Source organism: Belliella pelovolcani (genome assembly GCF_900156785.1).
GTDB lineage: Bacteria > Bacteroidota > Bacteroidia > Cytophagales > Cyclobacteriaceae > Belliella > Belliella pelovolcani.
Genome location: NZ_FTOP01000010.1, coordinates 1 through 57,671, shown reverse-complemented (window position 1 = coordinate 57,671; position 57,671 = coordinate 1). Strand labels below are relative to the sequence as shown.

44 protein-coding genes and 1 rRNA gene (1 of these 45 running past the window's edge) are annotated in these 57,671 nt (G+C 38.1%); 36 read left to right on the top strand and 9 right to left on the bottom strand.

Features of this window, described 5'->3' with window-relative positions; all coding sequences use genetic code 11:
* The 17 genes from BW935_RS11895 to BW935_RS11815 form a co-directional block, all read left to right on the top strand.
* Positions 1 to 1,690, top strand: partial view of a TAT-variant-translocated molybdopterin oxidoreductase gene (locus tag BW935_RS11895; protein ID WP_076501766.1) — the 3' portion only. The gene continues 1,394 nt to the left of window position 1, outside the view; 1,690 of the gene's 3,084 nt are visible here — the last part of the coding sequence; its start codon lies off the left edge, out of view; the stop codon is at positions 1,688 to 1,690.
* An 18-nt stretch (positions 1,691 to 1,708) separates the two neighbouring features.
* Positions 1,709 to 3,073, top strand: coding sequence for an NrfD/PsrC family molybdoenzyme membrane anchor subunit (gene nrfD, locus BW935_RS11890; protein ID WP_076501765.1), 1,365 nt, complete (start codon positions 1,709 to 1,711; stop codon positions 3,071 to 3,073).
* A gap of 2 nt (positions 3,074 to 3,075) precedes the next feature.
* Complete coding sequence (locus BW935_RS11885; protein WP_076501763.1) at positions 3,076 to 3,606, top strand: DUF3341 domain-containing protein; 531 nt, start codon at positions 3,076 to 3,078, stop codon at positions 3,604 to 3,606.
* A gap of 13 nt (positions 3,607 to 3,619) precedes the next feature.
* Positions 3,620 to 4,246 (top strand): c-type cytochrome, encoded by a 627-nt coding sequence (locus BW935_RS11880; protein ID WP_076501762.1) that lies wholly within the window; start codon positions 3,620 to 3,622, stop codon positions 4,244 to 4,246.
* Positions 4,247 to 4,248: 2 nt separating this feature from the next.
* The gene (locus tag BW935_RS11875) at positions 4,249 to 5,538 is read left to right on the top strand and encodes a quinol:cytochrome C oxidoreductase (RefSeq protein ID WP_076501760.1); all 1,290 of its coding nucleotides are present in this window, start codon (positions 4,249 to 4,251) and stop codon (positions 5,536 to 5,538) included.
* Between the two features lie 24 nt (positions 5,539 to 5,562).
* Positions 5,563 to 6,600, top strand: a complete 1,038-nt coding sequence (locus tag BW935_RS11870; RefSeq protein WP_076501759.1) for a cytochrome c oxidase subunit II — start codon at positions 5,563 to 5,565, stop codon at positions 6,598 to 6,600.
* Positions 6,601 to 6,616: 16 nt separating this feature from the next.
* A complete protein-coding gene (locus BW935_RS11865; RefSeq protein WP_076501757.1) occupies positions 6,617 to 8,506 on the top strand; it encodes a cytochrome c oxidase subunit I in 1,890 nt (629 codons plus the stop codon).
* Entirely contained in the window at positions 8,487 to 9,569 is a 1,083-nt protein-coding gene (locus tag BW935_RS11860) for a COX15/CtaA family protein (RefSeq protein WP_076501756.1), read from the top strand. Before BW935_RS11865 ends, BW935_RS11860 begins: the two co-directional genes overlap by 20 nt.
* Positions 9,566 to 10,468, top strand: a complete 903-nt coding sequence (cyoE, locus tag BW935_RS11855; RefSeq protein ID WP_076501754.1) for a heme o synthase — start codon at positions 9,566 to 9,568, stop codon at positions 10,466 to 10,468. Before BW935_RS11860 ends, cyoE begins: the two co-directional genes overlap by 4 nt.
* 1 nt (position 10,469) lies before the next feature.
* The gene (locus BW935_RS11850) at positions 10,470 to 11,051 is read left to right on the top strand and encodes a cytochrome c oxidase subunit 3 (RefSeq protein WP_076501753.1); all 582 of its coding nucleotides are present in this window, start codon (positions 10,470 to 10,472) and stop codon (positions 11,049 to 11,051) included.
* Between the two features lie 22 nt (positions 11,052 to 11,073).
* Complete coding sequence (locus BW935_RS11845; RefSeq protein WP_076501751.1) at positions 11,074 to 11,850, top strand: cytochrome c oxidase subunit 3; 777 nt, start codon at positions 11,074 to 11,076, stop codon at positions 11,848 to 11,850.
* A gap of 22 nt (positions 11,851 to 11,872) precedes the next feature.
* Positions 11,873 to 12,202, top strand: coding sequence for a cytochrome C oxidase subunit IV family protein (locus BW935_RS11840; protein ID WP_076501750.1), 330 nt, complete (start codon positions 11,873 to 11,875; stop codon positions 12,200 to 12,202).
* 80 nt (positions 12,203 to 12,282) lie between these two features.
* Complete coding sequence (locus BW935_RS11835) at positions 12,283 to 12,951, top strand: SCO family protein (RefSeq protein WP_076501748.1); 669 nt, start codon at positions 12,283 to 12,285, stop codon at positions 12,949 to 12,951.
* Positions 12,938 to 13,492, top strand: coding sequence for a DUF420 domain-containing protein (locus BW935_RS11830; protein ID WP_076501747.1), 555 nt, complete (start codon positions 12,938 to 12,940; stop codon positions 13,490 to 13,492). Before BW935_RS11835 ends, BW935_RS11830 begins: the two co-directional genes overlap by 14 nt.
* Before the next feature lie 32 nt (positions 13,493 to 13,524).
* Complete coding sequence (locus BW935_RS11825; protein WP_076501745.1) at positions 13,525 to 13,788, top strand: hypothetical protein; 264 nt, start codon at positions 13,525 to 13,527, stop codon at positions 13,786 to 13,788.
* A 74-nt stretch (positions 13,789 to 13,862) separates the two neighbouring features.
* Positions 13,863 to 17,573 (top strand): ATP-binding protein, encoded by a 3,711-nt coding sequence (locus BW935_RS11820; RefSeq protein ID WP_076501742.1) that lies wholly within the window; start codon positions 13,863 to 13,865, stop codon positions 17,571 to 17,573.
* 87 nt (positions 17,574 to 17,660) lie between these two features.
* Positions 17,661 to 21,134: a hypothetical protein gene (locus BW935_RS11815; RefSeq protein WP_076501741.1), complete on the top strand. Its 3,474-nt coding sequence runs from the start codon at positions 17,661 to 17,663 to the stop codon at positions 21,132 to 21,134.
* Positions 21,135 to 21,208: 74 nt separating this feature from the next.
* Here the strand turns inward: BW935_RS11815 and BW935_RS11810 are convergent, their stop codons facing one another.
* Positions 21,209 to 21,979 (bottom strand): YdcF family protein, encoded by a 771-nt coding sequence (locus BW935_RS11810; RefSeq protein ID WP_076501739.1) that lies wholly within the window; start codon positions 21,977 to 21,979, stop codon positions 21,209 to 21,211.
* Between the two features lie 72 nt (positions 21,980 to 22,051).
* The gene (locus tag BW935_RS11805) at positions 22,052 to 22,312 is read right to left on the bottom strand and encodes a hypothetical protein (protein ID WP_076501738.1); all 261 of its coding nucleotides are present in this window, start codon (positions 22,310 to 22,312) and stop codon (positions 22,052 to 22,054) included.
* 191 nt (positions 22,313 to 22,503) lie between these two features.
* On the opposite strand from BW935_RS11805, the gene BW935_RS11800 reads away from it, so the two are divergent.
* Together BW935_RS11800 and BW935_RS11795 are read left to right on the top strand one after the other, a co-directional pair.
* A complete protein-coding gene (locus BW935_RS11800) occupies positions 22,504 to 25,449 on the top strand; it encodes an FAD-binding and (Fe-S)-binding domain-containing protein (RefSeq protein ID WP_076501736.1) in 2,946 nt (981 codons plus the stop codon).
* 142 nt (positions 25,450 to 25,591) lie between these two features.
* The gene (locus tag BW935_RS11795) at positions 25,592 to 28,813 is read left to right on the top strand and encodes a UvrD-helicase domain-containing protein (RefSeq protein ID WP_076501734.1); all 3,222 of its coding nucleotides are present in this window, start codon (positions 25,592 to 25,594) and stop codon (positions 28,811 to 28,813) included.
* On the opposite strand, the gene BW935_RS11790 is transcribed toward BW935_RS11795, so the two are convergent.
* Together BW935_RS11790 and BW935_RS11785 are read right to left on the bottom strand one after the other, a co-directional pair.
* Positions 28,803 to 29,123, bottom strand: a complete 321-nt coding sequence (locus BW935_RS11790; protein ID WP_076501733.1) for a hypothetical protein — start codon at positions 29,121 to 29,123, stop codon at positions 28,803 to 28,805. The two genes, BW935_RS11795 and BW935_RS11790, sit on opposite strands and share 11 nt — an antisense overlap.
* On the bottom strand, positions 29,120 to 29,344 hold the full coding sequence (locus BW935_RS11785; RefSeq protein ID WP_076501731.1) for a hypothetical protein: 225 nt from the start codon (positions 29,342 to 29,344) through the stop codon (positions 29,120 to 29,122). The genes BW935_RS11790 and BW935_RS11785 overlap by 4 nt, the downstream gene beginning before the upstream one ends.
* Before the next feature lie 367 nt (positions 29,345 to 29,711).
* Between BW935_RS11785 and BW935_RS11780 the strand changes: the two genes are divergently transcribed.
* Entirely contained in the window at positions 29,712 to 32,567 is a 2,856-nt protein-coding gene (locus BW935_RS11780; protein WP_076501730.1) for a PD-(D/E)XK nuclease family protein, read from the top strand.
* Positions 32,568 to 32,625: 58 nt separating this feature from the next.
* Here BW935_RS11780 and BW935_RS11775 read toward each other — a convergent pair whose 3' ends face one another.
* The gene (locus tag BW935_RS11775; protein ID WP_076501728.1) at positions 32,626 to 33,246 is read right to left on the bottom strand and encodes an alpha-ketoglutarate-dependent dioxygenase AlkB family protein; all 621 of its coding nucleotides are present in this window, start codon (positions 33,244 to 33,246) and stop codon (positions 32,626 to 32,628) included.
* Between the two features lie 106 nt (positions 33,247 to 33,352).
* On the bottom strand, positions 33,353 to 35,596 hold the full coding sequence (locus tag BW935_RS11770) for a Tex family protein (protein ID WP_076501727.1): 2,244 nt from the start codon (positions 35,594 to 35,596) through the stop codon (positions 33,353 to 33,355).
* Positions 35,597 to 35,739: 143 nt separating this feature from the next.
* Between BW935_RS11770 and BW935_RS11765 the strand changes: the two genes are divergently transcribed.
* From BW935_RS11765 to BW935_RS11755, 3 genes are all read left to right on the top strand, one after another.
* A complete protein-coding gene (locus BW935_RS11765; RefSeq protein ID WP_076501725.1) occupies positions 35,740 to 36,318 on the top strand; it encodes a TlpA family protein disulfide reductase in 579 nt (192 codons plus the stop codon).
* A gap of 57 nt (positions 36,319 to 36,375) precedes the next feature.
* Positions 36,376 to 36,831 carry a YciI family protein gene (locus BW935_RS11760; RefSeq protein ID WP_076501723.1) on the top strand — a complete coding sequence of 152 codons (456 nt, stop codon included), beginning with the start codon at positions 36,376 to 36,378 and terminating at the stop codon, positions 36,829 to 36,831.
* A 255-nt stretch (positions 36,832 to 37,086) separates the two neighbouring features.
* Entirely contained in the window at positions 37,087 to 39,231 is a 2,145-nt protein-coding gene (locus tag BW935_RS11755) for a glycoside hydrolase family 97 protein (RefSeq protein ID WP_076501722.1), read from the top strand.
* Between the two features lie 38 nt (positions 39,232 to 39,269).
* On the opposite strand, the gene rfbA is transcribed toward BW935_RS11755, so the two are convergent.
* The gene (rfbA, locus tag BW935_RS11750; RefSeq protein ID WP_076501720.1) at positions 39,270 to 40,157 is read right to left on the bottom strand and encodes a glucose-1-phosphate thymidylyltransferase RfbA; all 888 of its coding nucleotides are present in this window, start codon (positions 40,155 to 40,157) and stop codon (positions 39,270 to 39,272) included.
* A gap of 382 nt (positions 40,158 to 40,539) precedes the next feature.
* Between rfbA and BW935_RS11745 the strand changes: the two genes are divergently transcribed.
* The 6 genes from BW935_RS11745 to BW935_RS11720 all read left to right on the top strand — a co-directional run bounded on the left by BW935_RS11745 (position 40,540) and on the right by BW935_RS11720 (position 46,880).
* On the top strand, positions 40,540 to 41,694 hold the full coding sequence (locus tag BW935_RS11745) for a glycosyltransferase family 4 protein (RefSeq protein WP_076501719.1): 1,155 nt from the start codon (positions 40,540 to 40,542) through the stop codon (positions 41,692 to 41,694).
* 325 nt (positions 41,695 to 42,019) lie between these two features.
* Positions 42,020 to 43,156, top strand: coding sequence for a DegT/DnrJ/EryC1/StrS family aminotransferase (locus tag BW935_RS11740; protein WP_076501718.1), 1,137 nt, complete (start codon positions 42,020 to 42,022; stop codon positions 43,154 to 43,156).
* 2 nt (positions 43,157 to 43,158) lie between these two features.
* Positions 43,159 to 43,776, top strand: a complete 618-nt coding sequence (locus BW935_RS11735) for a sugar transferase (protein WP_076501716.1) — start codon at positions 43,159 to 43,161, stop codon at positions 43,774 to 43,776.
* Positions 43,777 to 43,782: 6 nt separating this feature from the next.
* Positions 43,783 to 44,370 (top strand): acetyltransferase, encoded by a 588-nt coding sequence (locus BW935_RS11730; protein ID WP_076501714.1) that lies wholly within the window; start codon positions 43,783 to 43,785, stop codon positions 44,368 to 44,370.
* A 165-nt stretch (positions 44,371 to 44,535) separates the two neighbouring features.
* Positions 44,536 to 46,452: a polysaccharide biosynthesis protein gene (locus BW935_RS11725; protein WP_076501713.1), complete on the top strand. Its 1,917-nt coding sequence runs from the start codon at positions 44,536 to 44,538 to the stop codon at positions 46,450 to 46,452.
* A 26-nt stretch (positions 46,453 to 46,478) separates the two neighbouring features.
* Positions 46,479 to 46,880 (top strand): hypothetical protein, encoded by a 402-nt coding sequence (locus tag BW935_RS11720; protein WP_076501711.1) that lies wholly within the window; start codon positions 46,479 to 46,481, stop codon positions 46,878 to 46,880.
* Positions 46,881 to 47,103: 223 nt separating this feature from the next.
* On the opposite strand, the gene BW935_RS11715 is transcribed toward BW935_RS11720, so the two are convergent.
* A complete protein-coding gene (locus BW935_RS11715) occupies positions 47,104 to 49,110 on the bottom strand; it encodes an alpha-ketoacid dehydrogenase subunit alpha/beta (protein WP_076501710.1) in 2,007 nt (668 codons plus the stop codon).
* 102 nt (positions 49,111 to 49,212) lie between these two features.
* Here BW935_RS11715 and BW935_RS11710 point away from each other — a divergent pair, with 102 nt between their 5' ends.
* The 5 genes from BW935_RS11710 (at position 49,213) to BW935_RS11690 (ending at position 55,094) form a co-directional block, all read left to right on the top strand.
* The gene (locus tag BW935_RS11710) at positions 49,213 to 49,770 is read left to right on the top strand and encodes a helix-turn-helix domain-containing protein (protein WP_076501708.1); all 558 of its coding nucleotides are present in this window, start codon (positions 49,213 to 49,215) and stop codon (positions 49,768 to 49,770) included.
* Positions 49,771 to 50,423: 653 nt separating this feature from the next.
* Positions 50,424 to 51,743 (top strand): 30S ribosomal protein S12 methylthiotransferase RimO, encoded by a 1,320-nt coding sequence (rimO, locus tag BW935_RS11705; RefSeq protein WP_076501901.1) that lies wholly within the window; start codon positions 50,424 to 50,426, stop codon positions 51,741 to 51,743.
* 84 nt (positions 51,744 to 51,827) lie between these two features.
* A complete protein-coding gene (locus BW935_RS11700) occupies positions 51,828 to 52,703 on the top strand; it encodes a glycerophosphodiester phosphodiesterase (protein WP_076501706.1) in 876 nt (291 codons plus the stop codon).
* Positions 52,704 to 52,880: 177 nt separating this feature from the next.
* Entirely contained in the window at positions 52,881 to 54,047 is a 1,167-nt protein-coding gene (locus BW935_RS11695) for a hypothetical protein (protein ID WP_076501705.1), read from the top strand.
* Between the two features lie 51 nt (positions 54,048 to 54,098).
* A complete protein-coding gene (locus BW935_RS11690; protein WP_076501703.1) occupies positions 54,099 to 55,094 on the top strand; it encodes an adenosine kinase in 996 nt (331 codons plus the stop codon).
* A gap of 40 nt (positions 55,095 to 55,134) precedes the next feature.
* On the opposite strand, the gene BW935_RS11685 is transcribed toward BW935_RS11690, so the two are convergent.
* Positions 55,135 to 56,268: a DEAD/DEAH box helicase gene (locus BW935_RS11685; protein WP_076501702.1), complete on the bottom strand. Its 1,134-nt coding sequence runs from the start codon at positions 56,266 to 56,268 to the stop codon at positions 55,135 to 55,137.
* Between the two features lie 150 nt (positions 56,269 to 56,418).
* Here BW935_RS11685 and BW935_RS11680 point away from each other — a divergent pair, with 150 nt between their 5' ends.
* Both BW935_RS11680 and BW935_RS11675 read left to right on the top strand, forming a co-directional pair.
* Complete coding sequence (locus tag BW935_RS11680) at positions 56,419 to 57,159, top strand: 3-keto-disaccharide hydrolase (protein ID WP_076501700.1); 741 nt, start codon at positions 56,419 to 56,421, stop codon at positions 57,157 to 57,159.
* A 424-nt stretch (positions 57,160 to 57,583) separates the two neighbouring features.
* Positions 57,584 to 57,671 (top strand): 16S ribosomal RNA (locus BW935_RS11675); the annotation flags it as partial.

The following is a 57,671-nucleotide window of genomic DNA, read 5'->3' as shown; positions in this document are numbered from 1 at the left end:
CTCTCTTGCTCAGCCTACAATCTCTCCTCTTTTCGATACAAGACAAGCACAGGAGTCTTTTTTGGTTTGGGCTGGTGAAGAAACTAACTACTACGATTTCTTACAAGAAAATTGGAGAGCTTCTCTTTTTGCTGCTCAATCTGAAACTTCAGATTTTCAAGAATTCTGGGATAGATCACTTTTCAACGGCGTGTATAGCTTAGAATCTACCTCTTCTACCTTAACTGCTAATGGTGATGCTTCTGCTGCAGCTGCTGCTGTTGCAAGGACCTACAAAGCTGATAATGCAGGAACAGAATTGGTTGTTTATACAAAAATAGGTATAGGTAATGGTACTTTTGCAAACAACCCATGGTTGCAAGAGATGTCTGATCCAATCTCTAAAGCCACATGGGATAACTATTTGACAGTTTCTCAAAAGTGGGCAAATGAAAATGGTTTGAAGATGTTCGAAGGAGCAACTCAAAAAGCCAAAGTAACCATTGGGGATAAGTCCATTATAGTTCCAGTATTAGTTCAACCAGGTCAGGCTATCGGTACTGTTGGATTAGCATTGGGTTATGGTAGAACTAAAGCAGGTAGAGTAGCTAATGGTGTCGGTATCAATGCTTATGAATTGCTCTCTGTTAATAATGGATTTGTAAACTTTGAGGTAACTGAAGGTGTGACTGTAGAGTTGACCTCTGATAAATATAAAATTGCGCAAACTCAGACGCATCAGACCTATATGGGTAGAAACTTTGTCGTGCAGGAATCAATCCTTCCTGAATACAAAGAGAATGCTTATGCAGGTAGATATCAGCCTAAAATTTACAAAGAAGGTGAGTTTGTAAAACCTTCTAAAATTTCACTTTGGAAAGGTCATCAATATAGCCAACACCACTGGGGTCTTGCGATTGACATGAACTCTTGTATCGGTTGTGGCGCGTGTACTGTAGCTTGTCAAGTTGAAAACAACGTGGCAGTAGTAGGTAAGCAAGAAGTGCTCAACAGAAGAGAGATGGCTTGGATCAGAATTGATAGATACTATTCTTCTGATGCTGAAGTGGGTGATAATGATGGTTTGGAAATCGCCGCTGAAAATCCAGAGGTAGTATTCCAACCAATGATGTGTCAGCACTGTAACAACGCGCCATGTGAGACAGTATGCCCTGTGGCTGCGACTACACACTCTTCTGAGGGTCTCAACCAAATGACTTACAACAGATGTATTGGTACAAGGTACTGTGCTAACAACTGTCCTTATAAAGTAAGAAGATTCAACTGGTTCAAATACCACGACAATAAATCATTTGCTGCAGTCAATGTAGCTCAGAATGATGACATGGGTAAAATGGTATTGAATCCTGATGTAACGGTAAGAGCTAGAGGTGTAATTGAAAAATGCTCTATGTGTGTTCAGAGAATCCAATCAGGAAAATTGACTGCCAAAAAAGAAGGTAGAAAAATCCAAGATGGAGAAATCAACACCGCTTGTGCTACGGCCTGTCCGACTGATGCGATTGTTTTTGGAGACATGAACGATCCGAACAGTAAGATCACTGCTACCTTGAAGATTCAGGAAGAAACGCTTTCTGCAACCAAAGAGGTAAATGAAGAGCGAGCATACCACGTGTTAGAAGAGGTTAATGTCAACCCTAACGTATGGTACTTTACTAAAATCAGAAATAAGGATAAATCAGAAGCGTAATAAATAATTTTATAAGATATGCAGGTTACTTCATCCGTACGTGAGCCGCTAATTACAGGCGGTAAAACCTTAAAAGACGTCACCCATGACGTATCAAGACAGGTAGAAGGTAAACCAACTCTTGGTTGGATCCTTGGCCTTTTGGTTGCAGTGGGTGCCCTATTGTTAGGAAGCCTTGCGCTGGTAGCTACCCTTTGGGAAGGTATCGGTATGTGGGGATTGAATAAAACCATTGGTTGGGCTTGGGATATTACCAATTTCGTTTGGTGGGTTGGTATCGGTCACGCTGGTACGCTGATCTCTGCTGTATTGTTGTTGTTCAGACAGAAATGGAGAATGGCGATCAACAGAGCAGCAGAAGCAATGACGATCTTCGCTGTTATTTGTGCTGCGATGTTCCCTGTCATTCACATGGGTAGACCTTGGCTAGGTGCTTATTGGGCACTTCCGCTACCTAATACCTTTGGATCTCTTTGGGTAAACTTCAACTCTCCACTTCTTTGGGACGTATTTGCAATCTCTACCTATTTCTCTGTTTCATTGGTTTTCTGGTACATCGGTTTGATTCCAGATTTCGCTACGATCAGGGATAGAGCTACTGGTTTGAGAAAAACAATTTATGGAGCACTTTCCTTTGGTTGGGATGGAGCAGCTAAGACTTGGAGCAGATATGAATCAGTTGCTTTGATTTTGGCTGGTTTGGCGACGCCTCTTGTACTTTCTGTACACACGATTGTATCATTTGACTTTGCTACTTCTGTAATTCCAGGCTGGCACACCACTATCTTCCCTCCATATTTCGTGGCGGGTGCGATTTTCTCTGGCTTTGCCATGGTATTGACCTTGATGATCATCACTAGAAAAGTATTCAAACTTGAGGATTATATTACGATTGGTCATATTGAGTTGATGAATATCGTAATCATCATTACTGGTTCAATTGTAGGTATAGCTTATATTACTGAATTCTTTATAGCTTGGTATTCTGGTGTAGCAGCAGAGCAGTACGCATTCATCAATAGAGCATTTGGTCCTTATTGGTGGGCTTATTGGTCTATGATGACTTGTAATGTGATCTCTCCACAATTATTCTGGTTCAAGAAAATTAGAACTTCAATTGTAGCTACTTTCATCCTTTCTTTGGTAGTGAATATAGGAATGTGGTTTGAACGTTTTGTGATTATCGTAACTTCACTTCATAGAGATTTCTTGCCTTCATCTTGGGCAATGTTCTATCCAACGTTATCAGATATTGGTGTATATTTATTCACCTTCGGTTTGTTCTTCACTTTGTTCTTGTTATTCGCTAAATTCTTCCCAGTGATCAACATGGCAGAGGTTAAGTCAATTGTTAAGTCTTCATCAGAAAAAGTAAATAAATAATCATGGAAAGAGATAAGAATTTTGTCCTCGGTGTATTTGATGATGAGGATGTATTATTAGATGCTATTGCCAAAGTAAGAGGTAATGGAGTGAAGATCCATGAAGTTTATTCACCTTTCCCAGTACACGGTATAGATGATGTACTTGGTTATAAAAGAAGTAAGCTTCCAATTGCTGCATTTCTTTTCGGAATGCTAGGAACTACATTGGCTTTGGTCATGCAGTTTTACATGATGAAAATTGATTGGCCGATGATCATCGGTGGTAAAGATCATGCTGCTTTCCCTGATTTTATCCCAGTTACTTTTGAGTTGACAGTTCTCCTTGCTGCTTTCGGTATGTGTGGTGTTTTCTTCGTATCATCTAATCTTAAGCCTTGGGCACAACCTAGGATCTTTGATCTAAGAATAACCGATGATAAGCATGTAGTGGCTATTGATTTGGCTACGAATTCAGGTCTTGGCGAAGAAAAAATAGGAGATATTCTTAAGTCTTCTGGTGCTACAGAAGTGAATAAAAAAAGTTTTGAATAGTAACTCAGACAATATGAAATTGATAAGATCCATATATGTATTAGCTACTGCTGGTGTAGCCTTAGGGTTCGCATCTTGTAGTGCTTCAGGAGATCATCCTGGGTACGAATACGCTCCTCAGATGTACAACTCTGTAGCTTACGAACCATTGACTCAAATCATCAATGAGGATGAAGGCAAATGGTTGTCTACAAGAGAAGATGAAAAGGGAGAGTTCTTCAACTCAAACATCAACAATCCGCATAGAATGAACATGCGTGAGCCTGTTGAAAATACTGTCCCTAGATCCAAGGATGGGATGTTACCATACAGATTAAAGGCTTTCGAGCTTGAAAAGGCTGCGGAAATTCAAAATCCTGTTGAATTGACAGATCAAGTTCTTGAAGAAGGAAGGCAACTTTATCTTCAATATTGCTCGGCTTGTCATGGAGCAGCAGGAGAAGGAGATGGTAAGGCAGGCGAGGTGATTGGTGGTGTTGCAAATCTTAAAGGTGGTGCATATATCAATCTTCCTGAGGGTCATATTTTCCATGTGATCATGAAAGGTAAAGGCAGAATGGGCGCTCACGGCTCACAAATTCCACAGGAAAGAATTTGGAAAATTGTTCACTATGTTAAACAAGAAATTCAGAAGCAATAATCATGGCGCAGGTATCAAATTATAATCTAGATCAAAAATTTGATTTTACAGCTTCTTTGAAGAAGACCATCATGACTGTTTTGGGTCTTGGTGTTGCTTTATTCGCTGTTGGAGTTATTACATCTTTGTTTGGTGGTCATCATGATGAAGCTGCTGAGGCTAGTGGTCATGCATATCACTGGTATCATAGGGTTTTTGCAAACCTTTGGATCAACAATGTTTATTTCACTGGTATTGCTGTCATCGGAGTTTTCTTCTTCGCAATACAGTATGCTGCTCAAGCTGGATGGTCTACTGGTATCCTTAGAGTGATGTTATCACTAGGTAATTGGTTACCGATTGCTGGTGTTTTAATGATTGTGACCTTTTTTGTTGCTAGTCATGATTTATTTCACTGGACCCATAGCTATTTGTTTGATAAGAATGATCCTCAATATGATTATATCATAGATGGTAAAGGTGCATACTTTTATTGGCCTATGGAGAAAGGTTCATTCCCTATTTTCTTTATCATCAGAATGATTGCATTCTTTGGAATTTGGGTTTTCTTCTTTAATAAATTGAAGAACCTATCTTTTGCGGAGGATAATCTTTCAGGTTCTCATGACTGGTCTAATATCAGAAAGTGGTCAGCAATTTTCTTGGTATTATTTGCTGTTTCATCGTCTATAGCTGCTTGGGATTGGATTATGTCTATTGATACTCACTGGTTTTCTACCATGTTTGGTTGGTATGTATTTGCATCTTGGTTTGTAGCAGGCCTTTCGGTGATTACGTTGATTACACTGTTTCTAAAAGGTAAGGGTTATTTGGAAATGGTTAATGAAAACCATATTCATGACCTAGGCAAATTTGTGTTTGCATTCTCTATTTTCTGGACATATATCTGGTTTTCTCAATTCCTATTGATCTATTATGCCAATATTCCTGAGGAATCAGTATACTTCGTTGAAAGATTACAAAGTGACGTGTATAGCCCGTTTATTTTTGTAAACCTAGCACTAAACTTTGTGCTGCCCTTCCTTGTTCTTATGACACGTGATTCAAAGAGACATGGTGTTTTCCTTAAAGTAGTTTGTTCTTTGATTATCTTAGGTCATTGGTTTGATTTCTTCTTGATGGTTCAGCCAGGCACTTTAGGTCACAATGGTGGATTTGGTTTGATGGAAATTGGAATGTTATTGATATTTGGTTCCGCATTTGCATTCGTAGTGTTTAAATCACTAGCCGGCAAAAATTTGGTAGCCAAAAATCACCCAATGCTTGAAGAGTCTTATCATCATCACATTTAATATTTATCCGAAAAAGTAAAAATTATGTACGGATTTCTTATTGCAGTTGGTGTTTTGTTGTTGCTATCCTTGATATGGATGGTTTACAGAATACAAACCCTGGTTTCAGTTGTAAAAGGTTCTGATAAAAAGATTGCTTCAAGTAGCAATAAGGTGAATGCTTTATTGTTTGTAGTATTCCTTATCGGAGCTGGAGGGTTGATGTTTTGGTATTCAATTAAAGAGTTTGATAATTACAATCTACCTTTAGGATCCGAGCATGGCGCTGTTACAGATCAGTTATTTTGGATTACAATGGCAGTAACTGGTATTGTATTTATAATTACTCACATTCTCCTTTTCATTTTTCCATACAAATATCAGTATAATGAAAAACGAAAGGCGACTTTCTACCCTGACAATAACAAACTAGAGGTAATATGGACAGTAGTTCCAGCTGTTGTTCTTGCTATTCTCGTGATTGGTGGATGGAAAGCTTGGTCTGATATTACAGCTCCTGCACCTGAGAATGCGCATGTCGTCGAAATTATGGGGTACCAGTTCGCTTGGGAGGTCAGATACCCTGGTTTGGATAATGTTCTTGGTGATCATGATTACAGATTAGTTAATGAAGTAAATAATCCCTCTGGAGTTGACTTTTCTGATCGTAATGCATTAGATGATTTTACTTCTCCAGTTGTAGTCATTCCTAAAGGCGAACCAGTATTATTTAAAATTAGAGCAAGGGATGTTTTGCATTCAGTATTTGCTCCTCACATGAGGTTGAAAATGGATGCGGTTCCTGGTATGCCAACAAGATTCTGGTTTACTCCTACCAAGACCACTGCAGAAATGCGTCAAGAATTGGGTGATGATGAATTTGTCTATGAGATTGCTTGTACTGAGATCTGTGGTAGAGGTCACTTCTCCATGAGAAGAGAGATTAGAGTGGTTGAACCTGCAGAATATCAGGAATGGTTGAAGGAACAAAAACCATATATTGTCAATAATCCGGCACTGGTTGAAAATTTACCTTCTGATTTGAAAGAATTGGCCGATATCACTATCGGAGAATATAAGTAATTAAATAAGTATAATTATGGCAACAGCTAACTTAGCTACACATGGCGCTACTGATCATGATCATGATCACGAGCATCACGATAACTTCATCACGAAGTATATATTTAGTACTGACCATAAAATGATCGGTAAGCAATTCTTGGTTACTGGTATTTTCTGGGCATTGATCGGTGGTTTTCTATCTATTTTATTTAGACTTCAATTAGGTTTTCCTGATATGGATCTAACCTTCCTAAAGCCTTTACTTGGTGGATGGATTGATGATGCAGGAAAACTTGATCCAAACTTCTACTTAGCATTAGTTACTATGCATGGTACCATCATGGTATTCTTTGTATTGACAGCTGGTTTGAGTGGAACATTTTCTAACTTCTTGATTCCACTTCAGATTGGAGCTAGAGATATGGCTTCCGGGTTTATGAACATGCTATCTTACTGGTTCTTCTTTGTGTCAGGTGTGATCATGTTTATTTCTCTTTTCCTTGAGAATGGACCTGCTGGTGGTGGTTGGGTCGTATATCCTCCATTGTCCGCTTTGGAGCAAGCTATTCCAGGTTCAGGTATGGGTATGACGCTATGGTTGATTGCTATGACATTCTTCATTGCTTCATCTTTATTGGGAGGCATCAACTATATCACTACTGTTATTAATTTGAGAACAAAAGGTATGTCTTTTTCTAGACTTCCTTTGACCATCTGGGCGTTCTTCTTAACAGCTGTTATTGGATTGTTATCATTCCCAGTTCTTTTTGCTGCTGCTTTGCTATTAGTATTCGATAGAAGCTTTGGTACTTCATTTTATTTGTCAGATATATACATTTCTGGCGAAGGTGCTTTGCCTAATACTGGTGGTAGCCCAGTTCTTTATCAACATTTATTCTGGTTCCTTGGACACCCTGAAGTATACATTGTATTGTTGCCAGCATTAGGTATCACTTCAGAAGTTATTGCCACGAATTCCAGAAAACCAATTTTTGGTTACAAGGCCATGATTATTTCAATGTTGGGGATTACTATTCTATCTTTTGTAGTATGGGCTCACCACATGTTCGTATCAGGAATGAATCCATTCTTGGGGTCAATTTTCATGTTCTTGACATTGATTATTGCTATTCCATCTGCTGTAAAAGTATTTAATTACCTGACTACACTATGGAGAGGTAACTTGATCTTTACACCTGCAATGCTATTCTCCATTGGGTTAGTTTCATTCTTTATTTCAGGTGGTTTGACAGGTATCTTCTTAGGTAATTCTGCAATTGATATTCAATTGCACGATACTTATTTCGTGGTTGCTCACTTCCACCTTGTAATGGGGTCTGCTTCTTTCTTTGGATTGATGGCTGGTGTTTACCACTGGTTCCCTAAAATGTTTGGTAGAATGATGGATGCTAGATTAGGTTATATCCATTTCTGGTTGACTTTTGTGGGTGTATACTTGGTATTCTTCCCTATGCACTACATTGGAATCGCAGGTTTCCCGAGAAGATATTATTCTTGGACGAACTTTGAATTCTCTAATATGTATACTGATTTGAACATGTTTGTATCAGCTGCTGCTATTATAACCTTTGCAGCTCAGTTCATCTTCTTGTTCAATTTCTTCTACAGTATGTACAGAGGAAGAAAAGCTAGCTTGAATCCATGGAGATCTACTACGTTAGAATGGACGACTCCATTGTTCCCTGGACATGGCAACTGGCCTGGTGAAATTCCAGCAGTATACAGATGGCCATATGATTATTCCAAGCCAGGTGCGAAAGAAGACTTCATTATGCAAACAGTTCCATTGTCTGCTACTCCTGAATCTAACCTTCCTCATGAACAGGAATTGGTTAAACTGGAGAAGGAAATTATTGCAGAAGAAGAGGAAGTGTTGGTAGCAAATGAATCAAAAGAATCTTAAATCAATTAGCAGCTTTCGCAGAATCTCTTTGATCACTGTGATAGCTGTTTATTTTCTGATATTGGTTGGTGGGATTGTCAGAAGTACCGGTTCTGGTATGGGTTGTCCCGATTGGCCTAAATGCTTTGGGAGCTGGATTCCGCCTACGAGCGTGAATCAGCTCCCAAATGATTATCAGGAAATATACCTTGAAAAGCGGCTCCAAAAAAATGATCGCTTTGTAGCTAGCTTAGAGAAATTAGGTTTTGCGAATAAGGCAGAAGAGATAAGAAATGATAAGTCTATTCTAATTGAGGAGGAGTTTAATGCTACTAAAACTTGGATAGAATATGTAAATCGCTTAATAGGCGTCATCATTGGTCTTTTGATTATACTTACTGTTTACAAATCTTTTCCTTTATGGAGTCAAGATAAAGCAATACCTATTTTATCTGTCGGCAGTTTAATCCTCGTTTTGTTTATTGGTTGGATAGGTTCCATTGTAGTCTCTACCAATTTGCTTACTTGGATGATTACCATACATATGCTGTTAGCACTGTTCTTGGTTTGTATATTAATCTACATACATTTCAGAGCACATCATATTGGTAAGGAGATTAAGTTAAGAACAGAGAAATCCAAAAGACTTTCCGTGATTTTATTGGTCGGTTTTGTACTCATGATAGTTCAAATAGTCTTGGGTACGCAGGTGAGAGAAGAAATCGATCAAGTTGCTACAGCGATGGGCAATTTGTTGAGAGGAACTTGGATTGAACAGCTGGGATTGCCTTTTCTTATACATAGGTCTTATTCCTTGTTGTTGTTAGGGATTCATCTGTTATTTATTTATAAGGTTTATAAATACTCACTTCGTAATTCTGGAATCTTCAAATTATCTCAATTACTATTTATAGTAATTGTATTTGAAATATTGACGGGAGTTGGCATGGCTTATTTTGCTATTCCTGCCTTCCTACAGCCTATACACCTTTTATTGGGTGGACTGATTATAGGGATTCAATTCTTATTGTTATTGAACCTTTTTGATCAGAATAAATTAAAAATAGATACAGTTAGTTCATGAGGACTTTAAATATTGTTGAAAACACACTGTTCGATGCAATTGCTTTTAGAGCAAAGGCATATTACGAATTGATTAAATTCAGGCTGAGTGCATTGGTTACTTTCTCTGCGGTGTTTGGGTTTATTCTAGGAGATTCTGGAGTTGTTTTTTCTTGGGGTAGATTCTTCGCCCTGATGATTGGTGGTTTTCTAATTAGTGGTGCTTCAGGAGCTGCTAACGAAATATGGGAAAGAGATTATGATAAGCTTATGAAGCGAACTCAAAATAGACCTCTTCCTTTAAAACAAATATCACTATCAGAGGCTTATTGGTTTACTACAATAGTAGGTTTCATTGGGGTGAGCATACTTTGGTTATTTACCAATCCCTTGACTACTGCTTTGGGAGTATTAAGTATGATTCTTTATGTTTTTGTTTACACCCCACTGAAAAGGGTTGGGCCTATCGCAGTTTTTGTTGGAGCAATTCCTGGAGCTATGCCTCCGCTATTGGGATGGACTGCCGCTACGGGTATGATTTCGCATGAAGCCTTGATTATTTTCGGAATTCAATTTGTTTGGCAATTCCCTCATTTCTGGGCCATAGCCTGGGTAAGTGATGAAGATTACAAAAAGGCAGGGTTCAAATTATTGCCCTCAGGTGGTAAGAAGGATCTCAACACGGCGATTCAAATTATGATCTATACCTTGTTTTTACTCCCACTTGGGTTGTTGCCTACTTATTTTGGCTTAACAGGGATTAACTCAGGAATAGTAGCGACAGTTTGTGGTGTACTTTTCTTAGCTCAGACCTTTTCGTTGATGAGAGATTGTTCAAGAAAATCAGCTTTGAAGATCATGTTTGGTTCATTTTTGTATCTCCCAATAGTTCAAATTGCGTATTTATTAGATAAGGTTTAAGATGGAGGAAAAATTCGCATACATAGAAGGAGCGGAACAACCAATTTCCATGCATCCAAAGAAGTTTGCACTTTGGTTGTTTATGGTGACAGTTGTGATGATTTTCGCAGCGCTGACAAGTGCTTACATAGTAAGGCAGTCCGAGGGAAACTGGTTGGAATTTACCTTACCTGATATATTCTATTATACTTCAGGCATTGTGATACTGAGCAGTATATTTCTTCATTGGGCATATGTATCTGCTAAAAAAGATGAGCTTGTCCAAGTAAGGCTGGGGATGTCAATAGCGGTCATATTAGGAATTCTTTTTCTAATTGGCCAATGGTACAGTTGGGTAGCTTTAGTAGATAAGGATGTGTATTTTGTGGGTAATCCCGCAGGATCATTCTTATATGTTTTTACAGGATTGCATGCATTACACTTGATCAGCGGTGTGATATTTCTAATTATTGTATTAATTTCGTCCTTTAGATATAAAGTACATTCTCAATCTATGACTCCAATGGAGATGTGCGTGACTTATTGGCATTTCTTAGGAGGTCTTTGGTTATACTTATTTATGTTCTTGCAACTTAATCATTAAATATAAAGTTAATTTAATTCATATGTCGACGACTGCAACAGCGATCGGAGTTAGCTCCAAAAGAGGAATCTGGGGAGGTGGTAATGAACCTCTAAAAGCCAGTTATGGGAAACTCATGATGTGGTTTTTCCTACTTTCAGATATCTTTACATTTGCCGCATTTTTGATTACTTACGCTGCGATTCGCGTGAGCTATCCTGCTTACTCAGGTACTATGGATGCTTTCCAAGGCTCCAATGAATATTGGCCTATCCCAGAATTAGTGTTTGATGCTTTCCCATTTTTTCATGGGGTTCATATGCCTTTGGTCTTTGTAGGATTGATGACTTTTATTTTGATTATGAGTTCAGTTACTATGGTTTTGGCGGTAGAAGCAGGTCATAGAAATGATAAAGATGATGTAGTCAAATGGATGCTTTGGACTTTGCTTGGTGGAATTACATTCCTTAGTTGTCAAGCATGGGAGTGGTCACACTTTATCCACGGTTCTGATAACGGAGCTGTATTGACTTATGTAAACTCACTCAATCAAGTTGTTACAGAAACCATCTATGGAGCCAATTTGGTGGTGAATGAATATGGTCCTGCGGCTTTTGCTCAGCTCTTCTTCTTCATTACAGGTTTTCATGGTTTCCACGTTACAATTGGTGTAGTATTGTTATTCTTAGCATTCTACCAAGCAGCAGTCGGGGTATATGAAAGAAGAGGTCATTATGAAATGATTGAAAAAATCGGTCTTTATTGGCACTTTGTTGATCTTGTATGGGTATTTGTATTTACCTTCTTCTACTTAATCTAAAGAACTTATAAGCATATTTATTATGGCAGCACAAGAAAATAAAACTAGCTTGGAAGTAATTCCTAGAGATAATGCTAAAATTATGAAAATCTGGAAAACAGCCGGGATCCTATTGGCGATCACTGCGGTTGAATTCTTGATGGCTTTCACTATGGATAGAGGACTTTTACTTTATTTCCTCTTTATTGTCTTGACAATCTGGAAAGCCAAATATATCATGATGGAATTTATGCACCTTGGTGAGGAGGCAAAGCCTTTATTTTACTCGATCATAGTCCCGCTTATATTCTTGGTATGGTTGGTGATTGCTTTGATGCGTGAAGGTACCGATATCTTTATGTTAAGGTGGTAATAATTTCCTTTTGTAAAAAAAAAGTAGGTTGGGGGTAGACTCTCCAACCTACTTTTTTGTTATATGTTAAATTAAAACTTATGAAGGGACTAAGGATTTTACAGGGCTTTGTGTTATTATGTATCTTAATGATCCCTGTTCTAATTATCGTCTTTTTGAAGACAATGAGTACAAATAGTTATGATATCCCAATTTATTACGAGGCGGGTGTAGATAATCCTTTTTTGGAATGTGATTTTGAAGATGGTAAACAGCATAGGATACCAGAATTTAGGTTTACTTCTCATCTCAATCAGGAAATTGGAAGCTTGGAGATGAAAGGTAAGGTTACCATTGTAGACTTCTTCTTTACTTCTTGCCCAAGTATCTGCCCTGTGATGTCTACTGAAATGGAGCGTGTGGATGATGTGTTTAGACAAAATGACGATGTACAAATCTATTCTATATCAATTGATCCAGAGTATGATACGCCTGAGATCCTTCAGTCTTATGCAGACCTGCATAGAGCTACCCCAGGTAAGTGGCATTTTCTGACGGGTGACAAATCTGAGATATATGATCTTGCTAGATGTGGATTTATATTACCTACTATTGATGGTGAGGGGGTTCCTGATGACTTTGTTCATTCTGATAAATTTGTCTTGGTAGATGAAGAGGGAAGAATCAGAGGATATTATAGTGGTACCAATAGAGAAGAAGTTGATCGTTTGATAGTAGAAACAAAAATCTTGTTGTATGGAAAAGAATAGTTTAATGAATAATGCAGAGGACAAAGGGATTATTAGGATAGTAACTGTGATAGCGGTGGCTGTTCCTATAGTGGTTGCTGTATTGCTGTTTATGCCGACTAAATTAGATTTGGCGAGTGATTGGGTATATTTCTTACCTCATCTCAACGCAGTGATCAATACTGCTGCTACTATTGCTTTGATTGCTGGATTGATATTTATAAAGAATAAAAATATACAATTGCATCGTGCATCCATGACTACTGCTTTTACCTTGGGAGCGGTATTTTTGGTTTCTTATGTGATATATCATGCTTCAGCTGAAAGTACTTCCTTTGGTGGAGAAGGATGGATTAGATCTGTATATTTCTTTATATTGATCACACATATTATTCTAGCTGCTGTGGCTCTATTTCCTATATTGTTGGCGTATTATTATGGCTATACAGATCAGCGGGATAAGCATAGAAAAGTAGTGAGGTTTGCCTATCCAATATGGCTCTACGTGACTATAACTGGGGTGGTAGTATACCTAATGATCAGTCCTTATTATAGCTTCTAAACTATCTTTTGAATTCCAGCGTTATTAAAGTCATGACAAAGCTTTCAAAAATCTTCTTTTTATTCATTGGGTCAATGATGATCCAAATATCTTCATTTGCACAATGTGCCATGTGTAGAGCTTCAGTAGAGAATAACGTCAGCAATGGTGAAACTACGATTGGTGCTGGTTTGAATACGGGTATTTTGTACCTCTTCACCATGCCATATCTCATTGCTGCTGTGATTGGTTTCTTATGGTACAGAAATGCAAAAAAGAGAAAGTCTAAATTTATCTTTCAGGGAGAAAAGTTTTAGTATGATTTTTGAATTTAGTAATAAAAGGAGCAAAGTTTGATAATAGACTTTGCTTTTTTACTTTTATCAAGATTATGCTCAAGAAAAAACGACTGATTCTTTTATCATCCATTTTCGCCATAGGGATTCTATTGGCGATGAATTATTTTGTTGGAAGAGGACATTCAATTGATAAATTTTCAGATCCAATTCAGGAGAGAATCAACGAGATAGAAAAGGAGTTCGACGAGGATTTCATAACTTTATTGATGAATAATCGACCTGAGGATACACTTAATTTTTCGAAGTTAATTATTGATAATCACCATCCTTATTTTTTATTTGATGCTTCAGATCAGCTTGTTTTTTGGTCAAACTTTCTTCATTCTCCCGATTTAGAAAATATTGATAAATCCAGAGCACACCAGTTATATGAAGATAGCAGAGCCATTTATTATCTCAGATTAAGAAATGTAAAGAGAGCGGAAAGTACCTACTGGTTGGTACAACTATATCCGCTCAATTATAAAAGAGAAGTTCAAAATGATTTTTTGAGAACTGGGTTGAATCCAGAATTGTTTGGCAACAATAGAGTTCAATTATTTTCTGAAGCTGACGCTTTAGCATCAGCTCATCTGAAGAGTATCAAAGGAGAATATATATTTTCAATAAGGTTTGAATCAGGCTATCAGCCCGTGACCAAAGAAAAGAATATCACACTTTTAGTATTCTTTTTTTCCTTGCTCTCACTTGTAGTTATTCTAGGTTATGGCTTAGTATCTACTATATGGTACAAGGGCAAGCGTAATCTAGCTATTGTTTATTCATTGGGGATATTATTGACGATTAGGGCTTTTATGCTCTTTTTTCACTTTCCTCAAGATTATTTTGACTTCGAATTATTTGACTCTAGTAAGTATGCTTCTTCTTGGTTCAATCCTAGTTTGGGAGATTTATTACTAAATACAATATGTTCATTGATAATTTTTTTATTGATTTTGGCTGTTTTCGCAGGGAAAAGTTTTCAACAAAAATTCAATCAATTTAGATCTCGCTTCAAGCCAGGTCTTTTTGTCTTTCTTGCATATACAGGGTCAACAATTTTGTTGATGTTATTTTATGGTCTCTACATTAATATTCTTAGCAATAGTCAATGGGACCTCAATATTCTGTCGATTCCATCTTTTGATTATTTCAAGCTAATCAGTTTACTGATTATATTTTTCGGAGGAGCGATGTATTTACTTTTTTCCATTTTAGGGATCAATTTAGTGTTGAGTGGAGAGAAAATTGAGAAGATTGTAGCTTTGAGGATTTTGCTCTATTTTTCTGTCCCTGTAGGAGTTTTTCTTGGGTATTACAATTGGGTTTACTTTATTGCCTTTTCTGCTCACTTCATTCTTTTGTTTTCAATCATCAGTTTTGAGCTTTACAAGAATATTTTCAAGTTAGGCTTCAATACTTTTTTGACATTCTTCTTTGGTTGTCTTATTGGTGCTGTGATTACTGGAATAGCTTCACATGAGGTTTTTTTGGAAAGGCAGCTTCAAGCTAAAGTTAGATTTGGTACACAGCAGCTAGTAGAAAATGATGTTATGGCCGAGTTTTATTTAGCAGGCATCATGGAAAGGATCAAGAACGATCTTTTTATAAAAAACACCCTTATCGATCCATTCCAATCTAACGAGGCAATTGAAAGGAAAATTAGAAAATTTCATATCATCAATTACTTTGATCAATACGATCTAAGGGTAAAGGTATTCAATGCAATCGGTGATAACGTCATAGATCGGTTATCTGAGGAAAAGCTACAAGACCTGCGAATGGCCTACATCAAAAGTGATAATGCAACATCAGTTAGAGATTTATACTTTGTCAAAGGGCTAGAGGAAGGCTTTGGGAATAGGTATGTGGTTTTTATCCCATTATATAGAGATGACAATTTCATTGGAACTGTTTTTCTGGAATTGCGACAACTGAAAATTCAACCTTCGGCTGTGTTTCCTAAGCTGTTGATGGATAGGAAATACAATGTCAATTATGGAGAAAGAGATTTTGATTTTGCTGTTTTTGAGGAAGGTAGGCTTTCATATTCAGTTGGTATATTTAATTATAGGGCATTAGATTTAGAGATGTTTCAGACTAATCCCAAGCTGAAATCATCAGGGATTTATCTTAGAAAGTATCATCATCTAGCTGTAGAGAATGAAGAAAGAATGGTGGTGGTCTCCACGCCAGTTTATCCTGTTTATTACATTTTAGCTGATATTTCTTTGTTTTTCGTAGCCTTCATTATTTTGACTTTATTGAGTATCCTCTGCTTTACGCTTAGAAATGGTGTTCGAAATTTCAATTTTAATTATGCTACCAAGCTTCAGATGTATCTGAATTTTGCTTTCTTCTTCCCGATTCTAATTATTAGTTTGATTATCATTGGATTATTGACCAACTCTTACAGGGAGGAACTACATAGGCAGTACTTTCAAAAAGCGTCCTTGGTGGGAGATAATCTATCTGCAGTATTGGAGCGGCAAGCGATAGGTGAAGCTGATCGAGATGATTTTGTAGAAATGGTCAATAACCTCGCGGGCACCACCAATGTAGAGATCAACGTTTATGATTCTGAAGGACATCTATTGGCTACTTCTCAGCCAAATACTTTTGATAAAGGAATATTGACTAAATATATTAATCCTAGAGCGATCTCTGAGGTAATCGAAAAGCAGAATAATAGATCCTTACTCGAAGAAAGTATCGGGGAATTGAATTTCAAAACTGTATATCTAGCAATCCGATCCTCAGATAGTCAGCAGATTCGCGCCATTGTTTCAATTCCTTTTTTCGAATCCGAGTCTGAACTTGATTTATTGATTGCAGATGTATTGAGTAATATTGCCAATATTTTTGTGCTGATTTTCATCATTTTCCTTTTTGTTTCTTATTTCGTATCGAAGAATCTGACGTTTCCTTTCAATCTGTTGACTCAAAAACTGAAAAATACAGATTTGGACAGTAATGAACCCATGTACTGGCCTACAGACGATGAGATAGGTCTACTTGTCAACGAATATAATAACATGCTATTTAAGCTAGAAGCAAGTAAGAAGACCCTTGCCAATACTGAAAAAGAATCAGCATGGAGGGAAATGGCTAAACAAGTGGCTCATGAGATCAAAAATCCACTTACTCCTATGAAGCTTACCCTTCAGCATCTACTTCGACTTCAGACGATGGGTAAATTAGATGATACGGAAAAACTCAAAAAACCGATAGAAACGCTGATTCATCAGGTGGATACACTGAGTGATATCGCTACATCATTCTCTACTTTTGCCAAGATGCCATTGCCTAAAAATGAAATCATGGACTTTAGAATTGTGGTGCAAGAGAGCATAGAGTTGTTTAAGAATCGAGAAAAGGGAACATTGAAACTTGAGGACAAAACCAATGCAGTCCCGCTTATGGTCATAGGAGATGACCAGTTGTTTGGGAGGGTCATCGCTAACCTGATCATCAATGGTATCCAAGCCGTAGAGCCTCCCAAGAAGCCAAAAATTGAAGTGACTTTGGAAGTGAAAGATGAAAGTAAGGTTGTCTTAAAAATCAAAGATAATGGCAAGGGAATCTCGGATGATCTGAAGGATAAAATATTCATTCCGAATTTTAGTACCAAATCAGAAGGCTCTGGTCTGGGATTGGCAATCGCTAAGAGAGGAGTAGAGACTGCAGGTGGGAATATATGGTTTGAAACAGAATTAGGAAAAGGTACAACCTTCTATTTAACATTTGACTTGACTAGTCAATGATAATCACTGATAAGCATTCATCTACCTGAAAAAGTAACATTATTTTATCGTCTAAAATATTACCTTAGTAAACATATTAGTCATTAAATGTTTGCTTTGAGAAGATTTTTACTGCTGGGGATCATCATACTTTCATCATCTTGGGTCAGCGCTCAGGAAGAGAACTGTAAGTGGTTTGCTGTAGAACAGCTCAAAAGTTGGACTTTGTTAGATTCACTTTCCGTCATTGAAGAAACCATCAAAATCCAAGACAAAAATAAGCAAGCTTATACCTTTAAATACAGCTTGAACTCTGGTGCAATCAAAGTTGATCTCGAGGAAGATTTGAGAACGGATTCGCTTCAAATTTGTTATCAGACATTTCCCTATAGCTTGCATCAGACGGTAGCCAGGAGGACATTGATGCAGGATTATGATTCCATGGCCATGTTTAGAGATAATAGGGTGCAAGCTATTCCTGCTTTTGATTTTCGAGAGGAGCTTTTTCCGTCTACTAACCTTTATAAGTCAGGTAATTTGACTAGAGGAGTGTCATTTGGTAATACTCAGAATGTTTTCGTAAACTCTTCATTAAACTTGCAGATGTCAGGAGAACTATCCGAAAACCTTAACATCAGGGCGAGTATCACAGATCAAAATGTACCATTTCAGCCAGAGGGAAATACACAGCAGTTGCAAGACTTTGATAATGTGTTGGTGGAGATTTATAATGATAAATTCAATTTAGCAGCTGGGGATGTGGTTTTGAGGCAAAGAAAATCTGAATTTTTGCGCTACTATAAAAATGTACAGGGAGCACAACTCACCACAAATTACCAAATAGGAGATAAATGGAAGGTGTCAACTCAAGCGGCTGCATCTGTGGCAAAGGGAAAGTTTGCCTCGATACAATTGGAGATTTTTGAAGGTACTTTGGGCCCATACAGGATTCCCGGTCCTCAAAACGAACGTTTTGTCATTATCATGGCCAATTCAGAGCGAGTTTTTTTGGATGGGAAGCAATTGCAGCGGGGTTTTAACTATGATTATGTCATAGATTACAACCAAGGGGAAATCACCTTCACACCCAATGTACTGATTACTCAATATTCCAGGGTAAGAATTGACTTTGAGTATGCTGAGAGGAATTATTCTAGGTCAATTCTTACAGCGAACCATATTCAAGAAACAGAAAATGTGTCTCTCTACATGAACTTTTATAGAGAACAAGATAATAGGAACAGACCCTTGTTTTTTGAGTTTTCGGATGCAGAAAAAAGTCTGTTAGCTTCAGTTGGGGACAACCTAGAAGCGGCTGCAGTACCTCGAGTTGATTCCATTGCTTTCGACCCAAATAGGATTCTATATCGAAGACTGGAATCATTTGATGATAGAGGACTGCCTGTCGTTTTTTATGAATACTCCACCAATCCCGAAGAAGCTTTTTTTGCAGTCAGTTTCTCAGAGGTAGGTCAAAGAAATGGGGATTATATCCGCTCACAGCAAGTAGCGAATGGTCCTGTTTATGAATATGTGCCCAGAGTAAATGGAGTGCCTCAGGGTCGGTTTTCCATACTTTCCCAACTGCCAGCCCCCAACAAGCGGCAAATGCTCACTGCAGGTACTAGGGTCAAATTAAGCGCGCATGAACAAGCTTATACAGAATTTGCATTTTCAAATACGGATGATAATTTATTTTCAGAATTAGACAATGAAGATAATAGTGGTTTTGCGTTGAAGTCGGGAATACTGTCAGAGAATAGAAGTTTTCAAAAAGCAAAAGGATATAAATTCAATGCACTTACTGAATTTGAGTATAACTCTTCCAGCTTTAGCTTCATTGATCGATTGAGATATATTGAATTTGATAGAGATTGGAGTTTGACCCAGGAGGATTTACAATCTTCTGCCAACGAGCGCATTTTCAATACCGAAGTGTCTCTAAGGAAGGATGCTGATCAGGCATTTTCTTACAGATTCAATTTGAGAAATAGAGGCGAAATTCTTGCAGGTACACAACACCTGGCTACGCTCAATCAGGTTGTGGGTAAGCGCATCTATGTCAAAAATGAATTCTTCAAGCTTGACAGCGATATTCGGAATCTCAACTCTGATTGGCTTAGGTATACAGGTGATGTGAGTTATAAAAGTAAATACTTAGTCCCAGGTTATAGGCTGATGTTAGACAGGAATGCTGTAAGTAATGTGGAGACAGACTCTGTAGTAAGCACTGCCATGAACTTTTTGGAACAGCTGATCTATATCAAGTCTAATGATACCTTACCCTATTCTTTTTTTGCAGATGTGAGTTGGCGAGAAGATAAGTTCCCGGTAGCGGGGCAGTTGGTGGCGGATACAGAGGCTTTTGCCACGAATTATGGTTTACGAAGACGATTTGGGAATCATGATTTCAAGGGAACATTCACTTACCGAGAACTTCGTTTTGTTCGGTTGGCACAAGAAGTAGAAACCACAGTTCTAGGGAAAATCGATTATCTCAGTAATCTCTTTGAAGGGAATCTGCGAAATGAACTTTCTTATGCTTTGGGTAACGGGAGAGAATTCAGGAGAGAATTTGTCTTTCTCCCTGTTCCCACAGGAGAGGGTACGCATGCTTGGAGGGATGACAATGGGGATGGAGTACAGCAACTGAATGAATTTTATGTAGCCGTGAACCCTGAGGAAAAAAACTTCATCAAAGTGTTTGTCCCGACGACAGATTTCATTCAAGCTTATTCTACTATTTTCAATTATAGGCTCAATGCCAAGTTTCCAGACGCTTGGAGAAAGGAAAAAGGGATGAAGGTATTTCTCCAAAAGTTTTCAAACACGACAAGTTTGAGTATTGAGAAAAAGATCACATCTAATGAGTTTTGGGAAAGGATCAATCCTTTTGTAGGAGGTTTTGCAGATGAAGACTTGATCTCAGTGAGACAGGTGATTAGAAGCTCCTTTTTCTTCAATAGAGCATCGCCTAAGTATGGCTTTGACCTCTCTGTTTTTGACAGTCAAAATAAACAGTTGCTTGCAGGTGGCTTTGATGATTTGCTTCAGAAAGATTGGAGGCTTAATACTCGATTCAACTTCAATCCTACTTTGAATTTGAGGTTTTTGCTGATGTCAGGAAATAGAAATGCAGCTTCCGATTTCTTAGAAAATAGAAATTATAATATAGAGCAATATGGATTGGGTCCAGAGCTTGCTTGGCAACCTAGCAGTATCTTCCGAGCCACAGTTATGTATCAATATACTGATAAGGTTAATATTGCGAATCAGGAGATTGAAGAAAAAGCCATTCTTAATCAGTTGGGATTAGATTTCAGGTATGCCAAAGCGATCAAGACCACACTGAATGCAAACCTGAAATATACGCGGATCGATTACAATGGACAACCAAACTCACCCACTGGATATGAAATGCTCCAAGCATTAAATGTAGGAAATAACCTCACCTGGACCTTCAATTGGCTTCAAAAAATAGGCGAAGGCTTACAGATGAATATGGTCTACGAAGGAAGAAACTCCCAAGGTCTGGGACGATTGGTACATGTAGGACGTATGCAGGTGACTGCTTTATTTTAGGTATTAATTTTTAGCATTCCTAGTACATCAGTGGTTTGTTGGCTATCTAAAAGTGCAATTGCAGAAAATCATAATTATAAATAACCGGCAACTTTATACATGACAATACCTACCCACTCTTTGAAGAGCTTTTGCCATATAAAAATAGCATAAGGATCAGGATAAATTAAGATAGGCAAGTCAAATTTCCTATTGTAACCATAGTAGTCAACCGGGAAAGTTTCAGTTGATAAACCCACCTTGTCAAAACAACCCTTAGCACGATTCATATGAAAAGCGGAAGTAATCAATAGGTGTGTTTGCTCAGCGGGAATATTATTTTGATTGAAAATCTCCTTGGTTAATGCTGCATTTTGATAGGTGTTTTTGGCTTTATTTTCTATCAGTATATCGGCCTCTTCAACTCCAGCGATCAACATGAAATCCCTAAGCAGTTCGGCCTCTGTATTGGGATTGCTAGGATTTAAGCCTTGGCCTCCCGTGATCAGGATTTTTTTGATTTTCCCTAATTTATAGAGCTGTATAGCTTGTGTGGCCCTATCAGCGCCTTTGTTGAAGAAAGTTCTGTCATACACTTCTTTGCTCAAGTTGGTAACTCCAGTTAGCACGATACCATATTCGAATTCAGGTAGTGAAGCAATAATCTTGTAGTCAGGTTCCCAAGCATTGATAGCTTCATTACTCAGAAATTGATTACTAAACAAAAACAGTAAAATTACTCCACTAGCGAGAGATTTTACTCCTGCTTTTTTTTTGATTTTGACTAATCCAAAAACAATCAAAATCATACAAATACTCAATGGCATGACCAAGGAGCTGAGAAATTGAGAAAGGTAGAAAAACATAGATGCTTGGGATTTTGGAGAAAGATAGAAAAACTGGGATTCAAAAAAAATAAGGCTGTCTGGCTGTTGGGTTTAGCCGACCATTAAAATGTAAAAAAATGTACTGATCAAGATCCCAAGAATTACGAAAATCAGTATTGAATACTGACTACTTTGTGACTTTCTTTCAAATCGTTCTGCAATCAATTCTGTGTATAATTCAGGGTCATTGTTTTGAGTTTTGACATGTGGACGTACATAGGGACTATCCGACATCTTATTTCTTCCTGATCGGAGGTTTCGATTATCCTTTGTTGACTGAATCATGGTAAATCCTGATGTACCGCCTGCCATAACTTATTGCTTTGTTTGACTCAATATAATCAACTTGTATCTCCAAACAAAATGAGTTAAATATTAAACAGTCCAAATGTTTGTATGGTTGAAAAGATGTGTTGAGAAATAATTAATGAATTTTCAATGATTAGAAGTTTTTCTCTACAAAAAATTAATATTGCTTTGTATCAATTGCCTATTTTTGAATCATGACCCCAGATCAACAAAACCTATTGCCAAGATTAAAAGAGTTAGCAAATCAACTTCAGGGAGAGTTGAAATTCGATTCTTTGACTACAACACTTTATGCCACTGATGCCTCTGTGTATAGAGAGATACCTCTTGCAGTTGCTTTTCCGATGTCGGAGATTGATATTCAAAAATTGATCGTATTTGCCAGAGAGCATAAGACATCGTTGATTCCAAGAACAGCAGGTACATCATTAGCTGGTCAGTGTGTTGGGAATGGGATCGTGGTAGATGTTTCTAAGCATTTTACCAAGATTCTGGAATTCAACGAATCAGAACGGTGGGTTAAGGTGCAGCCTGGAGTGGTCAGAGATGAACTCAATAGATTTCTCAAACCTCGTGGACTTTTCTTTAGTCCGATCACATCTACTGCAAATCGGGCGATGATCGGAGGGATGGTAGGTAATAATTCCTCAGGGACTACATCTATTGTATATGGTACGACCAGAGAGAAAGTCATGGAACTGAAAGTGATTTTGAGTGATGGACAGTCGGCTATTTTTGGCGCAGTTGATCTAGATACGTTTGAACAGAAATGTCAATTAGAAAACCTAGAAGGTGTACTTTATAGACAAGTTAGAGAGGAGCTTCAGGATAAGAAAACGCAGCAGAATATTCGTGAGAATTTTCCTAAAAAATCCATTCATAGAAGGAACACAGGCTATGCAATGGATTATTTGTTGGATTCTGAGATTTTCACAGCAGGAGGGGAAGCTTTTAACTTTTGCAAATTACTGACAGGATCTGAGGGAACCTTGGCATTTACCACAGAAATTAAAATTTCTTTGGATCCACTACCGGACCCTGTAGAAGTCGTGGTAGCGGCACATTTTGAAACCATCAATGAGAGCATGAAAGCTGCTCAAGTAGCAATGAAGCATCATGCTACGGCGGTGGAGTTGATGGATAAGATAATCTTAGATTGTACCAAAGAAAGTATTGAGTACAGCAAAAATCGCTACTTTGTAGAAGGTGATCCTATGGCACTTTTGATGGTGGAGTTTACAGGGAAGTCTGAGGCTGAAGCTAGGCAGAAGGCTGAACTTTTGATTAATGACTTACAATATGCTGCCTTAGGTTATGCTTATCCTGTGATAGAACCAAGCATGACCAAGTCTGCTTGGGCTTTGAGAAGTGCTGGGTTAGGTTTATTGGCAAACATTCCTGGGGATAGAAAGGCCGTAGCCTGTATAGAGGATACTGCTGTGGATATTGAGGATTTGGCAGCTTACATTGAAGAGTTTGACAAAATGATGGAGGCCTATGGACAAGAGCCAGTTCACTATGCCCATGCTGGAGCAGGGGAGATACATTTGAGGCCTATTTTGGATCTGAAGAAAAAGGAGGATCAAGAAGCATTCTATAATATTTCTCTTGATGTGGCCAAATTGGTGAAAAAATACAATGGGTCACTTTCTGGAGAGCATGGAGACGGGAGAGTAAGAGCGCCTTTTATTCCTTTGATGGTAGGGGAGGAAAATTATCAGCTCTTTAGACGAGTTAAATACACTTGGGACCCTGATAATATTTTTAATCCGGGCAAGATAGTGGATACGGCACCAATGAATTCATCACTTCGCTATGAAGCAGAGATGAAAACACCCGTCCATGATACGATACTTAATTTCGATCAAGTGGGTGGCATTTTAAGAATGGCAGAGAAGTGTAATGGCTCTGGAGATTGTAGAAAACTCCCAGAGTCTGGAGGGACGATGTGTCCGAGCTACCAAGCTACTCGCAATGAAAAAGATACTACTCGGGGGAGAGCCAATACATTAAGAGAGTTTCTGACCTTGGATAAAAGAGGAAATGCTTTTGACCACCCAGAAATTAAAGAAGCATTGGATTTGTGTCTTTCATGTAAGGGTTGTACAGCAGAATGTCCTTCAAATGTTGATATGGCATCTATGAAAGCGGAGTTTCAGTATCAATATTATAAAGCGCATGGAATACCCCTCAGATCCAAAGCGTTTGCTTATATCAATGATTTGAATGAGATTGGATCAAGAGTTTCTGGCTTGGCTAATTTCGGTCTTTCTAATAAGCTCACGAGTGGATGGATGAAGTCATTCTTAGGAGTAGCTCCACAAAGGAGCCTACCAAAGATAGCATCTCAAAGCCTGAGGTCTTGGTATAAGCAACACTATGCTGGATTGACAAAGCCGAACAGGCATGTCAAGTCCCTCTATCTTTTTATCGATGAATTCACCAATTTCAATGACCCAGAGATAGGAATTATAGCAATCAAGCTCTTAAATAGGTTGGGTTATGAGGTCAAAATAGTGGATCATGAGGAGAGTGGTCGCTCGGCGCTATCTAAAGGGCTTTTAGAAAAAGCGCGTCAGCATGCAGATGCCAATGTGAGCATATTCCATAATATTATTGATGGGAATTCTCCTTTGGTTGGAATAGAGCCATCGGCGATTTTGAGTTTCCGAGATGAATACCCAAGATTGGTATCTAGGGAATTGGTAGATGCAGCTAAAAAGTTAAAATTCCATACACTCACCATAGATGAATTTATAGGGAGAGAAATAGCGGCAGGGAATATTACTTCAGCTTCATTTACTCAAGAGTCGAGAACGATCAAATTGCACGGCCATTGCCACCAAAAGGCCTTGTCATCTATTTCATGGACACAGAAGATATTGACTTTGCCAGAAAACTATACAGTCGAAGTAATTCCTTCTGGCTGCTGTGGGATGGCAGGGTCATTTGGCTACGAGGTCGAACATTATGAGCTCAGCATGCAAATAGGGGAGATGGTACTATTCCCTGCTGTGAGAAAAGCTGATGCTGAAGTACTGATAGCTGCACCTGGTACTTCCTGTAGACATCAAATCATAGATGGAACACAAAGATCCGCTAAGCATCCAGTTGAAATATTGTGGGATGCATTATTGTGAAATAAGCTGAATTTATATGGGTATGATTTGATTATCCCTTAAGCTAAGTTTGTTGAAGGAGTTTTTTATTCCAGACACCTTCTGTCAATTTCTTTTTTATTTAGCTGAATTAGGTTTGTTTTGCTTATATTAATTTTTAACTATGCAGACCATGCCTTTCATCATTTATAAATCCTCCGCAGGTTCAGGTAAAACATATACCCTGACCATGGAATACCTCAAACTGGCGCTTACAACCCCTGAGAGTTTTAGGTCTATCCTTGCTGTAACCTTCACCAACAAGGCCACGCAAGAAATGAAGGAAAGGATCATCAAAGAACTGAAGCGATTGAAAACTGCCGTAGATCCTACTCAGAAAATGGATGCGGAAATCATGACTGCTTTGAACCTCAGACCAGAAGAAGTGATGCAGCGCGCTTCTCAAACTCTTACGGCAATCTTACATGATTATTCCAGATTTTCAGTCAGCACCATTGATAGTTTTTTTCAGCGTGTAGTACGTGCATTTGCAAGAGAGATGGATCTCAACGCCAAATTTGAAGTTGAACTGGATCAAGATGCTGTCTTGGAAAAGGTGGTAGATAGGGTCGTGATGCAAGTCATGGAAGATGAATTTCTTCACAAATGGCTAGTAGATTATGCCGTAGAGCAAATCCAAAATGGTAAATCTTGGGACATCCGTAAAAATATCAAGGACCTTGGAAGGCAAATTTTTCAAGAAGACTTTAAAAAATATGCACCTGAAATTCGTGCATTCTTGGCAGATAATAAAAATATCAGTCAACTCCAGCAGTTTATAAAGGATAGAAAGAAAGAGCTGATCGATATCACGGTCAAGCTCAAAGAGCAAGCTAACGAAATCAGAATGGCCAATGGCTTGGAATGGACTGATTTCAAAGGTTCAGGCGGTTCCTTTGCCAAGAAGTTTGATCAGCTTGGGGATAAAAATTCCCCAGTCCCATCTTTGACCGATAACTATGCGCTGCTCCCTTTTACAGAAGAGGGCTGGTATACCAAAACCAGTAAGCTGAAAGACCAAATCTTGGCCGCGAGGTCTCAAGGGCTTGCTCAAATTTTAGAGCAATTTCGACCCCTTGAAGCCAAGTGGAATAGCCTCGATATGATCGGAAAGCATATTTATGTCTATGGTGTTTTTAAAAACATGCTGGAAGAACTCACACTTCTCAAGGACGAGGAGAATATGTTGTTGATTTCTGATGCGAATGAATTTTTGAAGGAAATCACCAAGGAAAATGATGCTCCTTTTATCTATGAAAAGGTAGGAAACCAATTTAAGAATTATCTGATAGATGAGTTCCAGGATACATCGGGCTTTCAGTGGGCTAGCTTTAAGCCACTCTTAGAAAACTCCTTAGCTCAAGGACAGACGAACCTTTTGGTAGGAGATGTGAAGCAGTCTATCTACAGATGGAGGGGAGGAGAGATGAAGCTTTTGCTTGAGCAGGTAGAAGATGAGATTGGTAAGGAGCAAATTCAAAATCATAACTTGGATACCAACTTTAGAAGTTTGCCTAATATCATCAAATTCAATAACGCACTTTTCAAAACACTTGCGCGATCTTTTGAAGAAACGGTTCAATCAGCCTTTGCTGCATCAGACGATGGATTGATTGCAAAGGCATATCAGGATGTGTCTCAGAAAATTTCAGAACGTAAGGATCGATATCCGTTTAAGGGAAAAGTCCAAATCAGTTTTTTGGAAGATGATAAAGATTTGGAGGAAGAAGGGAAATTTGACGCATTGGCCTTGTCTCGATTGCCAGATATGGTTATGTCTTTACAAGACAAAGGTTATGAGTTGAGAGACATTGCTTTTTTGGTTCGCACAAAGGATCAAGGTGAGGATATTGCAGATACATTAATGCTTTATGGTGCTGAAAATCCAGATTCCAAATACAGTTTTGATGTTTTATCTAATGAAAGTATGTACCTGTTCAAAGCCGCAGCTGTTAAAGCACTTTTGGCAGGACTTCAATATCTGCATAATCCTGATGATCAAGTTCAGTTCAAGACCATGTGGTATTACAGGGCTATATTAGCTGATGAGCAGGTGAATCACGAGCTTTTTGCTTTAGGAAAGATTCCAGACTATATGAAGCCTAAAGTGCAGGAGTTTCATGCAAAAGAAAAAATGCTCTTACAATTGCCCCTGATGGAGGCAGCAGAAGAATTGATCGCATTATTGGGTTTGCAAGAATTCGAAGTAGAAAAGGCCTACATTTCAGGTTTCAAAGAGGCTATTTATGACTTTACCTCCAGCAACAGAGCAGATTTAGCAGGTTTTTTGGATTGGTGGGAGGAAAACCAAACCAAAAGAACTGTAAAAATCCCCGAGGGACATAATGCCATGCGTATCATGACCATTCACAAGTCCAAGGGGCTGCAGTTTAAGGTGGTCATCATGCCCTTTTTGAAATGGGATATTTTTGATCAAAGGAAAAGTAATGTGGTCTGGGCACCTTTTGAAGATCAAGAGAATAATTTGTCAGCTATTATTCCTTTGACATTGAATAAGCAATTGGCAAAATCTGATTTTGCCGATATCTATACTTCGGAAGTTATCATGGCTTATTTGGATAGTTTGAATATGATATATGTTGCCTTGACTCGAGCGGAAGAGGTGTTCATAGGAATGGCGCCATTCAAAAAGGACATCAAAAATCATAATAATCTCCAAGCGCAATTGCAGTTGGCCTTGACAGGGGCAAGAACCTCAGGAGAGGAGTTGAAGTTCTCCGAATACTATGATGCAGAGACCAAAGTTTTTGAACTTGGAGCATGGCCAGAAAAGCAAGCTCTAGTCAAAGCCACGTCCTCACCAAGAGCTCTGAACTGGAACTATCAAAACTGGGCACAGCGACTTCAAATTAGAAAATATGCTGTAGATTTTTCAGCTGATGGCCTAGAGCAGCGAAAGAAAAGAAACTTTGGTTTACTGGTACATGAAATTCTTGAAGTTTCCAAAAGTATGGAGGATACCAGGCTCTTCTTGGATAAGTTTTATTACGATGGTCGTTTGAGTTTGGAAGAAAAAGAGGAGGTCGCCCGTCAGCTTCAGGCCTTATTTGACAATTCACTCTTTTCATCCTGGTTTGATACAGATGGTCTGCTTTTAGCAGAGCAAGGGATTTTGTTGCCAGGAGGCAAAATGAAAAGACCAGATAGGATTATTTTAAAGAAAGACCAAGCGGTGGTTGTAGATTTCAAGACGGGAGAAGCTCGTGAAAGCCACAAAAATCAAATTCAGGAGTATATGAAATTAGTGGCGCAGCTGACTGGTAAGTCTACTAATGGCTATTTATGTTATTTAGAAAATGGGGAAATCGTATCGATTATTGATTAGTGCGTTTCGCCCATAATTTAGGGTTTTGGCTGGGGTGAAAAATCCCCTCAATTTTGATTTGTTTGTTTTTCTCGTCAATCCAAAAATGTATCAAATGTTGAAAAGGTTTGATTTGTGCCATTCTTATATTGGAATATTTTACTTGATATAGGTCTGGAGTGCTTGAAATACGAGTAATTATGCGTTCAATAGATTTTAAAAAACTTGAAGTGATTTTCTCGTCTTTTAAGGTCTCATTAAAATAGTCAATGTTATTCTTAATATCCTTCCTTACAAGTGGGTTAAAAAGTATTTTGTATTGGGTTTTCATTTTAAGGAATCTCTTAGCTCTTCCCATGTTAAATAATCAGAATCTTTAGCAGCTGTTACCCGTCTAAGGATCTCTTCTTTTTGCCATTCTGGTAAATTTTCTATTTCAGAAGACTCAATGGTTGTTTCTTTTTCTTGGATTTTTTCTATACCCAAACTTTTTATTAATTCCATAAATAGTTCGTACCTGTTTTCTGGAATATTTAAAGTTACTCTTCTCATTGATTTTCAAGTTTTGATTTCTAATATAACAAATTCGAAGCTTTTTTGAACCTCTATTTTTAAATTATGTATATCTGTTCACTTATACGTAGCCAAACAATTATAAGTATAATGTACGACTCCATGCTCAGTTGGCTAGGCTATGGCGCACGAGGTGTTTGCTGTCGTCTGTTGATAAGAATTTGCAAAATGTAATACCTTTTCTTTCACAACGTGCGACATTTTGGATACTTATGTTTTAAATTTTGCCATGTTCAACACTTTTAACGATCTAAATGATTTTGTTGAAAATTTTTAAGTCAATCCATGTCAATTATTTTTTATCCTTGCTCATTTAACGTTTTTTTGTTTAACAACATTTCTCTTTATGAATAGCTTTTTAAAAAATACAGCTCAGCACATTTTATCCAAGCATCAGGATCTTCGGAATCTTTGTATAGTTCTTCCTAATAGAAGGGCTGGTCTTTTTTTTACACAGCATTTGGGTACTTTGATTGAGCAAGCCACCTGGCTTCCAGAAATCAAAACCATCGAAGATGTCTTTTATCAATATGCAGCACAGCGGCCTGCTGATGAATTATCATTAATTTTTGAGCTGTATAAGGTCTATCAAGGGATTCATCCAGAGCCAGAAGCATTTGATAAGTTCTTTTTCTGGGGTGAAATGATTCTCAAAGATTTCAATGATGTGGATCAATTTATGTCTGATTCAAATAAATTGTACCACTATCTTTCTGAAATCAAAGATTTGGAGTCAGACCTAAGCTTTCTGTCTGAAAGTCAGATAGAATTAATCAAGCAGTTTTGGAGTTCTTTTCAGCATCAGGATAAGACTCACCAAGAGAAGTTTTTGAAATTTTGGAGGTTACTAGGACCACTTTATGTAGCATTCCAAGCTTCATTGGATGTTTCAGGATTGGCCTATTCTGGTAAGTTATACCGTCAAGTTGCTGAGAAAATTGAGACACTTCCTAAGCCTGACAAGCAATATGTTTTTATAGGCTTCAACGCCTTCACAGCCACTGAAGAAAGACTGATTAAGCATTTTATATCGGTATTTGAAGCAGAAATATATTGGGATATAGATGATTATTATCTTTCGGATAAAAATCAAGAAGCTGGGCTCTTTTTTAGAGATTATCAAAAAGATAAAATATTTGGGCCAACTTTTCCTCAAGATATCCCGACTTCGATCCAAACCAAGCAAGCCAAGATCAAGACCTATGCTACTCCCTTGAAGAGTAATCAAGCCAATTTGGTAGGAGCACTTCTAGCTGAAGTAAAGGAAGAAAAGGCATGGGAAGAGACAGTACTTATATTACCTGATGAGCAGATGCTTTTTCCCATTCTTCATTCACTTCCTGAGCAGATTGAGAAGGTCAATGTCACCATGGGTTATCCTGTCAAAAACGCTCCTGTTTATGCTTTCCTAGAGGCTGTTTGGGAGTTACAACGCTACGTCAAAGTGGAGGAAGGGAAGGTTGTGTTTTATCACAAGCAGATCAAAGACCTGTTGTCAACCATCTATCTGAAATCAGAAAATGCAGCACATGTGAAACATTTGATTTCTGAAATGCAGGAGAAAAATCAGATTTATATTACTCAGGAGGCATTGCATCAAGGGGGAGATTTTTTCAAACTCGTCTTTCAAAAGTTAACAACGGATCAGCTTTTTCCTTATGTGTCGGAATTAATGGAAACCTTAGCGGCTAAGCTAGAAGGGGAGCCCATTCAGCAGTCTTATTTATACCAATGCTTCAAACAGCTCAACCGTTTAAAGGCTATTTTTGATCAAGAGCAGATCACTAAAGTAGATATTGTGTTTTTCATTAGTCTTTTTAGACAAATTTTCAGAGAGGTCAAGTTACCATTTGAAGGAGAGCCTCTTCAAGGGTTGCAAATCATGGGTGTTTTAGAATCTAGAAACCTGGATTTCCGAAGGGTCATTATTTGTAATATGAATGAAGATAGTTTTCCTCCATCAGGAGCTTTGAACTCCATGATTCCTTTCAATATCAGAAGAGCTTTTGGACTACCAGTACAGGAACAAAATGACGCCATCTACGCCTATACATTTTATCGCTTGCTACATAGTGCTGAAGAAGTACATATGATCTATACGACTGCCTCAGATCAAGGGAAAGCAGGAGAAAAAAGCAGATACATACAGCAAATGATGGTAGAAATGGGGATAAGTGATGAAGAAGAAGTGATCTATGTTCCAGTAGACCTTAAAAACACGGATGCAATCACCATAGAAAAGGAGGTGGAAATTCAGCAACTAATGGAGCGCTATGTAATCCAAGAAAGAGGAGAGTCGCTTACCGCTTTTTCTCCATCAGCATTGAGTGTGTACCTTGACTGTAGGTTGAAGTTTTATCTTCAGTATATCGCCAATATTCAGGAAAAAGATATGGTAAAAGAGGAAATTGATGCTGCTGTTTTTGGTAATTTGGCACATTACAGTATGGAATTTCTCTATGAAGGATTTCAAAAGCGGAGTGGAAGAGATACTTTAGAAAAAGCTGATTTCAAATCACTAAAGGAAAACTGGATTTTTCCTGCTATAGAGTTGGGAATTAGGAGATTTTATCATTTGGAAGAAAACGCTGAAACCAAGCTCAGTGGTCAAATGGCCATCGTCAGAGATGTGCTTCAAAAGTATATCATTAGACTTTTGGAAATAGACGAGGCTGATGCTCCTATCCGATTGGTTTCTATGGAAAAAGCGCACCGGGCTAATTTTAAAATTCAAACAGCCAATGGTACCAAGGAGATTGCATTGAAAGGACTTATAGATCGGGTAGATGAGCACAATGGGGTGGTCAGATTGATAGATTACAAATCAGGAGGAGACAAAAAAGATTTCAATGGTGTAGCTAGTTTATTTGATAGGGAAGATAAAAATCGAAATAAAGCAGCCATGCAAACCATGTATTACGGCCTGCTTTATCATTCCATGTATCCTGAAAACACCTCGCCCCTAAAGCCTGCAATCTTTAATTTTAAGGAGATTTTCAGTCAAGATTTCAATCCATACCTACAGGAAAAGCAAGAAAAGTCCAAAGTGGAGGTATTTGATTACAGGACGTTTCAAGTTGATTATGAAAATGGACTGAGAGGTCTACTGGAGGAGCTTTATGACCCTAGCCAGCCTTTTGATCAAACAGAAGACTTGAAAAAATGTAGCTACTGCCCTTATCAGGGGATTTGTGGTAGGTAAGATTATGCCTTTGAAATTCATCAAAAGACTTTAAAAGAGTTGAAAATGTAGCAGTTACCTACTTTGGGGGAAAGATTTTTCTGAAAGTCAAATTTATTCTTCCAGCTTGAATACCTGCTCTTTTAGGTACTTGGTGTTCCCAATACTTTTGTGTAGCTCCCTGCATCAGAAGAAGAGATCCATTACCTAAGGTAATTGACTTTTTTTCACTTTTGTCGCTGTATTTCCTGAATTGGAAAACCCTCTCCTGTCCAAAACTTAAGGAAGCGATCACAGGATTATTGCCTAGGGATTTTTCATTGTCCCGATGCCAACCCATGCTATCTTGCCCATGTCTGTAATAGTTGAGAAGTACGTGAGTAAATTCAGTATTGCAGACATGTTCTACTTTGTCTTTGATATCCAGTAGTAGCTTGTCCCAAGCTACGGTTTCCATAGTGATGCCTGAGTAGCTGTAGGGAATAGCAGGATCCCCATAAAGAGCAGTGAGCCTAGGCTGCATGATTTTTTTACCAAACATCCAGATAGGTTCTTGGTGCCAAGTTATATCTTCAATGAGTCTATTGAAGATTGATTGGGAGGACGGAGGAGAAAAAAAGCCTGGAAAATAATCCACATCTCCTAATTCTGAAATAATTTTCAGTGGTTCGTTTTGTTCAAATAGTAAGTCTTTTACCATAGAAAATGTAGATTAGGAGTCTCTTTTTCAAACGTATAAGAAGTAACTCCCAATCTACATTTTGGTTTGATCAGAGTAGTATTAAGGTTGATCTTTAAGAATGGAATTACCTGAATTTTCCTTTCAACATTGCCAGCTTGGTAGCCAAATCTCCTTCGACTTCTACCGCCGATTCTTGTTTGGCCTTTCCTTTTGCTTTTCCTCGCTCAGCAAAAGGATCAGACTTCATGCTTAGGCCAATTCGCTTTCTCGCGATGTCTACTTCCATGACTGTGACTTCTACTTTTTGATTGACAGTCACCACTTCGTTTGGATCGTTAATGAATTTATCCGCCAGATGACTCAAGTGAACCAAGCCGTCTTGATGAACGCCAATATCCACAAAAGCACCGAATTTGGTGATGTTGGTAACAATGCCTGGAAGTTTCATACCCACCTTCAAATCAGACATTTCATTGACTCCTTCTTGGAAATTGAAAACCTCAAAAGTCTCCCTAGGGTCCCTACCCGGCTTTGATAATTCTTCCATGATATCTTGAAGGGTTGGCAAACCAACGGTCTCCGAAACATAATTTTTGAGGATGATCCTTGATCTCAATTCTTCGGAACTCATCAGATCCGTCACCTTAGCACCAAGACTCTTGGCCATGGACTCAACTAATTCGTATCTTTCTGGGTGTACAGCTGATGCATCTAAGGGGTTTTTGGCATTTCTGATTCTTAAGAATCCAGCGGCTTGCTCAAATGCTTTTTCTCCTAATCTAGGTACTTTCTTGATCTCTGATCGACTTTTAAAAGGACCGTTTTCAGTCCTATAGTTCACAATGTTTTGAGCCAATACAGGACCTAAGCCTGACACATAAGTCAACAATTGCTTGGACGCGGTGTTGATTTCTACTCCCACTCCATTGACACAGCTCATCACAGTATCATCTAAGGAATTTTTCAAGGCTGATTGATCTACATCATGCTGGTACTGACCTACACCAATGGATTTGGCGTCAATTTTGACAAGTTCAGCCAATGGATCCATCAGTCTTCTCCCGATCGAAACAGCTCCTCTCACAGTCAAGTCCAAGTCAGGAAACTCTTCTCTTGCTACATCTGATGCTGAATAGATGGATGCGCCACTTTCATTGACCATCGTGATGATGACATGCTTTGGTAACCCTAGACTTTTGACAAATGACTCAGTTTCTCTGCTTGCAGTTCCATTCCCAATGGCAATAGCTTCGATTTTGTGTCTCTGTACCAGTTCTTTTATTGTAGCACCCGCCTCGGATGTTCTTTTTTGTGGTTCATTGGGAAAAATAGCATCATAGCTCAATAATTGACCCTGGGGTCCTAAGCATACTGTTTTGCAGCCTGTTCTGAACCCAGGGTCAATTGCCATGACGGATTTCTCCCCAAGAGGGGCAGCCAAAAGCAATTGTCGGAGGTTCTCTGTGAAAACTTTGATGGCATCTTCGTCAGCTTTTTTCTTTGTGTAAAGTCTCACTTCCGTTTCCATGGAAGGCTTGAGCAATCTTTTGTAACAATCCCTGATGGCAAGCTTCACTTGCTCCACGGAGCTATTTGCCTCATTTTCCAAAATCAAGCGGTCCATCAAGGTAATTGCAGAAATTTCTTCGGGGCAAGAATCTAGCATGAGAAATAATTCCTTTTCCCCCCTTCTCATAGCAAGTACCCTATGCGAAGGAGCTGTCTTGATCGGTTCTGACCAATCAAAATAGTCCTTATACTTGATGGCATCTTGCTCTTTACCTGGAATTACTTTTGAAACAAATTGACCCTCTTCGATAAAGAGCGTTCGCATTTTTTTTCTGAGCTCTACATGCTCGCTTATCCATTCTGCCATGATATCTCTGGCACCTTGAAGAGCATCCTCAATGCTGATAACTTCTTTTTCTTCAGAAATATACTTTGAAGCTTCCTCTTCCAGGTCAATAGAGCCTTGCTTAAAAATTAAAGTTGCTAGCGGCTCCAAACCTTTTTCCTTGGCAATGGTGGCTTTGGTTCTTCGCTTTGGTTTATAAGGAAGATAAAGGTCTTCCAATACAGACATGGTTTCTGCTGAGTTAATCTTACTTTCAAGCTCAGGTGTAAGTTTTCCCTGCTCTTGGATTGATTTCAAGATAGCCTCCCTACGTTTGTCCAAATCTCTCAATTGCTGTGCACGGTCTCTGATGGCAGCTACTTGTACTTCATCTAAGCTTCCAGTGACTTCTTTTCTATATCGAGAAATAAATGGAACTGTTGCTCCCTCGTCCAATAATGCAATGGTATCAGTGACTTGCTTGAGTTTGATGCTCAGCTCCTCGGCTATCTTCAAATAATGATCTATATTCATAATTTCCGTGTTTACTTCCTTTCAAGTTCGCGCAATTTAGACTTTATTAAAAAGCTTTGGAAAGGATATTTGGAGATATTGTAGCTTTTATCACTAAGGTATTGGAAATGTGTTGGTAATTTTACCTTGATAATTTCATTGAGATGAACTGGAAAAAAGAAATAAAAAGTTGGGGGTTGATATTGGCAGTATTTGCCTTTTTATATTTTACTGGACTGATTACACCGATCATGGGTGGCCTGCAATCAGTCTTGCTTTCGACAGGATTGATCAAGCCGAAAATTACCTTAGTTAACAAGGAGAATTTAGACTTTGATTATAGCGGTAGATTTCTAAATGTAGATGGGCAAGTAGTTAATCTGGGAGATTATAAAGGAAAAACAATTTTCATTAACCTATGGGCGACTTGGTGCCCGCCATGTAGAGCAGAGATGCCTCATATCTCAGAACTTTATAAGAAAGTTGGCAATACAGAAAATCTAGAATTTTTGATGATTGCTTTGGATAAGGATTTTGAAAAAAGTAAAAAATTACTCAACGATAAAGGATGGAGCTTTCCCATCATTCACGCATCCTATGGGCTTAATCAATCTTTACAATCCGAATCTATACCTACAACCTTGGTAGTCAGCCCAGCAGGGAAAATCATATTTTACCAAGAAGGCATGAGTAATTTTGATACGGAGGAGTTCAGGTCTTTCTTGATAGGCAAGGGTTTGTAGCAATTTGAGCAATAAATAGCTAACTTAGATTTTATTCACCCTTTAGAATCTCTAATTATGAAAAGTTTTATACTACTTCTGTCATTGACATTGCTTTGTCAATCTAATGCTACTGCTCAGAATGAAAATTTCGATGCTGAATTAGCAAAGAAACTTGGTGCAGATGACTACGGAATGAAGACTTATATCATGGCATTCTTGATGGCAGGGGATAAGGTAGCGGAATATTCACCTGAACAAAGAGCGGAAATACAGAAAGGTCATATGGCAAACATCAATAAACTAGCAGAGGAGGGGAAATTGATTCTTGCAGGGCCGTTTATTAACGGAGGTGAAAAAAGAGGGATTTTTGTTTTTGATGTGAGTACAAAAGCTGAGGCAGAAAAATTAACAAATACAGATCCAGCAATTCAAGCCGGAGTTCTCAAAATGGAGCTGATTGAATGGTATGGAAGTGCTGCTTTGATGATGCTGTCAGAGTTTTACCCCAAGATCCAAAAGAAAGACTTTTGATTAGCATCATCAAATAAGTTGAAGTCATCTCAACAAAATCATTTCTACTTTATTTTTTTCGAGTTGAACCTTTTCGTTCCTTTCTAAATGATATCCTTAGAAAATTGATCAAATAGCAAACGTTTGCATTAAATTTTTTACTCAAAATAGAGCTGAATTTTATAATAAAGCTTTTTTAAAGAGGTTTAATGATCTAATTTCGGAAGAATAGACGTATTGAAACTCGTCTTAAACCTAAACTAACCCTATTGAATTATGAGAAAATTTTCTTCCCTACTGTTCTTGCTTTTCCTAAGTTGGACAGCATCTGCGCAACAGCTCAATTCTCCAAATGGAGCACTTCAATTAAACTTTGAACTGAAAGATGGAGTGCCTTTTTATGATTTGAAATACAAAGGTATTCCAGTGATCTTACCTAGTAAACTGGGGCTAAAACTGAAAAATCACCCTGATTTTACCGAAGGATTTGTCACCTCTACTGCTGAGCAATCCGACTTTGATGAAACATGGGAACCAGTATGGGGAGAAGAAAAGGCAATTCGTAATCACTACAAAGAAATGGCTGTCACGCTACATCAAGATGCAGCACACGAACATAGAACCTTGATGATTAGATTCAGGCTTTTTGATGATGGGTTAGGGTTTAGGTATGAATTCCCATCTCAGCAGGGGTTGGCGCATTTTATTGTTTCTGATGAAAAGACTCAATTTGCGATGACAGGAGATCACACTGCTTTTTGGATTCCAGGGGATTATGATACGCAAGAGTATGATTATGTAGAGTCCAAGCTATCAGAAATCAGAGGGTTGATGGATGCTGCGATTACTGGAAATATTTCTCAAACATCCTTTTCTCCGACTGGCGTTCAGACTTCTCTGATGTTGAAAACAGCTGATGGATTATATATCAACTTACATGAAGCTGCACTGATCAATTATGCAACGATGCATCTTAATTTGGATGATGAGAAAATGATTTTCGAATCTTGGCTGACACCCAATCCAAATGGAGATAAAGTATACTTACAAACCCCATCTGTGAGTCCTTGGAGAACCATCATCGTAAGTGATGATGCAAGAGAGATATTAGCTTCCAGAATAACTTATAATCTGAACGAGCCAAATAAAATTGAAGACACCTCATGGATTCGCCCGATGAAGTATATCGGAGTTTGGTGGGAAATGATCACAGGTAAAAGCACATGGGCATATACAGATGATTTTCCTGCGGTGGAACTGGGTGTTACAGATTTTAGCAAAGCATCACCTAATGGTAAGCATGGTGCTACTACCGAAAATGTCAAACGACATATTGACTTTGCGGCAGCGCATGGCTTTGATGGGGTATTGGTAGAAGGCTGGAACGAAGGTTGGGAAGATTGGTTTGGAAACGCCAAAGATTATGTTTTTGATTTTGTGACTCCATATCCGGATTTTGATCTAGCTGGAGTGAGAGATTATGCCAGATCAAAAGGAGTAGAATTGATCATGCATCATGAAACATCCTCTTCTGTCAGGAATTATGAAAGACATATGGATCAAGCGTATCAGTTTATGAAAGACAATGGCTACAACGCAGTAAAGAGTGGTTATGTAGGCACCATTCTTCCACTTGGAGACAATCATTATAGTCAATGGCAAGTGAATCATTATCAATACGCTTTAGAAAAAGCTGCCGACTATCAAATTATGATCAATGCCCATGAAGCTGTAAGGCCAACTGGAATCGCAAGAACCTATCCTAATCTGATTGCAAATGAATCTGCAAGAGGCACCGAGTACCAAGCTTTCGGTGGTTCTAAGCCAAATCATGTGACTGTATTGCCGTTCACCAGATTGATCGGCGGGCCAATGGACTATACTCCGGGTATATTTGAAATGGATATCAGTAAACTGAATCCAGATAACAATTCTTGGGTCAATAGTACTATTGCCAACCAATTGGCGCTATATGTCACCATGTATAGTCCATTGCAAATGGCAGCAGACTTACCAGAGCATTATGAAAAATTCATGGATGCCTTTCAATTTATCAAAGATGTAGCTTTAGATTGGGATGAGAGCAGATATTTGGAAGCTGAGCCAGGTTATTATCTCACCATTGCAAGAAAAGCAAAAGGGACAAATGACTGGTACTTAGGTAATGTCAATGGGAATGAAGGAAGAGCAAGTCAGCTGACGTTTGATTTTTTAGATTCAAATAAGACGTATGTCGCAACCCTCTATGAAGATCAAAAAGATGCTCACTATAGAAATAACCCTCAGGCTTATGAGATAAAAAAGGGGACCGTGACACATAAGACTAAATTATCTCAATATAGCGCTCCTGGCGGTGGCTTCGCAATCAGTATCCGAGAGGCTAATGCAGAGGAGATCAAAGGACTCAAAAAACTTAAATAAAAAAGAGGGGATTTCCCCTCTTTTTTATTTTGAAATAATTATTCTTTTTTCCCTTTATTAGCCTTATTGATCAAGTATTGACCATAATCATTTTTCTTAAGCGGCTCGGCCAATTCAAGTAATTCGGACTTGGATATATATCCCATTTCAAAGGCGATTTCTTCCAGACATGCCACCTTGAGCCCCTGTCTTTTTTCTATGGTATGAATGAAGTTAGAAGCCTCTAACATGGATTCGTGCGTCCCCGTATCCAACCAAGCATAACCTCGACCCATCAACTCTACTTTCAAGTCTCCTTTTTCCAAAAACTCTTGATTGACTGTTGTGATTTCAAGCTCGCCACGTTTGCTTGGTTTGATTTGCTTGGCAATTTCTATCACTTCATTCGTATAGAAATATAACCCCACCACTGCATAATTAGATTTAGGATTTTCTGGCTTTTCCTCGATACTCAACACATTGCCTTTGTGATCAAACTCTACTACACCGTAGCGGTTGGGATCGTTGACATAGTAACCAAAAACAGTAGCTTTTTTCTCAGATGAAAGTGTATTGACTGCATTTTTCAACATTTGAGTCAATCCATGTCCATAGAAGATATTGTCGCCTAGTATAAGGCATACATCATCTTGACCTATGAAATCCTCACCAATTATGAAAGCTTGAGCGAGCCCATCCGGGCTTGGTTGCTCTGCATACTTGATTTGCAAACCAAGGTCAGACCCATCGTTGAAAAGATTTTTGAAATTGGGTAAATCATGTGGTGTGCTGATGATCAAGATTTCTTTGATTCCAGCTAACATCAACACAGATAAAGGGTAATAAATCATCGGCTTATCGTAAATAGCCAAAAGTTGCTTGGATACACCTTTGGTAATAGGGTAAAGCCTAGTTCCTGAGCCACCTGCTAAAATAATTCCTTTCATAAAGCTAAGCTATTAGAAGATTGGAAGATTACAAAATTACCAGAACGAAAGCCCTAAATGACTTAATTAAGAATTTACATAATTAGAAATGATCTTGATCGAATTTTGAAGATTAATTCTTTGAAAAGCTATTACATAAGATCATTCTACAAATATATGCCTCCATTTTTTTTCTATTTTTTTTCACTGGTATTAAAAACCTTTTTTTAAGATAAAATCTTGAATTATAAGTACAAAAAACGTTTTTGTTGCTGTGAATTCCTAAAGACTTCTTTTTGGTTTAAGTAATAAGTTCTTTACAACCTGATACGCTCTTATACTTTTTCTTGTTTTTGTTGAATTTCATATTTCATCTCTCTACATTTGAGCAAATTATCTTTTTATGGTTACTTTTCTAGCACTCAGCACAGCATTTATTATCGGATTTCTTTTGACTCCGGTTCTAATCCTAGTTTTCAAAAAACTTAAAATGATAGACGCTCCAGGAGGGAGGAAAATTCATAATGGATTTATCCCTTCTATGGGTGGAGTTGGCTTTGTTATTGGAATATTTATTTCAGTCATCACGTGGTTTTCACTGAATCAAATGGTTGAGTTGAGATTTTTCCTAACATCATTTGGGTTGATATTTCTTTTAGGTTTGAGGGATGACCTTGTAGACCTGACAGCATGGCAAAAACTCCTCGGTCAAATTGTAGCAGCATACATTGTAGTCATATTTGGTGATATTCGATTTACGAGTCTTTATGGATTTTTGGGAGTTTATGAAATACCAGAATTAGTCAGCTATGTGATTACTATTTTCACTATTGTAGGATTGACCAATTCTTTTAATTTGATAGATGGACTAGATGGCTTAGCTGGTTCGATTTCGGTAGTCGCATTTACTTTTTTGGGTTGGTGGTTTTGGGAAGCTGATATGATAGCTTATAGCATGTTTGCTTTAATCATAGTTGGTGGTGTACTATCCTTTTTGATTTTCAATTGGCATCCTGCCAAAATCTTTATGGGTGATACAGGTTCTCTGAGTTTAGGTTTTGCTCTTTCTGTGATGGCTATTCTGTTTGTAGATACCAACGGAAATATGCTGGCATCTGAAGGTTGGAAGTTTAATGCACCTATTGCTTCTGGATTGGCATTGTTAATCGTTCCTATATACGATACTTGTAGAATCTTTACCAAAAGAATTAGAAGAGGTAAGTCGCCATTCTCAGCTGATAAAAGTCACATTCATCATTTTATGATGAGAATGGGTTTGAGGCATGATCAAGTTGCGCTTGCAATGGTGGGAATCATGTTGTTTTTTGTCGGAATCATGTTTTTAGGAGCCCAGATGAGTGATCATGTTTTGGTGCCCTCTATTGCGATACTGGCTGCAGTTTTAGGCTTAAGATTAGATGTAATTACACTTAGAAGGGTAAAAGTCATCACTAGTCAAGCACCGCCAATTCTTTCGGTAAGAATGAAGAAAAAATCTACCATTAAGCCAGAAGTAAATCAAAAAATCCTGAAGAAGGTGAAGCTTACCGAAAACTAGCAGATAGATGTTCGGTGATTTGAGCTTTAATTGACATTTTATCACTTGATCATTCTTAAGTATCAATAATAGGTTAATTTGATTTTTAATTTCTGCTCAATCTTGTTTTTTTTAAATATCAATTAATTAGTCTATTTATCTAAATAGACTTTCAATCTAAGTAAATGTATTTTAAAACTTTAATTATGTTTTTTATAATATATTAAAGTTTTATTTTGTGTACTTGAATTTAAACACAATATTTTCTGCTTAGATTTTTATAATTTTCCTATTGCTTTTTCTCTGGATTATAGTACTTTAGAGCATTAATCTACCCTGAGATTTGATGCACGATTCTATTTTGTTGTCTTCACCAAGATTTGAGGGAAACGAAGAAAAATACGTAAAGGAAGTTCTTCAATCCCCATATGTCGCAGCCGGAGGTCCTTTTTTGGAAAATTTTGAAAAAGGATTTGCGGGTAGACTTTTTCCCTTTCATGTCATTGGTCTTAATACTGGCACATCCGCTATCCATATAGGGTTGATGCTACTAGATGTTCAAAGAGGCGATGAAGTAATTTGTCAATCTTTTACATTTTGTGCATCAGCAAATCCGATTACTTATTTAGGGGCTACTCCCATCTTTGTTGATAGTGAGCCTGAGACTTGGAACATGTGTCCACATGCATTAGAAGAAGCTATTAAAGATAGAGTTGCCTTAGGTAAAAAACCTAAAGCTATCATCGTTGTGGATCTTTTTGGAATGCCCGCTAAATATGACGAACTGTTTACCATAGCCCAACATTATGGCATTCCAATTTTGGAAGATGCTGCTGAATCATTAGGCTCAAAATATAAAGGGCAAGAATGTGGTACGCTAGGTCAAATCGGAATTTATTCCTTCAATGGGAATAAAATTATCACAACTGGAGCAGGAGGAGCTCTTGTATCAGATAATCCACTTTTATTAGAAAGAGCTCGATACCTTGCCTCTCAAGCAAGAGAGAAGGTTCATTACTTTGAGCACCATAGCATTGGGTACAATTATAGAATGGGAAATGTACCAGCAGCAATTGGTCGAGCACAGTTAGAAAGTCTAGATCAAAAAATACTACAGAGACGAGCGGTTTTTGACAAGTATCAAAAACTGCTTAAAGATTTTGAAGGAATTTCCTTCTTGGAAGAACCAGAAGGCTTTTATTCTAACAGGTGGCTTACTACCATATTGATTGATCCCACAGTCGCTGGCTTTGATAGGGAACAATTGAGATTGGCCTTAGAAAAAGAACAGATAGAGAGTAGGTATTTGTGGAAACCACTACATTTGCAAGTGGCCTTCAAGGAATCCAAATATTATGGTGGCAATGTAGCTGTACAGCTTTATGGCAAGGGGCTATGCTTACCAAGTAGTACCCACTTGACTAATGAAGAACAGGAAAGAGTAGTGGGAGTCATTGCAAATCAATACCAAAAAGTAATGTGACTATGTATCAAAGTACAGGTAAGAGATGGATAGATATTCTTTTAGCAGCGGGATTAATGCTTCTATTTATGCCAGTGTTTATTTTGATTTGGGTTGTATTGACTATAATGAATGGAGGTGAGGCTTTTTATTTTCAAGATAGACCAGGTTTGAATGGACAGATTTTTAAGATAATCAAGTTCAAGACCATGAAGGATGCCTTTGATGATAAAGGCCAACCCCTTGCTGATGCTTTGAGAATGACCAAATTGGGTTACATTATCAGAAAAACATCCTTTGACGAACTGCCTCAATTGATTAATGTTCTCAGAGGCGAAATGAGTATGGTGGGCCCTAGACCGCTATTGGTGGATTACCTGGACTTATATGATGAGAACCAATATAAAAGACATGATGTAAAACCTGGCATCACAGGCTGGGCCCAAATCAATGGAAGAAATGCGATTGATTGGGAAAAGAAGTTTGAGTTGGATGTTTGGTATGTACATCATTGTGGTTTAAGCTTGGATATTAAAATTTTAATTTTAACTTTTTTCAATGTTATTCAAGGTAAAGGAGTCTCTCAGCATGGGCATGTAACTGTAGGTCGATTTGAGGGAAAACAAACTGTTGAAATTTAAAAGTAGATGTATATCATTGGTGCTTCCGGTCATGCAAAAGCAGTGATAGACTTGCTAAAAGATAAATCTATTATCAAAGCTGTTTTTGACGATGATGTCAAAATCATTCATGTAATGGGGCTCCCAGTGACAAGCCCAATACCCTCTAATTTACCCAAAGATTCACCTTATTTCATAGCGATCGGACATAACAGAATCCGACTCGATATTGTAAATCAAAAGTTAAGTTCAGTAAATTTCACCAATATCATTCATCCATCTGCCATTTTATCCAATACGGTAGTTCTTGGAGAAGGGGTTGTTATTATGGAAAATGTAATTATCAAAGTAGATTCTCAGGTGGGTAATCATGCGATTATCAATACAGCAGCAACGATAGATCATGATTGTGTATTGGCTGATTATGTACATGTCGCTCCTGGTTCTACTCTATGTGGAGGTGTCAACGTAGGAGAAGGGACTCTTATTGGTGCAAAAAGTGTAGTACTACCCAATATAAATATCGGCAAATGGTGTACAATCGCAGCTGGCAGTACAGTTCATCAAAATATGCCGGATGGAAGTCTTTGGATAGGCTCCAAACTCAAAATGTAGGGTTTTACTCCTCTGGATATGCTTGTTTTTATATCAATATAAATATCCGCGATTGCATAATTAACCAAATAGAACACTTGAATTTTTTAAATTTGGATAGTATTTATAAAAATCTATTTATATTCATAGCCTGTAAACCAAATGTATCGAATGATTAATTAACTGATGGACTTTTTAAGAAACCTGAAGATTATGCCTAAGGGACTAATCGCCGGTATAGATATCGGTTTATTGTTCCTTGCAGCCTTGTTAGGCTATATGATACGCTTCAATTTTGAATTTTCTTATTTTGATTTCAAGAATAATTTTTTGGGTATTTCTGTTTTTGTAATTTCAGGACTTCTAATTATGCTTTGGACTAAAAGCTATGATGGAATAGTTAGACTTTCAGGACTCAAAGATGTTGTGATCATTTTTAAAACTATTCTCTTCACAGTTATTCTAGTAGAGGTCGTTAACTTGGTTAGGGTATATCTTTTTTCTCGTGAAAATATTATTCCTTCTTCTGTATTAATTATCAGTGCCTTGATAGCATTAGTGGGATTGGTAATGTACAGGTTTCTGGTGAAGGAGTTGATTATTTTTGCAAAGACTCGACATTTGAGTAGGCAGAACAATATCAGGATAGGGATGATTTTTGGAGCTGGTGAGGCGGGTATCATTACACATGAAGTGATCAAAAGAGATAGTAAATCCAACTTGATTATCTATGGATTTTTAGATGATGATCCAAAGAAAGAGGGTAAGCAAATTGATGGTAAAGTAGTCTATAGGGGCTTTGAGAATTTATCCGAATTGGTTGAAAAGCATCAAATTTCAGAAATTATCATTGCGGTTCAAAATCTTTCGGTTCAAAGAAAAAGAGAAATTACCGATGAATGTTTGAGAATGAATTTGCATGTTTCCATTGTTCCTCCTGTCAATCAATGGGTAAATGGAGGATTGGAAGCTCAGGCCATTCGGGACGTGAAAATCGAAGACCTCTTGGGTAGAGATCAAATATCACTAGAAAAGCTCAAAGTGATGGATGAGTTGCAAGGGAAGGTTGTGTTAGTTACAGGAGCAGCAGGGACTATAGGTAGTGAACTGAGTAGGCAGATTGCACATTATGATCCTAAACTTTTGATTCTCTTAGATCAAGCAGAGTCCCCACTTTATGACCTTGATCAAGAGTTTAAGGATGAAGGATTGCTGACACCCTATAAAGTCATCCTATCTGATATAAGAGATAGAAAGAAGATGAATGTGATCTTGAGGAAATATAGGCCGCAAGTGATCTTTCATGCCGCAGCATATAAGCATGTTCCAATGATGGAAAATTATCCAGAGGAATCTGTAAAATGTAATATAATAGGTACTCAGATACTGGCAGATTTAGCCGTTCTAACTAAAGTTGAGAAATTTGTGTTAGTGAGCACTGACAAAGCAGTAAATCCTACCAATGTCATGGGTGCTACCAAGCGCGCAGCAGAAATCTATGTACAGTCTCTTAATGCGTTTCTTGATCAAAATCATAAAAAAGAATATACTAAATTCATCACTACCCGCTTTGGAAATGTACTCGGCTCTAGTGGTTCTGTTATTCCTTTGTTCAAGAATCAAATCTTAAAAGGTGGGCCAGTTACAGTGACTCACCCAGATATTACACGTTATTTTATGACTATTCCAGAGGCTTGCCAACTTGTACTTGAAGCTGGAGCGATGGGAAATGGTGGAGAAATCTTTGTTTTTGATATGGGACAACCGCTCAAAATCCTCGATCTAGCCAAAAAAATGATTCAACTCAGTGGCAAAAAAGTCGATGAAGAGATCAAAATTGTATTTACGGGACTCAGAGAAGGTGAGAAGCTTTTTGAAGAATTGCTCAATGATTCAGAAACAGTCAAGATCACCCATCATCCTAAAATTTTAATAGCGAAAGTAAATCCTAGTAACTTCTCTAAAATAGAAGCACAGATAAGCATGTTTTATAAACTGATTGAAAATAATTCTGAGAATGATATCGTAACTCACCTTAAAGCGATCGTTCCTGAATTTATCAGTAATTCATCTCGATTTGAAATTCTTGATAGGTTAAATTAATTTGTTCTTAACTAAAATACTTTCCCATGCACAAATATGTCAAAATCGGAGCTTTGATACTTGTAATCGTTCTTTCAGCGGTAATTTATTGGAGGTATTTTTTTGTTTTTAGTGAAGGAGTCAAAGCAGGTAACTTGAATTATTTCGAGAAAAAAGGATTTGTCTTTAAAACTTGGGAAGGAAGATTAGTACAAGAAGGATTCCAAAGCCCTAGTGCAGGAGCCTTACAAAGCAATGAATTTAGATTTAGCGCACAGGGAGAGGAAGTGGCTCAGAAGCTGGAAAGGGCTAGTGGTCGTTTTGTTGAACTTCGATACAAGGAGTATCTTAATCCAGTCCCTTGGAGAGGTGCTAGCAAATATGTAGTGATCGAAGTGCTCGATATACAAGGTTTTTCTCAGGAAACATCTCAAACTCCTTTCGATTAATCCCTATTGTCCTAGACCACTATTTTTTAGCTAATGATTGTCCGCTTTTGTACCTGAGGAACCTTAATAGCGAAATAAACATATAATTTCAAGCCAATCCCGATAAACCGTGACAAGTTATCAATGAATAACTTGGCTGTGGCGGATCCTATATCTACTGGTATGAGGTTGATCTGGGTTTTTATTTAAATTGATTAGTGGTCTAATTGAGGATATGCATTTTTCAATAATTCCTTAAGGCTAATAGCTTTGATTTAAACCGCTCTAAAGGAAGAAAATTCTTCTCCAAACTCGGCGCAAATGGAACTGGCGTATCCAAGCTGCCTTCCCGCATCACAGGCGCATCTAGCATTTCGAAGCAATGTTCTGATATCCAAGCACAGATTTCTCCACCGATCCCCCCAGTCAAACAATCCTCTTGCAAGAAGATCACCTTTCCAGTTTTTGATACAGTGTCTCTTACTGCGTCCTTGTCCCAAGGAAGAAGCGTTCTTAAGTCCAAAATAGCTGCCTCGATCCCCATTTCTTCGATAGCGCTTTTGGCCCAATGCACTCCCATCCCATAAGTAATGATAGAGAGTTCCTCTCCCTCAGCTACTAATTTTGCTTTGCCTACCTCTATGGTATAATAATCATCTGGAATATCCTCCGATATCGATCTATAAAGTGCTTTATGCTCAAAATACATGAAAGGATTTGGGTCTTCAATAGCTGCATTTAGTAAGCCTTTGGCATCATAAGGATTAGATGGATATACGATTTTGAGTCCTGGTGTATGAAAAAACCAAGCCTCGTTTGATTGAGAGTGAAAAGGCCCAGCAGCTACACCAGCCCCAGTGGGCATCCGAACAACTACATCTGCGTTTTGCCCCCATCGATAATGAATCTTGGCTAGATTATTCACGATCTGATTGAAGCCAACTGAAACAAAATCAGCAAACTGCATTTCTACCATTGCCTTATAGCCTTTAATGGATAGGCCCAATCCCGCACCAATGATGGCACTTTCGCAAAGCGGTGTGTTGCGAACTCTATCTGCTCCAAACTTAGCCTTGAACCCATCAGTGATTTTAAAAGCACCACCATATTCACCGATATCCTGCCCCATTAAGATAAGATTGGGATATCTTTCCATGGATTGACGTAGTCCATCTGAGATGGCGTCGATGAAGCGCTTTTCTGTGCCGGTTTTTTCTTTTGGAGGGATTATTTTTTGATCAAATGGATGATACAGGTCTGATAACTCCTCTTCTGTATTCGGAGATATGGTGTCCTCTCCAAAGGCAATCTCAAGCCCAAGATTAATTTCTGCTTTGATTTCTTCGTCTATTTGACTCTTTTGCTCAGAATTTAGTATACCATTGTCAAGTAGATACCTTTCGTAGTTTTCGACTGGGTCTTTAAGTGACCAGGTTTCCATCAGGGCTTTTGGAACATATTTGGTTCCGGAGGCTTCTTCATGGCCGCGCATTCTAAAAGTAATAGCCTCTACCAGTACTGGTCTTGGATTTTTTCGAATATCAATTGCGAGATTTTTGATGCAGTCATACATTTCCAAAACGTTATTACCATCAACCCTAACGGTCTCCATACCGTAGCCGGGGCCTTTGTCTGTAAAATATTGAAAGGCAAACTGCTCCTCGCTTGGCGTGCTGAGACCATAGCCATTGTGCTCTACTACAAAGATGACTGGAAGTTTCCATACTGCTGCTACATTAAGTCCCTCGTGAAAATCACCCTCTGAACTTGCTCCATCACCAGTGAAGACCAAGGTTACTTTTTGTTTTTTGGATAACTTATCTGCCAAAGCAATACCATCAGCGATTGCCAACTGTGGCCCCAAATGCGAAATCATTCCCACGATATGATGTACTCTACTACCAAAGTGAAATGATCGGTCTCTTCCTTTGGTAAATCCTGACTTTTTTCCTTGAAACTGTGCAAAAAGTCTTTCAAGTGGAATATTCCTTCCAGTGAAGATCCCTAAATTTCTATGCATAGGTAAGATGTATTCATCTTCGTCCAATGCATTAACAGCACCTATTGAAATCGCTTCTTGCCCCCAGCCACTAAACCATTTCGAGATTTTTCCCTGACGCAACAGGATCAGCATCTTTTCCTCAATTCTTCGGGGAACTAATAGTGATCGATACAGCTGTAATAATGTCTCGTTGTCGTAGTTTTTTCTGTCGAAATGTATGGATGTGGTAGCAGTAATGTCTCTATTCATTGTGGGTTTATTTGGTGATACCAAATTAGACTTTTCTATTCAAAAAATAATGATCTAAAAAGGTATTCCTTTGATTTGGGAATCTTTGAGTAAATTAGAGTCATGGAAGAGCTTTTGATCAAGAATATGGTCTGCCCTAGGTGTATCATGGCTGTTGAAAATCTCCTTTTTGAAAAGGACATACCCTTTCAGCGCGTAGTTTTGGGCAAAGCCATCTTATCACAAGAATTGGGACCCAATAGCGTAGCTGAGTTGGAAGATGGATTGTTGAGAATGGGCTTTGAGTTATTGCAAGATAAGGATGTTAAAAAAATAGAGAAAATTAAAACGAGCTTGAGAGCCTTATTTCAAGAGGAGGAGATTCCGGCGGGTTTTAACATTAGCGATTATATCAAGTCAAAGATCAATGAAGATTATAGTAAGCTCAGTCATCTTTTTAGCAGCATGGAGGGCATTACCATTGAGCGGTTTTTTATTGCACTAAAAATCGACAAAGTGAAGGAGTGGCTTTTTTATGAAGAAATGAATCTTACGGAGATTTCTTATAGGCTAGATTACAGTTCTGTTCAGCACCTTTCTTCTCAATTCAAAAAGACAACAGGTATGACTCCTTCTGCTTATAAGAAGATGATCAAAAGTAGCCCAGGTGGCTGGAAATAAAATGCTGAGTTAATGTTGGCTATCTAGTCAGGAGGTAAAAAAGCAAAAGCGTCGATTCACATCGACGCTTAAAAATAATGCAAGGAGTTGAAAAAATGTTCGTTTGCTGTACGAATCCAAAAGTAGCTAGATATTCTTCAGTTGAAGCAAATAAATCATTAAGGATATTTTAATAAAAAGGCAAAAAAATCCTAGATAGTTAATATTTCCATAATCTGTGATTTTTTTAAGGATTCGTTGTTTTATCTGATTATTCTATTCATTGCGAATAAGTCAACTCTTCGGTTTGATCTATTGCTATTTGTCCACATCAAATTAATATTCATTTCCTATCAATATCTGGGTTAGCTTTACTAAGTTTCATGATTGTCCGATTACCTACAAGTAGAACCTAAATAATGGAACAAACCTGTGATTTATAGCCAATATCAATGAATATCCAATATCTATTAGTATCGGATTTATATAGTCTCTTATTGAATTTGGATAATGGTATAATTGCGGATATACATACTAGATTTATTTAGAGAGTTAATGCCAAATTTCCGACGATCTATTTTTTTTGCTTGACTGAGGTATATTCCGAGAATTCTATGAAAATACAAATGCCACTTCTTGAATTTGCTTACCTTTGCGTCCAAAGTAGGAAATCTGTGAAAGCGAGAACATTAAAAAAAGACAAAGTCAACATCATCACCATGGGCTGTTCCAAGAACTTGGTGGACTCGGAAGTATTATTGACACAGCTGAAAGGAAATGGTATCAATGCCAGTCATGAGTCTAATAGTGAAGATAATAATATCATCATCATCAATACCTGTGGGTTCATAGATAATGCCAAGCAAGAATCTATTGACACTATTTTACAATATGTAGATGCCAAAGAACAAGGCTTGGTAGACAAGGTCTATGTGACAGGTTGTCTCTCTCAGCGGTACAAGGATGACTTAGAAAAGGAAATCCCACAAGTAGATGCATTTTTTGGAACGAGAGATCTTCCGGCTATTCTCAAAAAATTCAAAGCAGACTATAAGCACGAGTTAGTCGGAGAGCGGCTGCTCACACATGCTTCGCATTATGCCTACATGAAGATATCTGAAGGATGCGATAGGCCTTGTTCTTTTTGTGCGATTCCATTAATGCGTGGAGGTCATGTTTCTAGATCTATAGAAGATTTGGTTAAGGAAGCCGAACATAAGGCGGCTAATGGTACCAAAGAATTGCTACTTATTGCTCAGGATTCGACCTACTATGGTTTGGACCTATACAAGAAGCGAAGGTTGGCAGATCTCATGCGTGCACTATCAGATGTAAATGGCATCGATTGGATTCGCTTGCACTACGCCTATCCTACGGGTTTTCCGATGGATGTCATAGATGTGATGAAGGAAAGACCAAATATTTGTAATTACCTCGATATTCCTTTGCAACATGGATCAACTTCTGTATTGAAAACCATGCGTCGTGGAACGACAAGAGAAAAGCAGGAAGAGTTAATTCACTCCATTAGAGACATCATGCCAGATATTGCTATCAGGACCACATTGATCGCAGGACATCCGGGAGAAGGAGAAGCGGAATATCAGGAAATGGTTGATTTTGTGGAGAGAATGAAATTTGAGCGTTTGGGTGTTTTTACATATTCACACGAAGAAAACACACACGCCGGTACCATGGAAGATGTTATCCCTCAGGAAGAAAAGCAAGCTAGAGCCAATCACCTGATGGAGATTCAGGAGCAAATATCTTATGATCTCAATCAAGAGAAAGTTGGTAAAACTTTCAAAGTATTGGTTGATAAGAAAGAAGGGGGGCATTTTGTAGGTAGGACAGAATACGACTCAGTCGAAGTAGATAATGAAGTGCTCATTGATGCAGCCAAATATTATTGCAGAGTTGGAGATTTCGTTGATGTCAAAATCACAGACGCTACGGAGTTTGACCTCTATGGAGAGGTTCAAGACACGCAATAATCAAGGTTTAAAAATCATCACAATAAATTCATATTGTGGTGATTTTTTGTTTTGAGACAAAGTGTAATTTGCAAACAAAAAAATATGAAAAAGATTCTCCTTTTTGCTTTAGTTATGCTGCCAATGATTTTACAAGCACAGTTTTCTTATGATCTTCAAGGCCACCGTGGTGCGCGTGGTCTGATGCCTGAAAATACTATTCCAGCGATGATCAAAGCTTTGGATTTGGGAGTGACTACGCTTGAGTTGGATTTGGCAGTAACAAAAGATGGAGAGATCATCGTTTCGCACGAACCTTACATGAATCCCTTGATTTGTTTGACACCAGAGGGGAAAGAAATTCCTGAAGGAGATAGAAGTCATAATATTTACAAAATGACATTCGAAGAGGTGAAGCAATATGACTCAGGCTCTAAATTTCATGTGGGATTTCCACAGCAAGTCAAGTTTCATGTAACCAAACCAAGACTGAAAGATCTTTTTGATGTGGTAGAGAAATATGTAGCCAATCACGATTTACCTCAACCATATTACAATATTGAGATTAAAAGCAGCCCTGAAGGTGATGGTGTTTATCATCCTAGCCCGGCTGAGTTTTCGGATATGGTTTATGATTTGATTGATTCCAGTATTTCTTGGGGCCGAGTGAATATACAGTCTTTCGACTTTCGTGTTTTGAAATATTACAATCAAAAATATCCTGATGTGACTTTGGCAATGCTGATCACTGACTCAAGAAAATCACAGGAACAATTGAAAGAACTTGGTTTTCAGCCAGAGATTTATTCACCTTATTTTGTGGGCTTGACAAAGGATGTGGTTAGTGATTTGAAGGAAAAAGGCATGAAGGTTATTCCTTGGACTGTGAATACCACTGAACAAATGCAATCGCTACTTGACATGGGAGTAGATGGGATCATCACGGACTATCCAAATTTAGCTCCGAAAGGAGGGAATTAATCCTTTGAACATAAGATTTATGATTCAGATGTTTGAATAGATTTAAAATTTGTCTTTGACTATTTATGGGGAGAGTGAATGCTCTCCCTTGTTTTGATTTTCGATTTGCTTCCAAGGTCAATCTTCGGACTTTCAGATTATATGCTTATTTTTGGCGATTCTTAACCAAATTAAAGCATGAGGATTATTGAAGTCAGCAGCCCTGCACATCAACTGGAATTTTTAGAAATGGCAGTTCGCTTGTATCAAAGAGAGCCCAATTGGATAAGGCCACTTGATAAGGACATTGAGGGGTTATTCCATTCAGAGACCAACAAGTTATTTAAATTAGGTGCCAAGGCGAAAAGATGGTTGCTTCAAGATGAAAAAGAAAATACAATAGGTAGAATAGCAGCTTTTGTCAATCCAAAGATGAAAGAAAAGCAACCTACGGGAGGCATAGGCTTTTTTGAGTGCGTGGAGCAGAGGGAAGCAGCTATTTTACTTTTTGATACTGCCAAGATCTGGCTTCAAGATCAAGGAATGGAGGCAATGGATGGGCCGATTAATTTTGGTGAAAGAGACAAATGGTGGGGTTTGCTAGTGGAGGGATTTTCTCCACCTAACTATAACATGCCTTGGAATTTTGCTTATTATAAAGATTTTTTCGAAGCTTATGGCTTTCAAGTTTACTTCAAGCAATTCACCTACATGCGCCCTGTTCAAGGTGTAGGGTTTGATCAGAAAATGATCGAAAGGGCGAATAAAGTTATTGATGATCCAGATTTTGAATTTAGGCATATGAAGGGCAGAGAGCTTTCCGAGAAAGCTCCTGAATATTTCATGACAGTTTATAATAAAGCGTGGGCCAGACACATGGGTAAGAGTTTGACGCTCAAAGAGACTCAATTGATGTTTGGGAAAATGAAGCCCATTATGGATGGTCGCCTGATTTATTTTGGATTTCATAAAGGAGAACCAGTTTCATTTTTTATCAATATTCCAGAAATCAACCAGCTTTTCAAGTATGTCAATGGTAAATTAGATTTGATAGGGAAGTTGAAATTTCTTTACAACAAAATATTCAACCCTCCCAACAAGATGTTGGGTTTAGTGTTTGGTGTAGTGCCAGAGTTCCAAGGAAAAGGTGTAGAAAGCGCTATGATCATGGCATATAATGAAAAATTTGCTAAGCATGATTCATTTCCTTATAAAACCATTGAGATGAATTGGATAGGCGACTTCAATCCCAAGATGATGCGTGTATGTGAGCAGCTCAATGCAGAAATATACAAAACACACCACACTTATAGGTATTTATTTGACAGGGAAAAACCATTCGAGAGACACCCGATTTTCGAATAATTAATACTTAAGGTGAGGTTTCAGATTAAAAAAAAACAACAATAATATAGCATGAAAAAGTACGATGTGACGGGTATAGGAAATGCCTTGGTAGATATTGAATTCAAAGTGAAGGATCAGTTTTTCCTAGATAATGCAGTAGAGAAAGGTTTGATGACTTTAGTAGATGAAGAACGTCAAAATGCCTTGATGAAAGTGATCAATACCGCGGAAGCCAAAAAGCAATGTGGCGGTTCTGCAGCTAATACAGTTATTGCAGTAAGTCAGTTTGGTGGAAAATCATACTATTCATGCAAAGTGGCCAATGATGAGCTAGGTAAATTTTTCATGGATGATATGAAGGAAGCAGGCGTTGATAATAACTTGAATCCAGATAAGTTAGAGGAGGGGATTACCGGTAAATGTCTGGTCATGGTGACAGAAGATGCCGAGCGTACCATGAATACCTTTCTAGGTATTACTCAGACATATTCAGTAGCAGATGTGAACGAAGCTGCAATCAAAGATTCGAAATATTTGTACATAGAAGGCTATTTGGTTACTTCTGAAAATGGCAAAGCGGCCATGAGACATGCAAAAAAATTAGCTGAAGAAAATGGAGTGAAGGTTGCGATGACTTTTTCAGATCCTGCTATGGTTAAATATTTTAAGCCTGCATTTGATGATGTCATTGGTCACAGCGTAGACATGCTATTTGCCAATGAAGAAGAAGCAATGCTTTATACCGGAAAAGACAATCTTTTGGAAGCTAGAGAGGAGTTGAAAAAAGTAGCCAAGCATTTTGTAATTACCCAAGGTAAAAATGGAGCGATGATATTTGATGGGGATACTTTTATTGATATTGAACCTTATCAGACTACTGCAATAGACTCCAATGGAGCAGGTGATATGTTTGCTGGAGCTTTCATGTATGGAATCACCAATGGGCATTCTTACGCATCAAGTGGAAAGTTAGCTTCTATGGCAAGTTCAAAAATCGTAAGTCAATTTGGACCTAGGTTAAAATGGCATGAAGCCAAGGAGATTTTGGCTAGATTAAACCCATAAAATAAAAACCCTTCTGCTTATACTAGCGGAAGGGTTTTTTCTAAAAATCCATTTTTTCAGCATCGATCAATTCTACCCACCTTTTCATTTTCTTTTGTATGACTTTCCAATGGTGTTTGTCTTCTTCTGTAATGATCGTGACAGCTGATCCTGTGGCTCCAGCTCTACCTGTACGTCCGATTCTGTGAATGTAGTCTTTTGGTGATCTAGGTAGTTCAAAATTCACCACTATTGGAAGCTCTTTGATATCTATACCTCTTCCAGCTAGATCTGTTGCAACCAAAACACGTAATTTTCCAGCTTTGAATTGCTTCAATGCTTCTGTTCTGCCTCCCTGGCTTTTGTCTCCATGAAAAGCCATAGCTTGGATGCCATGTTTATTCAGTTTAGTGGTGAGGTTATCTGCAACTCTTTTTGAAGATGCAAATACTAAAACTTGCTCCCAATTATTCATTTCAATCAAATGCCTTAATAAAGGACCTTTTCTTTCTATATTGATGAAATAGGCAACCTGTTCTATTAGGTCAGGAGTTACTTCCTCTGGCTTGATTTCGATTTTGAAGGGATTCTCGAGTAGTTTGTCAATCAATGTCAAGACCGAATCTTCCATAGTAGCTGAAAAAAGGATATTCTGTCTCTTTGATGGGAGTCTAGACAAGATTTCGTCTACTTCTTCTTTGAAACCAAGGTTCAGAACTTTGTCAGCTTCATCGAGCACGAGAGTTTCTAACTGAGAAAGAGAAATGGCATTTTTCGAAAGTAAGTCCAGTAGTCTGCCTGGAGTTGCGACCAGAATGTCGGTGCCGTTCAATTTCATCATCTGAGGATTGATAGATACTCCTCCGTATACAGCGACACTTTTTGCTTTTCTCTGAATCGATGTGTTGAAAGTTTGAATGACTTCGAGAACTTGAGCCGCTAGCTCTCTTGTGGGTACGAGTATTAATATTGGAATAGACCTACTTTTATTGATTGGTTTATTTTGTAAAGTCTCAAGTAAGGGTAATACATAGGCGGCTGTTTTCCCTGATCCCGTTTGAGCAATGCCCAAGACGTCTTTTCCTTGAAGTGTTGCAGGGATTGCAGCTACCTGAATAGGGTAGGGGTTTTTATATGCTAGTTCTTGAACTGCTTTTACAAGAGCGGCTGACAAGCCAAGTTCTGAAAATGTCATTGTTGTAATTTTTAGCAAAGTTAAGGTTTAATTTCTGTCCAAAGTTCTTTATTCTATGATGCTGGAAGACTGATAAGGATTGAAAAGTGTTTAATTGAAATGATACTGATAATTTTTATTAACTTTTGGGTTCACTAACCGAATATAAGAATGGGAAACTTGCTTAAGAATTTTTTATTGATTTATCTAATTTGTTTATGTGTCTCCTGTGCTAAAGAAAAGGTGGAGGTGTCGGAGATGTTAGACATAGTTCCAGACAATGCCCTTACAGATGAAGAAAGAGGAGATGGCTGGATGTTACTTTTCAATGGTATTGAAACTGACGTTTGGAGAGCTTACCTAGGTGATAGTTTTCCAGATAATTGGACAGTTGAAAATGGTGCTATCAAATGCTTAGGAGGTGATGTTGATTTAATTTTTTATCCTGTAGAATTTGCGGAGTTTGAACTTGCCTTCACATGGAAAATCCAAGAAGGCGGTAATAGCGGATTATTATACCATATTGTTGAGAGGGAAGATTTACCTGCGACCTATTATACTGGACCCGAATATCAGGTTGTCGATCAATCGGGTTTCAAAACTGAATTAGATCCTTTACAATCTGTAGCTGCTGATTATGGCATGTATGCTCCTACTCTAAAGGAAGTAGTAAAAAAGTCTGGAGAATGGAATGAATCTAGAATCATTTACAAAAACACCAAGGTGAGCTATTGGCTTAATGGGGAAAAAACGGTCGAATTTACACCAAACTCCCAGGACTGGTTAGAAAGGAGAGAAGGAGGCAAGTGGAAAGACTTTCCTGAGTATGCCAAAATGAAAAAGGGCTATATAGGCTTGCAAGCTCATGGTGATACTGTTTGGTATAAAAACATCAAGATTAGAATGCTTTAAAAACATTTTTAATTTTTTCTTATTGATATTCAGGATAGTAGTTATGGTTTTAAAATTTCTTTGAGATTAGGTCTTGTTAATTGTAAAATAAGTTGCACTTTTGCAATCCCAAACGGGGGCAAGGAGTTGAAAAGGGGTGTTAAATATGATTTAAAAAAGTGTTTGGGTTTAAAAATTTTCAAACTTTTTTACTTCAAAAAGATTGCCTGATCAAATTACTTTCTTACCTTTGCAATCCTGTTCAACGGAACGGGTATAAAAATCAGGGTCGAGAGACTACAATTTGGATTGAGAAGAAGTTCAAAAAAGTTCATTGAAGTGTTGTAAGACGAAACGACGAGAGGCTATTTTAGGATAGTTTTTCAAGAAGCATATCAATAAGAGCCGATAGGAATAAGCTACGAGAGTAGCGTATATAAACTTTACAATGGAGAGTTTGATCCTGGCTCAGGATGAACGCTAGCGGCAGGCCTAATACATGCAAGTCGAACGGGATCTAGAAGCTTGCTTTT

Excerpts from the sequence above, each read along its gene's own strand:
- nrfD (WP_076501765.1), top strand. The coding sequence starts at position 1,709 with ATGCAGGTTACTTCATCCGTACGTGAGCCGCTAATTACAGGCGGTAAA.
- BW935_RS11885 (WP_076501763.1), top strand. The coding sequence starts at position 3,076 with ATGGAAAGAGATAAGAATTTTGTCCTCGGTGTATTTGATGATGAGGAT.
- BW935_RS11880 (WP_076501762.1), top strand. The coding sequence starts at position 3,620 with ATGAAATTGATAAGATCCATATATGTATTAGCTACTGCTGGTGTAGCC.
- BW935_RS11875 (WP_076501760.1), top strand. The coding sequence starts at position 4,249 with ATGGCGCAGGTATCAAATTATAATCTAGATCAAAAATTTGATTTTACA.
- BW935_RS11870 (WP_076501759.1), top strand. The coding sequence starts at position 5,563 with ATGTACGGATTTCTTATTGCAGTTGGTGTTTTGTTGTTGCTATCCTTG.
- BW935_RS11865 (WP_076501757.1), top strand. The coding sequence starts at position 6,617 with ATGGCAACAGCTAACTTAGCTACACATGGCGCTACTGATCATGATCAT.
- BW935_RS11860 (WP_076501756.1), top strand. The coding sequence starts at position 8,487 with ATGAATCAAAAGAATCTTAAATCAATTAGCAGCTTTCGCAGAATCTCT.
- cyoE (WP_076501754.1), top strand. The coding sequence starts at position 9,566 with ATGAGGACTTTAAATATTGTTGAAAACACACTGTTCGATGCAATTGCT.
- BW935_RS11850 (WP_076501753.1), top strand. The coding sequence starts at position 10,470 with ATGGAGGAAAAATTCGCATACATAGAAGGAGCGGAACAACCAATTTCC.
- BW935_RS11845 (WP_076501751.1), top strand. The coding sequence starts at position 11,074 with ATGTCGACGACTGCAACAGCGATCGGAGTTAGCTCCAAAAGAGGAATC.
- BW935_RS11840 (WP_076501750.1), top strand. The coding sequence starts at position 11,873 with ATGGCAGCACAAGAAAATAAAACTAGCTTGGAAGTAATTCCTAGAGAT.
- BW935_RS11835 (WP_076501748.1), top strand. The coding sequence starts at position 12,283 with ATGAAGGGACTAAGGATTTTACAGGGCTTTGTGTTATTATGTATCTTA.
- BW935_RS11830 (WP_076501747.1), top strand. The coding sequence starts at position 12,938 with ATGGAAAAGAATAGTTTAATGAATAATGCAGAGGACAAAGGGATTATT.
- BW935_RS11825 (WP_076501745.1), top strand. The coding sequence starts at position 13,525 with ATGACAAAGCTTTCAAAAATCTTCTTTTTATTCATTGGGTCAATGATG.
- BW935_RS11820 (WP_076501742.1), top strand. The coding sequence starts at position 13,863 with ATGCTCAAGAAAAAACGACTGATTCTTTTATCATCCATTTTCGCCATA.
- BW935_RS11815 (WP_076501741.1), top strand. The coding sequence starts at position 17,661 with ATGTTTGCTTTGAGAAGATTTTTACTGCTGGGGATCATCATACTTTCA.
- BW935_RS11810 (WP_076501739.1), bottom strand. The coding sequence starts at position 21,979 with ATGTTTTTCTACCTTTCTCAATTTCTCAGCTCCTTGGTCATGCCATTG.
- BW935_RS11805 (WP_076501738.1), bottom strand. The coding sequence starts at position 22,312 with ATGGCAGGCGGTACATCAGGATTTACCATGATTCAGTCAACAAAGGAT.
- BW935_RS11800 (WP_076501736.1), top strand. The coding sequence starts at position 22,504 with ATGACCCCAGATCAACAAAACCTATTGCCAAGATTAAAAGAGTTAGCA.
- BW935_RS11795 (WP_076501734.1), top strand. The coding sequence starts at position 25,592 with ATGCAGACCATGCCTTTCATCATTTATAAATCCTCCGCAGGTTCAGGT.
- BW935_RS11790 (WP_076501733.1), bottom strand. The coding sequence starts at position 29,123 with ATGAAAACCCAATACAAAATACTTTTTAACCCACTTGTAAGGAAGGAT.
- BW935_RS11785 (WP_076501731.1), bottom strand. The coding sequence starts at position 29,344 with ATGAGAAGAGTAACTTTAAATATTCCAGAAAACAGGTACGAACTATTT.
- BW935_RS11780 (WP_076501730.1), top strand. The coding sequence starts at position 29,712 with ATGAATAGCTTTTTAAAAAATACAGCTCAGCACATTTTATCCAAGCAT.
- BW935_RS11775 (WP_076501728.1), bottom strand. The coding sequence starts at position 33,246 with ATGGTAAAAGACTTACTATTTGAACAAAACGAACCACTGAAAATTATT.
- BW935_RS11770 (WP_076501727.1), bottom strand. The coding sequence starts at position 35,596 with ATGAATATAGATCATTATTTGAAGATAGCCGAGGAGCTGAGCATCAAA.
- BW935_RS11765 (WP_076501725.1), top strand. The coding sequence starts at position 35,740 with ATGAACTGGAAAAAAGAAATAAAAAGTTGGGGGTTGATATTGGCAGTA.
- BW935_RS11760 (WP_076501723.1), top strand. The coding sequence starts at position 36,376 with ATGAAAAGTTTTATACTACTTCTGTCATTGACATTGCTTTGTCAATCT.
- BW935_RS11755 (WP_076501722.1), top strand. The coding sequence starts at position 37,087 with ATGAGAAAATTTTCTTCCCTACTGTTCTTGCTTTTCCTAAGTTGGACA.
- rfbA (WP_076501720.1), bottom strand. The coding sequence starts at position 40,157 with ATGAAAGGAATTATTTTAGCAGGTGGCTCAGGAACTAGGCTTTACCCT.
- BW935_RS11745 (WP_076501719.1), top strand. The coding sequence starts at position 40,540 with ATGGTTACTTTTCTAGCACTCAGCACAGCATTTATTATCGGATTTCTT.
- BW935_RS11740 (WP_076501718.1), top strand. The coding sequence starts at position 42,020 with ATGCACGATTCTATTTTGTTGTCTTCACCAAGATTTGAGGGAAACGAA.
- BW935_RS11735 (WP_076501716.1), top strand. The coding sequence starts at position 43,159 with ATGTATCAAAGTACAGGTAAGAGATGGATAGATATTCTTTTAGCAGCG.
- BW935_RS11730 (WP_076501714.1), top strand. The coding sequence starts at position 43,783 with ATGTATATCATTGGTGCTTCCGGTCATGCAAAAGCAGTGATAGACTTG.
- BW935_RS11725 (WP_076501713.1), top strand. The coding sequence starts at position 44,536 with ATGGACTTTTTAAGAAACCTGAAGATTATGCCTAAGGGACTAATCGCC.
- BW935_RS11720 (WP_076501711.1), top strand. The coding sequence starts at position 46,479 with ATGCACAAATATGTCAAAATCGGAGCTTTGATACTTGTAATCGTTCTT.
- BW935_RS11715 (WP_076501710.1), bottom strand. The coding sequence starts at position 49,110 with ATGAATAGAGACATTACTGCTACCACATCCATACATTTCGACAGAAAA.
- BW935_RS11710 (WP_076501708.1), top strand. The coding sequence starts at position 49,213 with ATGGAAGAGCTTTTGATCAAGAATATGGTCTGCCCTAGGTGTATCATG.
- BW935_RS11700 (WP_076501706.1), top strand. The coding sequence starts at position 51,828 with ATGAAAAAGATTCTCCTTTTTGCTTTAGTTATGCTGCCAATGATTTTA.
- BW935_RS11695 (WP_076501705.1), top strand. The coding sequence starts at position 52,881 with ATGAGGATTATTGAAGTCAGCAGCCCTGCACATCAACTGGAATTTTTA.
- BW935_RS11690 (WP_076501703.1), top strand. The coding sequence starts at position 54,099 with ATGAAAAAGTACGATGTGACGGGTATAGGAAATGCCTTGGTAGATATT.
- BW935_RS11685 (WP_076501702.1), bottom strand. The coding sequence starts at position 56,268 with ATGACATTTTCAGAACTTGGCTTGTCAGCCGCTCTTGTAAAAGCAGTT.
- BW935_RS11680 (WP_076501700.1), top strand. The coding sequence starts at position 56,419 with ATGGGAAACTTGCTTAAGAATTTTTTATTGATTTATCTAATTTGTTTA.